The following is a 57,327-nucleotide window of genomic DNA, read 5'->3' as shown; positions in this document are numbered from 1 at the left end:
TTCAATAATGCTCTCGCAGGCATCTTCAGAAATAGCTTTATGAGTCATAGCATAACGAAGTCGCTCTTCTGTGCCAGCAAGCTTGCATCCTACCGAGAGGCTGAAAATTCGCGCTAAATCTACGATGAGATTCAAAGCGTACTTTTTGATGTTTAAGGTATTGCTGTGCTCCCCACCTTTCTCTACCACCAAGTTATTAAAGATGCTCAGTGGTGGTGAAATGTTAATGGCATCTCGCGTCAAGCATGGCAAGAAGCTCGAATTGTGTTGAATACAATCGTTGAGGTGATCTTGTAACTCCTCGACTAACTCATAAGAGCCATAGATGGCGCGGGTCTCTAGGAACACACTGATATTCAATAATTGATTGTACTCCGGGCTAGAAACCCATTTATTGTAATAGTGCTTCCAACGTTGCAGAGGCTGACACCACCGAGGAGATGCCGCCATATATTTACCATCGCAAAGTGGGTAGCCACAAGCCGCTAGAGCGTTGCAAACTCGCATCGCAAGGTGGGCAAAGTACAGTTGGTGCTCTTGGAATTTGTCATCTTCAACGACGATGGCATTGTCTTGGTCAGATAAGAGATGCACTTCATTACGCGCATGAGAACCTGCCACCATCCAAGCATACTTACAAGGCGCAGGACCAAGTACCTTTTCCGTTAGTTCAATGATTCTGCGAGTAAACGCATCCATGATCATCGACATGATTTTGCCTTGTAGGTTTGAGGAGGTGCCGTTTTCAACCAGCGCCTGAAAAATCGATTCTTTCTCGTCGCGCAGCTTGGCAAGAGCTTCGATAGAATCAGCGTAGCGAATCTTCTCAATCAAAAACAACGACTGGGTACGGTGGTTGTGTACTAAGTGGGTGGTCGTAAGCAGTCCGCAGACTTGCCCTTTTGATATGACAGGCAGGCTCCGGATATTGTGCTCTAGCATGAGTGAAATGGCTTCAATGATCCGTTCGTCTTCATCGATCACGGTTACAGGAGAGGTCATGATTTGGTGAACTGGCGTCGTGAGTGGGAGCCCTTTCGCCACCACTTTCATAGTCATGTCTCGATCGGTAATGACTCCCACCAATTCACCGCTTTTTTCTACGACGGCACAAGAGCTTTTAGGACGAGAACACATTCGTTCTGCTACGTCTTGGATTGGGGTGAGATAGTCCACAGACGTAATGTTTTCACTCGCGATGTCTTTTACAGTTCTGAAGAATAAACTTTTGTTTTCCTTGTGTTGCGAGTGATTGACAGCACTGTTTAGACGTTTTGGTGCTTGTGGATCAAAGCAATCTGTCGTTGCGCTTGCGCTGCTCATCACCTTACGCACAGCTTCGTAGGGGATGGAGTAAAGCAAGGTGCTGTCTAGTGCGTAGACCTGATAACGTTGTGATTGAAGGGAAGAGTCTTGAAAGAAGGTAAACCCAAACTGGTCATTTTCTCCCAATCGAGCCAACAAACCTCCTGTCGAGTCTTTTTGCTCAATTGCACCTGAGCGAATGAAGTACAAGTGCGCCGACTGACTTAGAGTTTCTTCGTCTATAGTTTCTCCCTTCGCGAGGTAACGCACCACTACGAGTTCGGCGAACTGCTCAACGATCTCTGTGGGGAGCTTATCAAAAGGGTCGAGCTTCTCTAAGAAGTGCAGGATATTGAGTGTTGCGGAGGTTTTCATAAGGACAGCTTCTGGTTGTTATAGGAGGCTCGACTTGAGCCTCCTGTCGATATTATTAAGTGACATCGCCTTTCGGCTTTACCTCGAATTCATCGGTTACTTAGCATGGCGTAAATTCAACTGTGCATCGAACAGTGATGCTGGTTCAACCGCCGTACCGATAGACTCCAAATGTGCTTGCTTAAGGCTTTCATCGGGCACTTCGGAGTAGTTCGCCGTACCGTTTTCGATCATGGTATTGATGTATTTGGCTTGTGGTGCCACAGAGAATTCTGAGCCCGTCATCCCGATGATGTAAGGCATAATTACACGACCATAAATGCCATCATCCTTCATAAACATAAATTCATTTGCGCTCACGCCAGTGTTGACAGGATTCCAGAAAGTGAGCGCTTTTAGATGGTTTGGTTGGTTGCCTGAACTCGCGCCCCAGCGACCATAAATCCATCCGCCCTTCATGTTATCGAATAGGTTGTGCATGGACTGCTCACCATGCAAATCAATAGAGGAGTCAGCGGCGTATTGGCTGTTTTTGTACACATTGGCAATCGAGTATTTCGATACGCCAGGCGCATGCCAAGCGTGAGAGTTGTCGGTAATGTTTTCAATTAAGTTGTAGTTGCCGTACATGATAGTGAAAGCAAGGTGTCCCGGCGTTCCGGACAGCGTGACGTCATCAACCGTCACATTGTAGGTATTCCATAGCACGCCCCCTTGGTTGAAATCGCGTAGTTCAATGTTTCTTACCCAGCTGTCATGAACTCGGTTAAGTGCTAACAAGCTATAACCACTGTCGTGTAAGGCACTTTCATGATGGACAAATTCTTCGTGCCAATTGCCAGAAATCGTCATGTTCTCAATCCCGACGTTTTGATAAGAGGTGACTTTTTTCACTTGCCAAGCGTCGGCTTGATCGAGCGTATGTGCAACTGGGGTAGAGAATGTCAGAACATTGCCATCAATAGCTGCAATGGTATGTTTCTCGCGTTTATCGAGCCCTTGAACCAGATTTGCCCAAACTGGCGTGTCTGGTGCTGAGGCTTTGTATTCGATGAGGTACGGTGAGATTGCGTCGTTGATTGCTGGCTCGCGTTGAATTAAAGCAGAAATTTGAACACTGTCGCCGACAGAAAAACCTGCACTACTGTCTACCTGAACAGAAAAGCTTGAGCCGCCTTCAAGCGTTTGTGAAAGCTCGATAGGTGCGGCTGTGGTTTCGGCGTCACTTCTTGCGCCGAGTTGAAACATGTGCGGTGTCGTCCATTTTTTCGATGGGTCTTCTGGTTGAAGGTAGGTGTCCATCTTGAGCACCGTTTTACCAATACCATCACCTTTCACCACTACATTATCCAGATCGACGAAAATCGGCTGTTTGTTTTTTATGTCATCTACGTTATCTGGATCGATGAGAGCATCATCTGCGGCATTATTGATGATGTAAGTGCCTTCAGGAAAATAAAGCACAGCGATTTTTGACTCAGCGGGATTCGTCGTGCGGCTTTGTTTCATCGCTTTAATAGTGGCTTTTATTGCAGCTTTATCGCTGATTGAATCATTCGGTGTTGCCCCAAAATCTTGGACATTAAACACTTGGTATAGAGCATCCGTTTCTGTTGGGGCGGGTGCCGGTAATGGCGTATTGCTAAATTTATAACCAGCAAAGGAGTAGTCTTGAAGAATGCGCTCTTCAGGTAGTGTTGTTGAGGTATCCAACAGACCTGATGCTGAATCTCGGCTGGCAACAAAATCCGTCCAGTACTGGCTGGTGTTTTCGACACTCGACTCGCTATTACAAGCGACAAGCAGCAAAGCGACAGAGAGAGTTCCTATTTTGTATCTCATGGAATCATTTCCTTGTTATTGGGGGTACTCGTTTTTTATGCGTTGTTTTAATGCTGGAATGGCGTGCTGGTAGAAAGCGCGCAATCCTGAGCAGAGGTAATTTTGCGGAGAAGATTCTTTGTTTGAACGCACCCTGTCTTTAGGGCAACCGCCAAAACAGAACTTGAGGTATGGGCATTGCTGGCATTGTTGAGAAAGTGAGTGGGTCTTATCGAGACCAAAAGATTGTTGCTTTGGGTCGCATGCCATTTGTGCCAAGTGTGTATTTTTGACATTGCCTAAGCGGTGGCTATCTTCGATGTAGTGATCGCAACTGTAGACGGAGCCTTCCTGCATGATCGCAAGAGCACGACCACAATATTGGCTTGTCACACAGGATGAAGAGGGATGATTCAGTAGAACGGCGAGGCAGTCCTCAACGGTTGGAATGTAAACCTGACCAATATCGTTTTTCAGCCATTCATCAAAGACGGTTGTCATGAATTCGCCCCAACCTTGTGGGGAAACAGAATAAGGTTCTTGAGTAGTGACTAGGCATGAAGAGCGCATTTCTAGCTCGGCTTTATCCACGATCGGGATAAATTGCATTTGTTTGGTTTTCACTTCATCACGCAGGAAGCGATAAATCTCTAGTGCAGAGTGTGTACTTTGGTGAGTCACACAAGTGAGGGTCGCAAAAGGGATGTGGTATTTATGAAGCAAAGCCGCCGCATTGAGCACCTTTTTATGTGTGCCTCTACCTGAGCGTGTGTGGCGATAATGATCATGAACCTCTTGAGTTCCATCGATGCTTAGTCCGACGAAGAAACGATGAGTTTTAAGAAACTTACACCACGGCTTATTCAGCAACATTCCGTTGGTTTGCAAATCGTTTTGAATGGTTTTATTGAGTGGATTGTGTTTATTTTGCAGCTTAATGATGGTTTCGAAATAGTCGAGACCAAGCAGAGTTGGTTCACCGCCTTGCCAACTGAAAATCACTTGAGCGGTGGGTTGAGCTTCAATGTATTGCTTAATGTAAAGCTCTAAGGTTTCGAGCGGCATTGGGTTCGCAGTCACTTCTTTCAGCGTTTCTTCACGACCGAGAAAATAGCAATAATCACACTGAATATTGCAGGTAGATCCGGTCGGCTTTGCCATGATGTGAAAAGGGTAAGATGACTGCATTCCGCGTTTCCTTTATTTCTAGACTTACTGTTGTTTCACAGAGAAAGACCTGCTCCCGAAGGAGCAGGCTTTGTCTTATTTGAACCAGCCTTCAACTTGAATACCGACTTGGAATTCGGTGTCGTTGTTGTCACCGAATGCATGATCGTCTTCATAGTCTTGAAAGTAAGTCGCGAATACGCGCAGTTCAGGGCGAGCCCAGAAACTTTTAGATGGCGACCAAGTTTGAGCAAGTGTTACCTTGCTTGCCGATTGAGGGGTGTCATCGGCCGTTGTCGCATCGAAGTAACCTAACTCGAGTACGGTTTTATTGTTGTCGTCCCAGCTGTATTCAGGGCGAATAACCGCTGAAAAAGTCGTTTGTGTGGTGGTTTGGTTGATCTCGATATCATCAATTGAAGAGGTCCAGAACAAAGAGTGAGCAAGTACGACATCGTCAGTTAGTTTTAACAAGCCGTAGTTCATCACTCGGTAAGCGGACGCATTTTTTTGCACTTCTGCGAAGTAGTTTTTACCTGCATGGTCGTTAAATAGCGCTTTTGAGAAGCCGTTAGTACCGTATTGGAAAACCGTATTGTTCTTACCCCATTTACCGCCGTAGGTAACCAAGCCAGTAGCCATCACACCATCTTCGGTTTGCAACGTAAATTCGTCCGACTCATTTGGCATACCGTAATCAAGACCGATTTCTAGCTCAGCGTTTTCCCACAATTTTATGCCTTTGTAGCGAATGTCGAAAATATTGACGTTGAGCTTGTTATTTTTTGTGCCTGGATCATCAAAGTCTTGGCTTTTACGGTCCGAGCGGATAGCAGATACCGACAGCAGGCCGTCACCAACAGGAATGTAGTCAATACCACCACCAGTACCAGACACGTTCCAGTAGTAGGTATCAATGATGTGGTTATCGTGACGTTGGTTGTAGCGTTTACCTGCCCATACGGTGGATTCCGGCAGAGAAGGGATCAGCCCTTTAACCGCCACGTTCACTTCTTTGAACATGAAATCTGTATCGTCGTCATCCATGGCTTCCCAGTCGTTTGAACCATCAGACTGGTAAACAAAACGAGATTGGAAGTAGACGTCGTATTGTTCGGTTTTCGCAAGTTGGGTACCTAGGCCTAAACCTAGGTAAATGTCATCTTCGTTTCCGAGACGACCAAGTTTTTGTTTGTTGTAAGAAACCATCGCACCATTGCTTGAACTAGAGCCTGCTCCCGCACGGAAATATCCAGAAAAATCGATATCTTGCGCAGCAACACCTTGGCTGCATAAGGCAATTGATGTCATGAGAAGGGAGGTTTTGATCGTAGAGTGGTTCACATTAATTTCCTTGTTTTATTTATTTTGTAAAGACAAAAGTCAAAATAGAAATTAAGTGATTATTTTTTTTATTAGAATGAAGAAAGTTGCTGAGGGATGAAAAAAATGAAACTCTATTGATTCATATATTATAAGCGTGATCGCCCTCAATTATTGGCTCTGTGACATTATTCACAAATTGTCACCTAAATAAGGAAAATTTCCGAAGTAGTTTCTTTTTTTTCATTTTTGTATGTTTTTACACATTGAATGAAGCTCTCAAATCTTCATAAACTGGCTCCAGATAAAAAATACGTGAAATAAAATAATCAACCTGGAACGAGTCGCAATGATAGAACATGCATATCCCTCAAAAAGGTATAACAACACTGATTTTGAAGAGCAATTAACTAAGGTTGTTTCTTCAGTTAAAAACAACATCCCTCGTATTGGTATTAATAATCCTAAGATTGGTAACGAAGATGGCACATGGCGCTACTGCGGACCATCAGATTGGGTTTCTTCTTTCTGGACTGGTCAACTGTGGCTTTGCTACCAGCTAACCGGCGATGAGACATTCAAAAACAGCGCAAATATGCGTAAACCTTACTTTAAAGAATTACTTATCAACCCAAATTGGCATGATCATGATTTAGGTTTTCAATATTCATTAAGTTGCGTTGCTGGCTATATGTTGACTGAAGATGAGGAATATAAATCAATGGGTATCGAAGCTGCTCATAGTTTATATCAACGATATCGTCGACTTGGCCAATATATTGTTGCGTGGAATGAAACACACATTCTTGGTCCTGAGAAAACTCAGGGAAAAACAATTATCGATTCGCTACAAAATACGGCACTGCTTTTTTGGGCTGCAAATCAAACCAATAGCGATGTATTAAAAGATGCAGCAATTAATCACTCTAAAACAATGGCTAAGCATATTGTTCGTGAAGATTTCTCTACTTTTCATACCTTTAACTTTGATCCACTGACGCAAACACCAATCAAAGGCGAAACCTTTCAAGGATATGCAGACGACTCTTGTTGGGCTCGAGGTCAATCGTGGGCTATTCATGGTTTTGCTCAAACCTACCAGTACACCAAAAATCCAGATTTTTTGGCGCTTGCGAAAAAGTTGGCGCTGTTTGTTACACCTTATCTGCAAGACGATGCCGTTCCTGTCTGGGACTACCGTTTACCAGAGTCGGAGCATCCATACAAAGACAGTTCGGCGGGGGCTATTACTGCAGCTGGCTTTTTGTTGATTGCAAGCCTTTGTGAGGATGAACAAGAACGTGACTTCTTCGAGCAATGGGGCATGCATTTGGTTCAAGGATTGATAGAACAATGCGATCTAACGGCAGACCCTTCTGCTCATGGCCTGCTTTCTCAAGGCGCATCGTTTGTCGCAAAAGACATGGCGAACAACATGTTGCCCTACGGTGATTACTACTATCTCGAAGCATTGATGCGTATTTGCGGTCATCAACGCTACTTCTGGTAAGGAAACTGATAATGATTTCTGGATACGATATTAGCGCGATTGTTTTTTATTTTATTTTCATGATCTTGCTTGGATTTATTTTTCGTAAGCAGGTTGCCAACACCAGTGATTATTTTCGCGGGGGCGGCAAGATGGTTTGGTGGATGGCGGGCTCTAGTGCCTTTATGACCACTTTCAGTGCTTGGACTTTTACTGGGGCGGCAGGTAAAGCCTATATCGATGGCTTTGCCGTTGTTTGGATTTTTGTATTTAACATTGTCGGCTATCTAGTTTGTGCACGTATCTTTGCTCCTCGCTTCAGACAGCTCAATGTGATTACACCAATGGAAGCCATTCGACAGCGTTACGGTGCAAAGACAGAGCGTTTCTATACGTTTATCTACATGGTTACGGGGTTGATGGGCGGGGCAATTACGCTATATGCAGTTTCAATCTTTATCTCTGCAGTGATTGGTATCAACATCCAACTGGCTATTGTTATCACAGGTGCAGCCGTTGTCTTCATGACCATTACTGGTGGTGCCTGGGCCGTCGTATCGAGTGACTTTTTACAGGCATTATTGATTGTTGCCATCAGTGTGGTGACCTTTATCGCTGTCATGAACAACGTAGACAGTATTTCGGACATCACAGACCACTGGCAAGGCGCGACGCTTTGGACGGGCAATGGCATCCACTACCAAGAAATCTTCTTATTATGGATTGGTGCCATGTTTATTCAACGCGTTATCGACATGAATAACATTGGTCAGTCAGTTCGCTTCTTGTGTGTAAAGGACTCAGCTCAAGCTCGCAAAGCGGCTTATCTAACCGCATTGTTGTTCGCATTCGGCAGTGTAATGTGGTTTATCCCGCCGATGTGGTCTGCAAGTGCTGGTGTTGACCTTACTGGAATGTATCCACAACTTGGTGCAAAAGCGAACCAAGCGGCTTATCTATCAGCAGTTCAGGTTCTTCTTCCTGCAGGCATGGTTGGTCTGGTGGTTTCGGCTATGTTCGCGGCCACAATGTCAACGCTGGATTCCCGTATTAACTTTGTCGCGGCATCATTTGTGAAATCTATCTACAAGCCAATGCTGAATAAAGACGCGACCGAAGAACAAGAGCTACGTGCTAGTAAGATTTCGACGGGAGTGATGGGGTTGATTGTAATTGGCTTCGCGCTGTTCTTGAACGAATTACGTGGCATCAGCCTGTTCTCAATGATGATCATTTTCGCAGGTCTTGTGAATATTCCGATGATGATCCCTCAAACACTTGGCATGTTCATTAAGCGAGTTCCTGATTGGGCAGGTTGGGCGACTGTTTGTTTCGGTTTCGTGGTTAGCTTAATCAGTAACAATGTTTTCAATGCTCAATGGGTCTCAGAAACGATTGGCGTTGCATTAACAGGACGTGAGCTTGGTGACTTGGGTGTGGTTATTACCCAGTTTATGCACGCTATTGTCACTGTTGGCTTCTTCCTATGTACGGGCTTGTTCTACAAAGCGCCAGAAGGAGAAAGGAAGAGTGCCATTGAACAATTCTTTACGAATCAAAAGACACCAATTGTCTCGCCAGTAGGCATGGAAGAGTCAGATGTGATGCAGTGTCGAATTCTAGGTCGCTTAACACTGCTCTTTGGTGGCGTCATCACGGCATTCTTCTTACTTCCGAACGAGCATGCTTATTACTTCTTAATTTGTGGTCTGTTCATCATGACTATCGGAGGCTTGATTTACTCTCAAAGTCTTGGAAATAAACAAAAAATCGCAAGTGTTACACAATGATAGGTGAAAGAAATATGAACACACGTCAAGGCATTCATAAAGCACACGCAAAAACGCTAGACACCCAACAGCTACGAGATGAGTTTCTTGTTGAGAGTATCTTTGAGGCAGATAGCTACACCATGACTTACAGTCATATCGATCGCATTCTGTTTGGTGGTGTGATGCCGCAACAAGAGAAAGTTTCTTTCGATGGTATTGGTAAAAAATTCGGTGTGGATTACCTGCTAGAGCGCCGTGAGATGGGCATTATCAACATTGGTAGCTTGGGCTACGTCGACGTTGATGGCGAGGTTTACGAGCTAGAAAACCAACAAGCGTTATACATTGGTAAAGGTGCAAAATCGGTGTCATTTGGCAGTGAAAGCGAAAGTCAGCCTGCGAAATTTTACTACAACAGTGCACCTGCTCATGCCGCGTACCCTACACGCAAAATCACTCAAGCAGATGCGATGCCAGTAACGCTGGGGGATAGTGAAAGCTGTAACGAACGAACCATTTATAAATACATTGTGCCAGATGTTGTTGAGACCTGTCAGCTTGTGATGGGCCTAACCAAACTGGAAGCTGGCAGCCTTTGGAACACCATGCCTTGCCACACACATGAACGCCGTATGGAAGTGTACTTATACTGCGATATCCAACCGGAACAAGCGGTGTTCCATATGATGGGTGAACCAACAGAGACTCGCCATATTTTGGTACACAACGAACAAGCGGTTATTTCTCCGAGTTGGTCTATCCACTCTGGCGTGGGGACCAAAAACTACAGCTTTATTTGGGGAATGGTTGGTGAGAACCAAACGTTCGACGACATGGACCACATTAAAACCACCGATCTTCGCTAGGAGCAAAACATGGAATTTAAACTTACAGATAAAGTTGCGATTGTGACAGGTTGCGATACAGGTCTAGGACAAGGTATGGCTCTAGGGCTAGCCCAAGCGGGGTGTGACATTGTTGGTGTGAATATTGTTGAGCCGACAGAAACCATCGAAAAAATCCAAGCTACAGGTCGCCGATTCATCGATATCCGAGCGAACTTGATGAAAACGGATGACATTAGCTCGATTGTGGATCGTGCTGTGACAGAGTTTGGTCGTGTCGATATCTTGGTTAACAATGCAGGCATTATTCGTCGTAACGATGCGTTGGAATTCTCTGAGCAAGATTGGGACGACGTAATGGACATTAACGTTAAGTCGGTGTTCTTCTTGTCTCAAGCGGTTGCGAAGCAATTTATCGCGCAAGGTACAGGCGGGAAGATCATCAACGTGGCGTCTATGCTCTCTTTCCAAGGCGGTATTCGAGTGCCTTCTTACACAGCATCGAAAAGTGGGGTTATGGGGATTACCCGCTTAATGGCGAACGAGTGGGCTGCACACAACATTAATGTGAATGCGATTGCCCCAGGCTACATGGCGACCAATAACACCGCTGCTTTACGCGCCGATGCAGATCGAAACCAAGCCATTTTAGAGCGTATCCCAGCACAACGTTGGGGTTTGCCAGAAGACTTGGCGGGTCCGGTGATTTTCCTAGCGTCACCAGCGTCTGATTACGTGAACGGTTATACGTTAGCTGTCGATGGTGGCTGGCTAGCTCGCTAATCTCGATACTTCAAAAATGCCTGCACTCGCAGGCATTTTCTTTCTGATTTTATTCCCGAGCTTCTCTCGGAATTGTTACGTTACTTTCGGTGTTTTCGATGAAAAAAATAGCCCTGATCGGCGAATGTATGATCGAGCTCAGTGGGCAGCCTTTTGGGCAAATGACTCAGAGCTATGGTGGTGACACATTAAATACTGCGGTTTATCTCAGTCGCCTAAATCCTGATTTAAAGCCTGCCTATATCACGGCGCTAGGTGAAGATTCGATTTCTCAACACATGGCAGGAAAATGGCAAGTAGAAGGGATTGATACTCAATATGTATTGATTGACCCAGCACATCCAACCGGGCTTTACATGATCCAATTAGATGATGCTGGAGAGCGCAGTTTCGCTTATTGGCGACATCAATCGGCGGCGTCTCAATTACTCAAGCATGAGCAATTTTCAAAGATTGAACAAGCGCTTATGTTCTTTGATTTTCTTTACCTATCGGGCATCTCTCTTGCCATTTTAGATGACGAGGACCGAGCCAAACTTATCTCAACTTTAACTGATGCTCGCCACCGAGGGGCTCGAGTTATTTTCGATAGCAATTATCGTCCGAGTTTATGGAGCAGTAGGCTCGATGCTCAACATTGGTATCAAGCCATCGTCAACATCAGCGATTACTTATTGCTAACCAGCGATGATGAACAGGCTCTGTGGGACGATAAAAGCCTTGAGACCACCATTCAACGACTCAATCAGTAAAGCAAAGCGGTCGTCGTTATCAAGCAAGGAGCGGACGGTTGCAGTGTCGGATCTTTAGCAAACTGGAACACGTCTGTGACCCACCACCCTGCTAGTCCGGTGGAAAAAGTGATTGATACCACCTCAGCTGGTGATTCGTTCAATGCAGGCTTTATTTTGGGAATAAGTGAAGGCTTAGAGCTCGGCACGTCGTGTCAAATTGGCAACTTATTGGCTAGCAAAGTCATTCAATATAAAGGTGCCATTGTACCATCACCAATAACAGATCTATTAAGAGACAAATTGTATGAATAATTTAGGTGCAAAACTTGCGTCTTATAAAGTAATTCCTGTAGTCGCGATTGAGCGCGCTGAAGATGTGCTCTCGTTAGGCAAAGCCTTATCTGACAACGGATTGAACGTCATTGAAATCACGTTTAGAACCCCAGCTGCGGCGGAGGCTATTGCACTACTGAGCGTTGCTCAGCCTGATATGTATATTGGTGCTGGTACGGTGCTGGATGCAGAGCAAGTCGAGCAAGCGACTCTAGCTGGGGCGTCATTTATTGTAGCACCGGGCTTTAACCCAGATACTTTGCAAGCGTGTGCTGCCAAAGGCATTCAATTTATTCCAGGTGTTTGTACTCCGAGTGAGTTGGAGCAAGCACGACAGCAAGGCGTTCGTTTGATGAAGTTTTTCCCTGCAGAGGCTGCAGGTGGTGTCGCCATGCTTAAAGCCCTTTCTGGTCCTTATAAAGATGTACAGTTCATGCCAACTGGCGGGGTGAACGAAGGCAATATCAATCAGTACTTAGCGTTACCGAATACGGTGGCATGTGGTGGTACATGGATGGTGCCCCAATCATTAATTGAAAACCAAGACTGGGAAGAAATAGGACGCTTAACGAGAGAAGCCGTAAAGGTGGTTAATCAACAGGAGAAGCAGTAATGGCGGAGACTAAACGCGTTGCCGTTTTATTAGCGGATGGTTTTGAAGAGGCAGAAGCGGTGGTCTTTATTGATATTATGCGCCGACTCAAAATTGAAGTGGACGTATTATCAATCCACGATCGCAAACCCTTGAGCTCCTATTTTAAAACGTTGATTTCTGCAGACTACTTGCTGTCAGAAAAAAGTGCGGAGCTGTACGATGCGGTGATGATGCCGGGCGGTCCAATGGGTACGGACAATTTGACGTGCAGCAGCAAAGTGATTGAGTTTCTAAAAATACATATCGCAGAAGATAAGTGGATCTGCGCACTGTGTTCATCCGGTGCCAAAGTACTGGCTGCAAACAAGCTTCTAGGGCTGCACCATTACACAACGGGTGGTGGTCTAGAGAAGAACTTTTCTGATGGCGTGTATGTTGATCAGCCTGTGGTTGTCGACGCTCCTTTCATCAGTGCGAAAGGGTTAGGGGTGAGCTTTGAGTTTGCTTTTACGGTTGCTGCGAAGCTGTTCCAAGACAACAAAGATGTTGATTGGCAAGCGGATCATATTTACTTCTCAAACTGGCCGCTTAATCACTAATCTTTGATTACTAAACATTCACAACTAGCCGCTAGCCATGCGCGATTACGGCCTAATATTCTGCAAAAACTTTGCCCATCAGAGGTCATTTGCTTTTGATGGGCAAACACCAAACTGCTTTTTAAAGGCGCGACTAAAATGGAAGCTGTCGTTGAAGCCGAGTTCGAAGGCGACTCGCTTTACATTAGTTCCAGAGCGCTTGAGCATCATCATACTGGCATCGAGTTTCAGCTTTAAGTAATACTGTTTTGGGGACACGTTAAGGTATTTAAGGAAGAGTTTTCTTAGATATTGTTCTGTGTAGCCCGCTTCCTGCGCAAACTGTTTTATGGCGATATTCTCACCGATGTTCTCGCTCATTTTTGCCACAATCTCATGCACCGTCTTTTCTTGGTTGGTCATGGATTTCGATTGGTCAATTAAGGTGAGCCATTTATAAAAAACAAACCCAAAGCCTGCGACCGCTGCATTGAGTTTTATTGGTGATTTAGACGCAATGAGTTCCTTGACTTCAGACAGAATGCTTGGGTAGTCGTCGTTCTTCAACGCAATAGGTTCTTCAAAAGGAATCGGAGTAACACCCTGCATTAAAAACTCGAACCAGTTTAAGTTCCAAACGATTCCATTTGTCCAGTAGCTATCGATGTTTCTGCTGTCAATGAAGGTCACACTTGGTGCGGAAACCGTGAGAATTTTCCCGCTCTTCATCTTGATGCACCCACTGCCTTGGATGGTGTATACCGCCACAATGGCATTTGGCAGCATAGGCAACATGCGGTCTCTTGGCCATTTGATATGGTAGTTTATGTCGGCATGTACATCCCACATTGAGCGTAGAGTAATGCCACATGAATCTGCGGATTCTTCGATGAGGAGCGGCTGATTTTTCATTGTTTCGCTTTTTACATTTAATAGGGATTTTTACTATGGTTTATAGTACCAATCACGATTAACTTTAGGAATCAGTAGTCCGTGATAAGGCTTGAATAATAGAGCTCTATCACCTTTGCATATTTTTTGAGGCCTAGATGATTTCTGATTTCTTAAACCCTAAAGAGAGAAAGGGCGCTTTCTGTAGAAATGACCAACAACAGCCCAATATCGTGTTCATTACTGTCGATATGATTTCTGCGGATTGTTATCACCCCCAACGTCCGCTTTCTGGCGTGATCAATACGCCAAACATCGAGTCCATTGCCACGGAAGGTACTTCATTTAGTTCGGCATTTACTCCCAGCCCTTTATGCGGTCCGGCAAGGGCCGCTATTTTTACTGGCATGCACCCTCCCTATCTTTCAAACGGTGAACGTACGCCTGTAGGAATGAAGGTGGATCTCGAGCTCGACGACATCATTTTCCAAGACTACCTAAAACGTGTCGGTTACTCCCTCAAACATTCAGGTAAATGTCACGTTGGTGTAGAGAAATTCGTTCGTACCTTTGGTGAAAACGTGCATGCTTGGGATCGCTGGGGACCACCAGTAGAAGACGATGACCGCTACTTAGCATACCTCGCGAATATGGGCGTACAGTTACCAAAATATCGCAAAGAGCTCCGTGGTTTACAGATTGATAAGTTGTCTCCTGCCAATTCATTTGGCGGTTGGATTGAACAGCAAGATGGCAGTGATTTCCCGTTAGATGCACATTACTCAGTGTTCTTGGCGAAGTTGGCTGTGGAGCAAATAAAAGCATCGAAAATCCAAGCGCCAGCTAAGCCAATTTTCACTCAATTAGAATTCTTCGACCCTCATCAGCCTTATTCTGTGCCAAGTGGTTTAGAGGAACGCTACGAGCAAATCAAAGCCGCTATTACCTTGCCTGATAGTTTTACCATGCAGGAAAAGGATAACCCAATTTATGCGCTCTATCAGCAATATTGGGGGATGTATGACGCCGAAGTGGCGAAGGACTATATTGCTTGTCATTTACTGCAAGTTGAGGTGGTTGATCATGCTATCGGTCATTTAAACCACTTCCTCAAAGAAGAAGGGTTATGGGATGAAACTGCGATTGTGTTTTCTGCTGATCATGGTGATATGAATGGTCGTATGGCTATGGCGGATAAAGGCTCTTACTTCCAGCCAGATATTTTCCGTATTCCATTGATGATCAAGCCTCCTAAATCTCAGCAAACCATGTTGAAACAATCCGATGAGAGCGTTTCTGCAATTGATGTAGCGCCAACTATCCTTGGATTTGCAGGTATTGAAATTCCATCACAAATGGAAGGCGATAACTTGCTGAATGTGATGCAAGGTAAGGCTCGCCGCCCATTGACTCAGGTTTACCAAACGGGTGTACATGTTGGGTGTAATTACGGCTTTGGTTTTCAGGTGACGCTAGAAGGTAAACCATATTTCTACGGCTACAACGCCACCACGGGCTTTGAAGAATTACACCATTTGGATAAAGACGATCAGTCGAATTTGTTCGATTTGGAAGAGTATCGAGTCCATAAAGAAACCATTGTGCTACAAGCGGCTCAGTTGCTGCAATCTGATCCACGTTGGTCTGGTTACTGGTCTTCTTATCGCCTGCATAACGCCCGCTACTTGCCGACGGTTGGTGGCGATATGCAAATGTTGAAACCACAATAAATGAGCTAAGAGAGTGGGGATAAATGCCCACTCTCTCTGATGTTTTGAATATGTCTTGGAAAAAAAAGGGGGAAGACCCCGACTATCGTTTTACGCTTGCCAATGAGCGAACTTTTTTGGCATGGGTTCGTACTGCGCTCGGCTTTTTTACGGCGGCTATTGCTGTGGACCAATTAGCCACAAGTCTTAACGATACTTTATATAAGCCACTCATTTGTTTATCTTTACTGACGATTTCTATTCTTTGCTCGATTTTTGCCTATGCAAATTGGCGAGGAAATGAAATCGCAATGCGGTTAAACAGCAACCTGTCTTATTCCCATGCTATTAAAGTAATTCCGATCTTAATGGTGGTGGTGATTACCTTCTTATTGAGCAGCATTTATCACGATGTCTTTATTAGATGAGACCCATTTAAAAAGCGATGCCGGTCTGCAAGTTGAAAGAACGGTTTTATCTTGGCTGCGTACTCTGTTTGTGTCGGTTTTGATCGTGCTGTCGATTGCTAAGATATTGCATGGCTCAGTTTCTTGGCTGTTGGCAGTTTCTTTAGTTTGTGCCTGTTTAGCTTGCCGTTATGTTTACGCTTCAGGTCTTTGTGTCGCGACTAAAGGAACCAGTTGGAAAGCGGGAAGGCATAAAGTGATTGCCACTTCTTTAGTTTTATCGGCGTTTTTTTATGGGTTCCACTTGCTTGAGTTGGTCTAACCTTTGCTGTCCTTTCGATGTTGAAGACAATCAAAAATGCCACTCAACATTGAGTGGCATTTTTATGCTTCGTCGCTGTTTGATTTGTTTAATCTAAAGCGACCAATTCTTTTTCATGGGTGTTTTCGCCCACTTCATGACAGCAATGGTTGTGGTGATCCTCGTAGCCATCATACGCGCATTCGCCAATATTGTTTCTAGGACAGATAAGATAGTGACTTCTATCGAGCAACTCTGTTTGACATATTGGACAGTACTTTTCCATAGCAACCTCCCACAACTAACGATTGAAAATTTCGTCCGTAGACACGAGTTCAAAGGTAATTTTAGACCCTAGATTATGACCGTGATGTGAAGGTTTTATGTGAGGATAAGAGTGTGTTCTCTGTCTTGACAAAGCTCTGACAGAGGGCGGAGTGAGGGTTATTCTCGCATTTTCATTAGAAGTCTGATTTCAAAAGAAAAGGAGAGATTTGAAGCGTCGTTTTATACTTGATGCTTTGCTGTATCACGCCATAATTTTGCAGCTTCTTTTAGAAGGCACATCACAAAGATATTTGTCTTCATTTCGCGCAAAATTGTTGGAGTATTTGGTCTGTTTATAGGTGAGTATTGAAGTGTTGGGTTTTGGCAATATGTCAGGCAAGTGAAGCACAGATAAAAACAAGGTCAGCTGTAGAGCTGACCTTCTCTCTTGATAAGTTTATGAGGCTCAGTAGCTAAGCTCTTCTTTTGGAAATGTGCCTTCACCATTAGAAACAATAGCGTCTATTTGGATTGAGGCGTCCATAAAGATTTCTGATACACCGATAACAGTGCACGCTGGAAGCTCTTTATCAAAGTAGCTTGCTAAAATATCCTCCACAACTTGCAAGTCGCTGATATCTTTTAGCTGAATATTCAGTTTCACGATGTCGTCCATTACATGGTGCACGCTTTTGATGATGGCTTTGATGTTGTCGAGGCATTGCATGGTTTGCTCGCCTACGTCATTAGCAATGACTTCGCCACTCGGCGGATGGATTGGCAGTTGTGCAGAAACGTTATTGTAATGCGAGAAAGCGACAGTTTGAGTTGAGAACTTGCTGATTGGTGCCGCCTCTGTGTTGTGGGCGCGAATCACAATCCCATGTCTATCTTCAACGGCTTGTGGTGGCGTTCCGTCCCCATGAGAAACCGTCGCGTCTATTTGCACTAAGGCGTCCATTGGTAACCCCTCAGCTTTGATGACAGTACGAGCGGGCACGTAGGCAACGCTTCTTGCTATCGCCGAGTCTGGAAAAAATGTGCTGTAGACTTGATTGACAGCAAAGGCGTCGTCGAGATTTCTCAGATGGATATTGAGTTTAACAATGTCATCAAAAGGGACATCAATACTATTCAGTATGCTCTTGATGTTTTTCAGACATTGTCGAGTTTGCGCTTTGATTCCGCCTTCAGCAATATTGCCTGTTTCTGGTTCGATTGGCAGTTGAGCTGAAATGTGGTTGTAATGTGAGAACGCAACACTTTGGCTCGACAGCAAACTGGTTGGGGCTTTTGCTGTGTTTCTTACCAACTTGATCAGCTCGCAAGGTTCTTGAGGGTGTGTACCTTCACCGTTCGAAATGAGCGCGTCGATTTGAACCAAAGCGCCTTCCAAAGGCAGTGCAGCAACGGCAATTACGGTTCGAGTTGGAAGGTGGCTGATGAAGTATTGTTTATAAACCTCATCGACAGCATCCAGATCGGTCATAGATTTAAGATAAATCGTGATTTTAACGACGTCATTTAAGCTGTGCTCGATGCTATCCACGATAGACCTAATATTGCTTAAGCATTGCTTAGTTTGCTCTTTGATGCCCCCTTCCACTAACTTTTGGCTTTTTGGGTCAATCGGCAGTTGCGCTGAGATATTGTTGTAATGGGAGAAAGCTACCGATTGAGTTGAGCCGTCGTTGATTGGTGCATTTTCTGTATTTCTAGATACTTTGATGATTTCGCCGTGCATTTCGAATGTTCTCCAATTCTGGCTGCTGTAGGAACGCTGTGGGTACGCTGATACAGGCAATAGATAGCCAGACCAACCGCTCAAAACAGAGGCAAGTCTGGCTATGTGTGCCGAATAAAAACGTTAGTTAGTGAATGAGATCGTTATAGGGTGCTGAGGAAGGTCAGGATTTTGTCTTCGTGGCGCTTGATGGTTTCTTCGCTTGGCGTGATGGCATCTTTATGGGTGAAGTAAACCAATATGGCCATTTGCGCTGTTAGGCGGTTCTCTGCTTCGTCGAATGCCACAGAGTACTCACTTTCTAGCGCACCGCGAGTGACTTCCTCTTTGTCGTTTGCAGGTAAGCAGTGCAGAAGCATGGCACTTGGCTTCGCTTTTGCCATAAGTTCTTCCGTGATCACGTAGTCGGGCATGAAGGCAGCCAAGCGCTCTTCTTTCTCATCCATTTGAGTGACCCAGTAGAAGCTGTCGCCGTAGACCACATCACAATCACTGATTCGCTCTACATCATCGGTGATCTCGATATGACCGCCAGACTCTTTGCAGAACGATTCTGCAAGCTCAACCCATTCTGGTTCCATGTGGTATTTAACCGGACCAATTTGCTTAAAGCCCATGCCGTATTTCGCACAAGTTAGCATCAATGAACGACATACATCGGTAGCGTCACCCATGAATGCCAACGTCAGTTCATTAAGCTGGCGACCATCAGTGATGTGCTCACGAATAGTAAATAAGTCAGCCAGCATTTGTGTTGGATGGAAACGGGTATCTAGACCATTAATAACCGGTACGGTAGACATGTTTAACAGACCATCTAGCGTTTCAGGACTGTTAGTGCGAGCCATGATCACATCACACATGCGTGATAACACGCGTGAGGTGTCATCAATCGACTCTTTGCCACCAAGATGGATGTCTTTTGGCGATAAGAACAAAGCGTGACCACCAAGTAGCGTTGCGGCAACTTCAAATGAAACGCGTGTGCGAGTCGAGCCGGCTTCGAAAATCATCCCGACTGACTTTCCTTTGAACAGTTGTGGGACTGCATTGTCTTTACGCGCCTGTTTTAGGTAGCTCATCAATTCCATCATGTTGTCCATTTCTCGGACTGAGAAATCTTTCATAGACACCATATGCTCAATGTTTGCTTTGTGTAGGTCAGTTGCACTTGAAGAAGGTAATTTCATAATCATATTCCTATTTTCATTTGGGGCTTACCTAAGCTCGCCCCTTTTATTTTGAGTCGTTGGATTCGTATGGATTTAAACTTGAGGTACTTGTTGAGTAATGCAGTGGATATTGCCGCCACCGAGCAAAATCTCACGAGCAGGAACACCGTTTACTTCATAGCCTGGGTAGAGCTCCTCTAAGAGCGCAATCACCTCTGCGTCGTATCGCTTATCGAGTAGAGGTAGAACAATCTGGTTGTTCGTGATGAGATAGTTCGCGTATGAGGCGGCTAGACGCTCTCCGGCTTCACGCTCCATCCCTTCTGCAATATCAATCCCTGCTGCTTCTTCTTTTGCCATGTACAAAGGACCTGGCATTGGCAGCTTATGGACTTTGATTTTGCGGTCTTTCGCGTCTCTTTGATTTGTCAGGCAGTCGTAGGCTTCTCGACTGATTTCGTATTGCGGATCATTTGGGTCGTCGCACCAAGTCAGTACCACTTCTCCGGGCTTAACGATGTGGAGAATGTTATCGACGTGACCATTGGTTTCGTCGTTATATAAGCCACGAGGCAACCAAACAATTTTCTCTATATTGAGATGTTCACGAAGAACTTTACTCAACTCTTCTTTGTTTAGATCTGGGTTACGACTCTCGTCCAGCAGACACTCTTCTGTGGTGTATAAAGTGCCGTCGCCATCGATGTGTATGGAGCCTCCTTCAAGTACAATTGGCGCTCTATAACGAGAATCAGCGGTAATTTCACACATTTTCTGTGCGACTTGGTCATCGCGTTTCCAAGGCCAGTAAAGGCCATCGACAAAGCCGCCCCAAGCATTGAATTCCCAGTCGACACCGCGACGTTCACCCTCATCATTCACGACATAGCTTGCGCCGATGTCGCGCATCCAAGAGTCATCGGTTGATACTTCAAGCACGCGGATATCGTCAGGTAAACGAGATACGGCATTGTCGTACTGATCCGCACTTACCAGCATGGTGACGGGAGTGGTTTGGTTGATTTGCTTTGCCACTTCAGCGAACACTTTTTGTGCCGGTTTTGCTCCGTTTCGCCAGTTGTCAGTGCGTTCTGGCCAAGCCATCCAGATTTCGCTATGAGGCTCTTGCTCGGCAGGCATTCTGAAGCCGTCTTGTTTTGGTGTGGTTTGTAATAGCTTTTTCATATCAATCTCCTGAATTACGCTTCAGCTTGTTGTTCCGTTTGTTGGTTTTTGCGTTTCAATGCGCCCAGTAAAATCCATTCACCAATCAAGATTGTCGCGATAACTCCGATGAGCACTGGCGCTGTGTAATTCCAGTCTGCGACGGTGAGGTCAAGTGCTTCTGGGAAGATGAAGAGCACCACGGCTTGAAGGATTACCAAGAAACACACAATTGAGATGACGTATTGCGTACCCATGCCACCCGGAACTTTGAATGGGCGCTCACGGTCGCCATCCACGAGGCGCAATTTTAGGTATGCAGGGAACATGAACAGATAAGGCAATAAGAAAATGCAGCTTGAAAAGGCGAAGATGGACCAAAACAAGTCGTCATTACCTTGAGCGAATAGGGCGTATGACAAGATCACAACGGTAGAAACCGTGCCAGTGATATTGTTCGCACCTACTGGAGAGCCTTTGTCCGACATTTTTGCTACAGCGGCTGGTAGTTCACCTTCTTGAGCGGCTTCGGCAGCAGCGCGACTTGCACCCATTGTCCAACTCACCATGTTGCCGATGAGCGTTAATAGTGCACAGACACCAAAGAAATACACCATGGCATTGCCTAATGGACCATCACCAAATAAGGTTTTAAATGTGTCGATTAACCCAGCGACCAGACCGATGCTTTCAACAGGTAACGCCATCAGAATGCCAATCGTGCCGAAGATGTAGAGGAACGCAGTGATACCAATAGAAAGGAATACGGCTTTTGGCATATCACGCACGTCCTTCATCTCTTTCGTCATGGTTGCAACCAATTCGAAACCCATTAGGTTGAAGACAATAGCAGGAAGAAACGCAACCGCTGAGTCGAGAGTTGGCACCATGGCAGACAAAGAAAATTCGTTTGCGACGCCATGTTTCATTGCGTAAACAAAGCCCCCTACACCTAACGTGCCGATCACTAAGATTTTTAGGATGGCGCCTACATTCGTGACCCAAACGCCAATGTCTGCCGATACGTTGCAAATCCATACGGTGAACCAAGTCAGCGCTATGCAAATCGCTATTTGGCCCCACAAAGATAGATCTGGCATGAATAGCTCGGCAAACATGCCTGCAAACATGATGTATACCGCTGGCATCCATAGACCGACGTTAATCCAATAAAACCAAGTTGTGCGTACGGCCCATTTGAAATTGAAGGCTTCTTTTACCCAGTCATAGATACCACCGTCGCCTGGGTAAGTTGTGCTTAACTCAGAAGTGATGAACCCATAGGGAATAACAAAAAAAATCAGCATTACAACCCACCAACCGATCGAGCTGACCCCTATACTTGCGGATGCGGTGAGTGTGTCGACCACCAGTACTGCACATAACGTAAATAGCGCAATACTCATGACCCCCATTTTTCCTTGAGTTTCGTTACTCATTGTTTCGCTCCTTAACTACTGAATATGGCAATTATTAGAAGTGAAATTTATGTAACGAACTTTGATATGAACTTAATATCGGTATTGAGGAAACGAATTGCGGGGAAAATTAAAAGAACCTAGACATTTTATGAGGAAAAAAACACTAATCGCAAAATAGTTGTTCTTGATCAATTTATTAATTTCAGAATTTTCTTACTCATTAAAAATCTAAAAACACATTCGAGATCACATATCGGTTTTTAAACGATTAATAATGAAAATTACGTGACGTCAACTTCATTTTCTATGCCAATTATTGAATAGGAATTGAACTGTGATTTTTATCTCCAACCATAAAATTCCAATTAAATACAGTTAGGCCAGTCTAATCTGACATCATTTATTTATATTTGGAGATTTCGATATGTCAAAACCGATTATTGTTGTTGCTGTTGGAGGGAATGCTTTATTGCAGCGTGGTGAGATCATGAGCTGCGAGAATCAACAAAAAAGCATTGCGCAGACGGCGAGTTCACTGGCTGAATTGAGTAAAAACTACCGTTTAGTCATTGTGCATGGTAATGGTCCTCAAGTCGGCTTACTTTCCCTACAAAACAACGCTTATAAAGATTGCCCTCCCTATCCATTTGATGTGCTTGGCGCAGAAACACAAGGCATGATTGGGTATTTGATTCAGCAAGGTCTCAATGCTGCAATTGAAGATCGTTACACGACGACGATACTTACGCGAATTGTCGTCGATGAAAACGACCCTGCCGTTGTGGACCCTTCTAAGTTCATTGGCCCTGTTTACACTGAGGATCAAGCAAAACAACTTGCCGAGGAAAATCACTGGGTTGTGAAACCTGATGGTGCGCATTGGCGTCGTGTCGTCCCTTCTCCTAAGCCACAAGAGATCTTAGAAATCAAAGCAATCAAAGACTTACTCGAAAAAGAACACTTGATCATTTGTGGTGGCGGCGGCGGTGCTCCAGTAATCGAAAAAGACGGGGCGTATGTCGGTTTTGAAGCGGTTATTGATAAGGACATGACTGCGGCACTAATTGCAGAACAAATTGGGGCGGAGCATTTGCTGATTCTGACAGATGGCACCCACGTTTGTCTCAACTGGGGAACACCACAAGAGCAAAAGCTAAAGAATGTGACCATTGAGCAAATGAAGCAATATTCTTTCCCTGCAGGATCGATGGGACCGAAAGTCGACGCATGCTGCCAGTTTGTTGAAAAAACAGGACAAAGTGGTCATATAGGTGATTTATCTTTTGCGTTAGAAATCATTGAAGGGAAGTCTGGTACACATATACAACCATAATATGCAAATAAGTTAATTTACAAATCAATAAGGTCGCATGTCAAAGTTACGGTCGTTTTTGGCGGACATTGATAGTGTGACCTTATATATTAGGTTTTAATTAAAATTTGGAAGGACAACATCACGATGCGAAAAGTTAGTACAGAAACAAAATTGTTGAAAATTAACGAAGCAGTTGTCCGTTTGATGGAGAGGCGAGAAGCGACGGATATTTCGATGTACGACGTTGCTAAAGAATGCGGAATGGCAACGTCAACGGTTTATCATCATTATCCAAATATAGAAAACTTATTTCATAACTTATTGGAAAATGTTTTCTCTGATTTTGATTTATTACTCGAGCAGTGTATTGATGAAGAAAAGATTGTCCATTGGAGCGATATTAATCGAATGATAGAAACGGCTTATGTGAATTATTATAATAACAATCCTATTGCCAAAAAATTGATATTGGGTCGACATACGTTTGCAGAGTTAGGTCACGCAGATACAGAGCATGATCTTGAATTAGGGTATCAAGTTGAGATGATTTATCGCCAGTTCTTCGACATTCCTCAGCTACCTCAACCGATTAATATTTTTGCTATATCCCTGCAAGTTGCCGACAAAATCTACTCTCTCTCGTACCGCAAATATGGCTACATCACCCCAGAACTGGCTAAAGAAGCCCTTCGCCTATCTGAGTCCTATCTTCAGCTTTACATCCCGCCAATTTGTCAAAAGGTTGATTTTCATCCGTACTGAAGCAAAGCACAGATAAACACAAGGTCAGCTGCTGGGCTGACCTTATTGGTTTAACATGCCTCAGCGTGATGTTCTTGTTGAAAGCGAGAATCTTGCTTTGAATGTTTCGGTACAAAACAGAGCTTGTCAGCAGACATCTTCAAACCATTTTGCATCTTGATATGAGTGACGGCCCAAATGACGCAACCATGAGGAAGGTTGAACAGCGAACGGGTTTGAGTGAAAAGGACGCCATCATCATAAGCGGGTGTAACGTTGATAGCTTTACCTTGCCATGCCTGACGAACGTTTTTCACATCAATGTTGGGCACAATCAATGAGAGCATTTCTGGCTCAACATCCTTGACGACCTTTAGGCAAATGCGGCAGCCGTCGTAGTATTGTTCAACCCAAACTTTATGGGGAATGCTTTGGTCAACCCAGTCTAACTGCAGTATGTGTTCCATGGTTTATTCCTCAAGTAGATCCAACAAAGGCAGCGCCGAGACACTGCCTAGTTCGGTGGATAAAAGGTTATTCGTAACTTAGGCCGTGACCGAATTCGTACAAGGTGTCTGCGTCGTCATAACCTGGGTAGTCAGAGTGCTGGTTCAAAATCGCTTGCGCGCTGTTTGCCAGTGCAAATGGAAGCTTGCCTTGAGGAGCGAAGTTGCCAGAAAGGACTTCCATTAAGTTGCTGTCTGATACACCGAAGGTGGCTAAGATTGCGCCCGATTTTTTCATGTTACTTGCGTCATCCAGTACAAACGGTTGACGGAAGTTAATTGAAAGCACGGTCTTCTGTGCGCCAATTTCATTCATGACGGCTTGGATATCGGTCAGACTTGGCTCAATTTTCCAAGATGCTGCGGTTGCCATTTGGCTGAATGCTAACAAGTCGAGTTCATCTGGGTTTGCACCACCAAAGATAAGCTCAGGATCCGCACCTTCATTGGAGACGCGAACGCGAATAACGGCGTAATCAGTGCCTGCTGGTACTGGTGGGCGAGCTTTGCCATCTTCATAATCACCAGACGTTACATCAAAGCCAAAACGCTCGTCACCAGCGATGGTTTCATCCATACCCATCACATAGAGCGAAACTGCTTTGTCGGCGTTTGGTTTGGCTAGAGGCAATGTCTTGTCTGTGTTTTGCAGCAGGACCACGGATTTCTTCTGAGCGTAGTCTGCACGTTCTTGATGTTCGGCGTTGCCTAAGATTTCTTGGGCTTTATCGACGTCCACATACGTGTTCTCAAACAAACCAAGTTGGAACTGCTCTTTGACTAAGCGAGTCACTGAAAGATCGACACGCTCTTCGTCAATCAGTCCTTTGTTGACCAGATTTACGATGACGTCTTTATCGTTAAAGCCAGAGAGAACGTCGACGCCAGCTTCGATTACCATCGCAACTTGCTCGTCGATGGTTTTATCTTCCACACCCCATGCACGGTCGCCGATGATACCGGTATCGGAGTTGACGTTGCCGGTATAGCCCAGCTCACCACGCAGCAGATCGGTCACAATGCCTTTAGAGAAGGACATGCCTACATCGTTTGGCATCCACTTTTGATCTACTGGTATGCCGTAATAAGGCATGATCGAAGAGGCGCCAGCATCAATCGCGGCAATAAACGGGATCAGGTGGTAGTCAAAGTTGTCTTTTGGATAGACTTGGTTTTGCCCAAAGTCGTAGTGAGGGTCACCGCCGTTTTCTTGAGGACCACCACCAGGGAAGTGTTTGATCGTTAGGGCTATGCTGTCTTGGTCAATGGCTCCACCACCTTGTAGACCGTTGATCAAAGAGCGCATGATATCTGCCGCAAGATCCGCGTCTTCTGTAAAGGTTTCATGTACGCGGTACCAACGAGGCTCTGTCGCCAAGTCCATCATGTAGCCATACATACTGCGTAAACCAATCGATGACCATTCTTCATTCATGATGCCCGCAAACTCTTCAATCAGCGCCATATCGCGAGTGGCTGCAAGTCCAGCTTCTTTTGGCCAAGCCGAGAATGCACCCGAAGAGACGTTGATACCCGCTTTTGCAGATGGGTCGATATGGTTACGTGCATTGGACTTAAATAGCGCTGGGATACCCATTCGGGTTTTCTCTCTCAGCTCTTGAACGCTGTTCATAAAGGTTGCGGCTTCTTTAGGCGAAATCTGGCAGCCTGAGCGTCCGCTGTCGCAGTTTGGTGCGTTTTCTGGTGTTTCCACCACGCTGTTACGGAAGATAAAACGGGTCATTTGAGCATCGGCGATCATGTCCTGACCTTTGCTTGTCACGACACCGCCTTCACCGGAGTTGAGTGTGTCGATAAGCATCATGCCGGCTTTCTCTTCAAGCGTCATTCGGCTAACAAGATCGGCGGCACGCTCTACCGGTGTTAGACGCCAATCCTCGAACGGTTCTAACGTCCCGTTGCCATTGGAGTCTCTAAATTGATAACCATCAACGCTGAGCACGTCGTGCACTCGAGAGAAGACTTCTGGTTGAACATAGTTGCTGTCATCGTCGGATGAATTACACCCTGCGAGAACAAGCGCCACTGCGATAGGAGTGAGTTGGGTAAGACGTTTCATGTCGCTGTCCTAATGTTGGTATAGTTGTTTGTTCAAGACCAATATTAGTAATTAGCGATGCTTTGGTTAACCAAAATTAATTAAACTAAAGATTTGGATCACCATATTTTTTAATTAGGTGATTAAACTCAATATATAATTAAAAATAGGTTGACCAAATTAAATGTGAGCTTGATTTTGTAGCCTGTTTGTTTTTATTTAATCTCTTTAAAATCAGTGCTTTATGTTTATGTTATGTCGCTTCCAAATTCTATGTAACGCTATGGCTGTTATTGTTTACTCCAAAATTATTACCAGGTGAGAAAAAGGGCTAAATACATTAATCCTGATTTAAAGTTTGTGTCTGGTTATTATTTTTACTCGATTGATACAAGCGATATATGGTCAGTAAGTTGGTGATGATAAAAGTACTCTCGACCAATGAACCACCGATCGAGCCAAGCCAAATATTGTGGCTGACCCAGCAGAAGGAATTAAACAAAATTAAGCTGCGTAGAGTGATGCCTTGTTTGGAAAAGAGCGCCCAAGTGGCGACGGATGATCCGATTACAGTGAGTAACTCAAAAAAGTGAGTGATGTTTGGCAGGGTCATCAGCCACATAAGAGCAATGAAGAACCACATTACTTTACGTGATTGAGTTTTGATTGAGGCGAAGCTGCGAATGCCATTAATGATCACGCCAACGGCAGCGACGGTTGCGCCCATCAGGGTAAAGTGAATACCCATGATGAAACAAAACGCCATCATCTGATAGCGAAAGCGCATGTCGTCTTTTTGCCAGAATGCCATCACGCCAACCATAAACGCGATGCCACCAATGCCTTGTGCTAACCAGTTTTCCATTTATTTCCCTAGAGTGTTGTTCTTTGAGTTATTTCCATTAAGTGAGTAAGCAATGGTCATCCTTCAAAGTTGCCAATCTTTTAGAGTTTGATTCAGTCTGTGAGTAGATCCTTAATCACGCTCGTGACTCGCTTTTCAGGATGACGAATAGGGAGATATTTATCATATCGTCATTCCGACGAGCCTAGGCGAGATCAGGAATCTACTTACCGCGATAACCCAATCAATTTAGCCATGCTTTGAACGAATCAGCCCTCCACAAAGGGAGGGCTGGGCACTTTATCTAAATTGCTAAGGGGTTACCCAAGGCTACTTACCAATCATTACTCATTTACAAGCGCTACTGCTTCGCGAGTCAGGCGTGCAAGCTCTTCCCAGTTGCCCGCTTCGATCAGTGTCTTGTCTACCATCCACGTACCACCACATGCCAATACGCGCGGGATAGCTAAGTAATCTTTGATGTTCGCAGGGTTAATGCCACCAGTAGGCATCAGTTCGATGTCGGTGTATGGCGCAAGCAGTGATTTCACCATGTTGATGCCGCCAGAGGCTTCGGCAGGGAAGAACTTTAAGGTGGTTAATCCCATTTCCAGCGCAGCTTCAACTGTGCTTGGGTTGTTTACACCCGGTACGATATCAATCCCGATTTCTTGGCACGCTTTAACGGTATTTGGGTTGAAGCCAGGCGATACAATAAAGGTTGCGCCAGCTTCTTTTGCAGCAATTGCTTGCTCGCGGTTTAGCACCGTACCTGCGCCAATCAGCATGTCTGGCTGGGTTTCACGCAGTAGGCGAATCGCTTCTGCAGCCGCTGCTGAACGGAAGGTGATTTCAGCCGCTGGTAGTCCGTTTTCTGCCAGTACTTTACCCAATGGGATAATGTCTTCTGCTTTATCAATGGCGATAACTGGGATGACTTTCAGAGCTTTCAATTGTTCTTTAATGCTAGACATGAGTGTTCCTTAAACGACGCCAAGCGCCGGTTGTGTGAATGCTTTGGGAATGATGGCACCGCGATGTTGAATCACAGCACCTGCCAGTGCGTTGCCTCTTTGACATGAAGTCGCGAGATCGGCGCCAGTAAGGTATGCCGATAAAAAGCCGCCATTGAATGAGTCGCCCGCCGATGTGGTGTCCACCACTTGAGCGACAGGTTGGGTTGGCACGGCTTGTGGAGCCAGAGCCGCGCTCGAACCCTGATTTGTTGAGTCTTGAACTAAGCAGCCATCTGCGCCGAGCTTGACGATGCATTTGACCACGCCAAGAGAGGTAAGGCGTTCAATGGTTTGCTCTGGTGTTTCGTCACCCCAGATCAATTGCTCATCATCAAAAGTCACCAAGGCAACGTCCGTCAGTTGATACATGGCTTGGTACACGTTCTTGACGGTTTGATTATCGTCTTGAGGCCATAGTGCTGGGCGGAAGTTACTATCAAACGCGATTTCAACGCCTTGGGCTTTAAGTTCGACCAATAAGTTGAGCAGTGAAATTCTGTCTTCTTCTGGCAAGATGGCTAAAGAGATGCCGCTGAGAAACACCGCATCTACTTGAGTTAATGCTTGCTTAACCAGTCCAAAGTTTGGATGTTGAAGTAGGTAACGTGCTGCTGATTGATTGCGCCAATATAGGAACGTACGCTCGCCTTGGTCATCAAGCTGAATCAAGTACAAACCCGGCGTGCGAATCTCATCGCGCAGCACTAAATCTGTTGAGATGCCTTCGTCTTCCCAGCGAGTCAGCATGCCTGTACTGATCGGGTCATTGCCAAGCGCCGTAACGTAAGAGACTTTAACTTCATCAGGTTTGCTATTGGCTTCGCAGCCGCGGCTCAAATAAACCGCAGCGTTGAGCGTATCCCCACCAAATGTTTGATGCATTGAGCCGAACGGTTTGCCATTCAGCTCAATCATACATTCACCAATAATGGCGATGTGCTTCATTGGTTACGCCCTCTCTTCAAAGTAGCGCTTCGCGTTACCAAAACAGATGTCTTCAACCATAGGACCAAGCAACGATAGGTCATTTGGAACTTCGCCGTTCTCTGCCCAACGACCGACCATGTCACACAAGATGCGGCGGAAGTATTCGTGACGAGTGTAAGACAAGAAGCTGCGCGAGTCCGTTAACATGCCGACGAATTGGCTGAGCAAACCAAGCTGAGAAAGCTGTTCCATTTGGCGTTGCATGCCGTCTTTCTGGTCGTTGAACCACCAACCTGAGCCAAACTGCACTTTGCCCGCGATACCGCCACCTTGGAAGTTACCAATCATGGTCGCCATCATTTCGTTATCACGAGGGTTCAAACAGTAAAGAATGGTGCGAGGCAGCTCGTTGGTTTGGTCCATTTCATCCAACAGATGTGCCAGTTCAAAAGCAAATGGGCGATCGCCAATCGAGTCAAAGCCAGCATCAGCACCTAACAGTTGGAACATGCGTGTGCTGTTGTTGCGCTGCGCGCCAATATGAAGCTGCATGACCCAGCCCAATTGCGCGTAGCGTTTGCCGAGCCAAACTTGAACTGCGGTAGAGAATTGCGCACATTCAAGCTCTGACAATACTTCGCCACTCAAACGACGAACCAGTAACGCATCTAAATCAGCTTCGCTTGGAATTGGCGCGTAACGGACGATCTCAATGCCGTGGTCTGCCGCACGACAGCCATGTGCATCGAAGTGTGCCAAACGTTTATCAAGCGCGCTCAATAAATCATCAAAGCGGCGGATTTCAATGTCTGCTACTTCGCCCAGTTTGTGCATGTAATCCGCAAACATGTCCAATTCAATCTTGAACGCTTTATCCGGACGCCAGCTCGGCAGCACTTTAACGTTAAAGGTGTCGTCTTCTGCGATCGCTTTGTGGTGTTCTAGTGAATCAATAGGATCATCGGTCGTGCCCGCCATTACGACGTTCATTTGCTGCATGATGCCGCGAGCCGTAAATTCAGGTGTCGCCAGTAACTCATTACATTGGTGCCAAATTTGGTCAGCGGTGTCTGGGCTAAACAGCGCATTGGTAATGCCGAATGGGCGACGCAGCTCTAAGTGCGTCCAGTGGTAAAGCGGGTTGCCCAAGGTTTGAGGAACCGTCTTCGCCCACGCCATGTATTTGTCGTAATCGCTCGCGTCACCGGTAATCAAACGCTCTTCAATGCCTGCCGAGCGCATGCCACGCCATTTGTAGTGATCGCCTTCAAGCCAGATTTGACCCAAGTTATCGAACTGACGATTTTGCGCCACTTCTGCTGGGTTTAAGTGGCAGTGGTAATCATAAATTGGCTGGTGGAACGCATGCTCATGATACAAGCGACGTGCAGTTTCGTTTGAGAGTAAAAAATCTTCACACAAGAAATTCTTCATCGTTAACTCCTATTACAGCGCAGCGACAGTGGCACGAGCACCGTTATCGATTAGCGATTGGTAAGCGCTGCTCACCGCATCAATCACTTGTGGGTTTTGACCAAGCTCTACTGGGAAGATAGCTTCAACATCGAGCAATGCAGGCACAACAGAAACGTTCAAGCCGTGTTGGTCGCAAATCTGACGTAGTGTCTCTGCCATTGGATCGCGAACATCAATATCGTTGCCTTGCTCATCCATGCCAGAGACATAGCGCATCCAGCCTGCAATCGCCGTTGCCAACCATGAGAAGTTAGAACCTTGAGCAAGATGGAATCGTAAGCTGCCACCCATGCGTTGTGGGATCTTCTGGCTGCCATCCATCGCGATTTGCCATGTTTTGTGTTTCAAGCTTGGGTTAGTGAAGCGCTCGATTAGCAGCTTGGCGTAGCCTTCTAAATCGGTGCCTTCTGGCATGGTCAGCGAAGGAGCTTGCGCTTGCATCATCATGTCGAATGCCGCTTTGCGGTAGCCTTCATCTGTCATGGTGTCAGAGATGTGCGCGTAACCGCCAAGGTAGCCTAGGTAGGCTAGGAACGAGTGGCTACCATTTAGCATACGCAGTTTCATTTCTTCGTAAGGCACAACGTCAGCAACAAATTCTGCGCCAGCCACGTTCCAATCAGGACGACCAGCCACGAAGTTATCCTCGATAACCCATTGGCGGAAAGGTTCACAAGCGATGCCACATGGGTCTTCACAGCCAAGTAGCTCAGCGATTTCGGTCAGCGTCTCTTCGGTTGCTGCTGGCACAATGCGGTCAACCATGGTGCAAGGGAAGGTAACGTTGGTTTCAATCCAGTCACGCAATTCAGGGTCGAGCAGTTGAGCGAACTCAAGTATCGCTGCTTTTGCTACGTGACCGTTCTCTTGCACGTTATCGCAAGACATCACGGTAAATGGCGTTAGGCCGCGTTCACGACGCATCTTCAGTGCTTGCACGATGTAACCCAGTGCTGACTTTGGCTCAGTAGGGTTGGCAAGGTCAGCAATGACTAGCGGATTGTTTTTATCAAGCGTGCCCGTCGCAGGGTCGGCGCAGTAGCCTTTCTCGGTAATCGTCATTGAAACGATCGCCACTTGTGGCTCGGCCATTTTTTCTAAAACCGCTTGAATGCTGTCGAGGCTTGGGTGGAGTGATTCGGTCACTGAGCCAATCACTTTTACCTCTGTCGATTCTGCGCCTTTTTCTGCCACTGTATAGAGGTGGTCTTGTGCACGCAGCGATTGAATTAAGTCTTCACCACCAAATAGGTTGATTTCGCAAATGCCCCAGTCAGAGCCCGTTTTGTTCAGCATCTCGTTGGTGAATAGAGCTTGGTGTGCGCGGTGGAAAGCACCGAAACCAAGGTGAACAATACGGCTTTTAAGCGTTGAGCGGTCGTAGTCCGGAAGCAGAACGTTTTCATTCAGAGTGGAATTCGAAATAGTCTTCATTGTTGTATCCCTTTTCCCGCAGGTTATCCTGCGGGATGGTTTATCTTAATAATGGGTAGCCAAGAGCTTATTTAGTAAACAAGCACCTATTTAGTAACCAAGAACAAGCCTAGGTAGGAAGAGGCTCAAGTCAGGAATAAAGGTTACGGCCATCAGGGCTGCAACCAAGGCTACGTAGAATGGAAGTAGAGGCTTAATTACTTTGTCGATGGCAACGTTCGCCACAGAACAACCGATGAACAACGCACTACCTACTGGTGGGGTACAGATACCGATAGCCAAGTTGAAGGTCATCATGATGCCGAAGTGCACAGGGTCAATACCCATATCCAATGCGATTGGCAGGAAGATAGGCGTAAAGATCAGTACCGCTGGTGTCATGTCCATGAAGATACCGACAATCAGCAGAATGACGTTGATGATCAGTAGAATCATCATTGGGTTGTCAGAGATAGCCAGTAGGGCATCTGCAATCATGTAAGGAATGTCGGCGTTCGCCATCGCCCAAGACATGCCCATCGATGCGCCAACCAGTAGCAATACGATAGAAGTGGTGACTGCAGACTCTAGGATGATCTTGGGAATGTCACGCCATTTCACTTCGCGGTAAATCAGCACCGCAAGTACAAAGGTATAAACCACCGCGATAGCTGAAGCCTCTGTTGCTGTAAAGATACCGCCAATGATGCCACCCATAATGATCACAATCAGTGCAAGAGATGGGGCGGCTTTCAAGAAGGTATTCCAAACCATTGCAAGAGAAGGGCGTGCTGCCACTGGGTAGCCACGACGTTTTGCAATGATGCCCGCCACTACCATGATGCTTAGACCCATCAAGATGCCAGGAATGTAGCCTGCTAGGAACAATGCCGCGATAGATGTACCACCTGATACCAATGAGAACACGATTAAAGTGTTACTCGGTGGAATCAACAAACCAGAAGGACAAGAAGTGATGTTCACTGCTGCAGAGAAGTTCTCATCGTAGCCATCTTTCTTTTGCAGAGGAGACATGGTGCCGCCAACCGCTGCTGCAGACGCTACCGCAGAGCCAGAAATCGAACCAAACATCATGTTCGCCATTACGTTCACGTGTGCTAGTGAACCAGGAAGGCGGCCACCGAGCACTTTTGCAAAGTTGATAAGACGCAGTGCGATACCACCTTGGTTCATGATGTTACCCGCCAAGATAAAGAACGGGATTGCCAGTAGAGCAAAGTTATCAAGGCCTGCCGCCATACGCTGCGCCACAACGGCGATCGCAGGCTCTAGCGGTAAGCTCATTAAAATAGTGGCTAGCGATGACAAACCGATAGCAAAAGAAACCGGTACGCCAATCGTCAATAAGACCGCGAAGCTACCGAACAGGGTGAGAATTAATTGCCATTCCATTGTGGAACCCTCTATTGATCAAGCTGGGTGTCGGTGAGTAGGGCTTCACCAGACGTCAATTGTTTTACACGGTCGAAAGCAAATACCGCAGAGTAAAAGATCATCAGTGCGCCACTGATTGGTAGGCAGAAGTAGATGTAGCCCATTTCCAAGCCTAGTGCTGGCGTTAACTGGCCAGTTGCCAGTGTTTTCAGTGCGAGTTGCGTACCGCCGTGAACCAACACCACGTAAGAGAACAGTGCGATGGCAATTTGGATGACGATTTCATTGATGAGTTTGCGCTTGCCTTGCAGCTTCATTGTTAGCAAGTCGATAGCAAGGTGACGTTTAAGGCCGGTGGTGTAGGCGGCGCCAATTAATGCTACCCACATAAAGAGATAGCGAGCAAGTTCGTCAGTAACGGTACTTGGTCTGCCAATCACATAGCGTGATAACACTTGCCAGACTACGCAAATGACGAGGACGGTCGAGAGAGAGACCGTAAAGGCAGCCAGCCCCCTGTTTATGTATTTGACCAATTTATTCATTTTTATTTCCTTTAAGTAAATACGCGCATCCCATAACAATTGGTTTACCAATGTAAGGAACTGTTTCTGTGTAGGGCAGCAACATACGCTAATCTTTCTGAGTGGATTATAAGTTAGCCGATTTGGTTGTCCGTGAGCAGCTTCACAATTGGATTGGTTGACCAATTTAACGATTGCTATTGTGATTTTGGTCAATCAATTTGCATTTTTGTTTTGACGATAGGTTTTTTGATCGCCAATAATGGCTTCGAAACAAGAAATACCGATAAAAAATTAAAACTACCCTACATATTGGACAACCAATCCAAGGAGAATAGAACAATGATGACGCGTAAGACTCTTTTAAGCGCTGTAGTAGGTGCTGCAATGACCTTCGGCGCCACTGCTTCTGCTTATGCTGCGACCACTTTGAAGCTGAGTCACAACCACCCTCGTGACCATGCGGTACATAAAGCAATGGACTTTATGGCAAAAGAAGTTCGTGAAATGACAGATGGTGAAGTTCGTATCCGTATTTACCCTGATGCACAGCTAGGTACACAGCGTGAATCGATGGAGCTAATGCAAAACGGCGCTCTAGATATGGTGAAGAGCAACGCGGCAGAATTGGAAGCTTTCTCCCCGGCTTACGCGGCATTCAACCTGCCTTACTTGTTCCGCGATAAAGACCACTACTACAAAGTGACAGATGGTGAAGTGGGTCGTGAAATCCTGAATTCTTCAGCGGACAGCGGCTTTATTGGTGTGACTTATTACGATGCGGGTGCGCGTAGTTTCTACACCAACAAGCCAATCAACACGCCGGAAGATCTAAAAGGTCTAAAAGTGCGCGTACAGCCAAGCCCATCAGCGATTGCGATGGTGAAAGCATTGGGTGGCAACCCAACGCCGTTGGCATACGGTGAGCTATATACGGCATTACAACAAGGCGTGGTCGATGCTGCGGAAAACAACATCCCATCGTTTAGCTTGAGCCGTCACAGTGAAGTATCGAAATACTTCAGCTTGGATGAGCACACCATGGTGCCAGACATCTTGGTTATCTCTACTAAGACGTATGACAAGCTAACGCCAGAGCAGCAACAAGCACTGATGAAAGCAGCGGCAGACTCTTCGGAATACATGAAGAAGCTGTGGGCTGAGTCAGAAGCGAAAGAGCGCGCGAAAGCAGAGAAGATGGGCGTGACTTTTGTAGAGCCAAATAAAGCGGCATTTGTTGAAGCGGTTCAACCAATGTACGCGGACCTAGAAAAGACAAATCCTGAATTAAATGAATTGGTTGAGAAAATCAAAGCCGTTCAATAATTCACAATTTAATTAGTACGAAACAATCGAAAACAAGGTGTTACCACATTCTGGTACATAGAGGTTGACCAATTGTTATTGGTCGTTATGATGGCGTGAGAAGTTAGATGGAATATAGTGATAATATCATCATGATGCCTTTTGAACCGAAAAGACCGTATCAAGAAACCGGTCTAGTCCTAAGACAAGAGTTAATCAACGGCCTTTACAAGGTTGGTGATAGGCTGCCGCCTGAGCGCGATATTGCAGAACGTCTCGACGTTAGCCGCACAGTTGTGCGTGAAGCGATCATCATGCTTGAGCTGGAAAACCTTGTCGAAGTGAAAAAAGGTTCTGGGGTGTATGTCATCAATATTCCATCTCAACCCAACTCCCGCGAGAATGTGATCAGCGATGATGCTGGTCCGTTCGAAATGCTCCAAGCTCGTCAGTTACTTGAAAGCAACATCGCTGAATTTGCCGCGATGCAAGTGACGCCAAGCGACATTGTGAAAATGCGTGCAGCCCTTGAACTGGAACGAGAAGAACTCGCCAGTGGCACCGCAGATTGCAACGGTGATGAGAAGTTTCACATGTGTATTGCAGAAGCAACCCAAAACTCTGTATTGGTGGACATGCTGAGACAATCTTGGGAGCGACGTGAGAGCAGCCCAATGTGGAATAAACTCCATTCCCACATTGCTGGTCAAGACTACCGTGAAGAGTGGTTAGACGATCACGCCAAAATCCTCGCCGCATTGCAGCGTAAAGATCCTATCGCTGCAAAAAATGCCATGTGGCAACACCTTGAAAACGTTAAACAGCGCCTGTTGGAGCTGTCTGACATCGATGACCCAGATTTTGATGGTTACTTATTCAGTTCCAACCCTGTTGTTCTGCAGGGCGCTGAAAACGGTTAACCACATTGCCGGCTTCGGTCGGCTCTAGTCAGCGCAGCTGCATTATCGCGGCTGCATATTAAGAAGTCGTTGTGCACTTAGCTTGAATAATTCGAGCGGGCTGAGTGCGTCTTAAAAAAGGTGAGTGTCATGGAACAAACTTGGCGTTGGTACGGTCCGAATGACCCAGTGTCGCTAGACGATATTCGTCAGGCTGGCGCAACAGGCATCGTAAATGCCTTGCACCACATTCCAAATGGGGAAGTGTGGTCGAAAGAAGAGATTTTAAAACGTAAAGCCATCATCGAAGAGAGAGGCTTAACGTGGTCGGTGGTTGAAAGTGTCCCTGTTCATGAAGAAATCAAAACTCAAACAGGTGATTACCAACAGTGGATCGACAACTACAAACAGACGCTGCGTAACCTTGCAGAATGTGGCGTAGATACAGTCTGCTACAACTTTATGCCAGTGCTAGATTGGACACGTACCGACCTAGAGTTTGAAATGCCAGATGGTTCTCGAGCACTTCGTTTTGACCAAATCGCATTTGCGGCATTTGAGCTACACATTCTGAAGCGCCCTGGCGCACAAGCGGATTACACCGAAGCTGAACAAGCGCAGGCGCTTGAGTACTTCAACAACATGACGGCGGAGCAAATCCAACAACTGACAAGCAACATCATTGCTGGTTTGCCGGGTGCTGAAGAAGGTTACACGTTAGAAGAGTTCCAAGCACAGTTAGACCGTTACTCGGGCATCAGCAAAGATAAGCTGCGTGAGCACATGGCGCACTTCTTAGCGGAACTTATGCCAGTGTGTGAAGCGCATGGTTTGAAGTTGGCTGTACACCCAGACGATCCACCGCGTCCAATTCTTGGTTTGCCGCGTATTGTTTCAACCATCGAAGACATCGATTGGTTGACTGAAAAAGTACCGAGCAAAATGAACGGTTTAACCATGTGTACGGGTTCTTACGGTGTGCGTGGTGACAACGACTTAGTGAGGATGATCAAAAAGCACGGCGACCGCGTTTACTTCACTCATTTGCGTTCAACCAAGCGTGAAGAAAGTAACCCAATGACATTCCACGAAGCCGCGCACCTAGATGGCGATGTGGATATGTACAACGTGGTGATGGCGATTCTGGATGAAGAACAACGCCGCGCAGAAGTAGGCGATCACCGTTTGATTCCAATGCGTCCTGACCATGGTCACCAAATGCTGGATGACTTGAAGAAGAAGACCAACCCAGGCTACTCAGCCATCGGTCGCTTGAAAGGCCTTGCTGAAGTGCGTGGTCTAGAGATGGCACTAAAACGCGCTTTCTACACTAAGTAATTGAATTTATTAAGCACACCAGAGAGTGTCATCAAACCATATTAATAAAAGTAAAAAAACCGAAGCGTAATGCTTCGGTTTTTATTTAAGCTGATTAGGGATGAAGGGTGTCAATCGTCGTCATCCGGCACAAACTCTAAAATATCACCTGGTTGGCAATTTAAATGCGTACATATGGCTTCCAAAGTGGCTAACTTAACCGCCTTAGCACGACCATTTTTGAGTACCGATAAGTTTTGTTCAGTAATACCAATGAGCTTCGCTAGTTCATTAGAGCGCATCTTCCGTTTTGCCAGCATTACATCCAAGTTGATTACAATCGCCATATACCATTCACTTAAATTGTCAGCTCACTTTCTTCTTGTAGCTCAACTGCTCTATCCATCACTACAGCGATGACTCGGACAATAAAACCGATGACCATCATAGTAATGTCGCTATCGTCTACTTCCGCTGACACATTCCAATTCCCGTCATTGTACGACAAAGCCAAGCTAAGAAGCACGTCCATCGTGACTTCAATAAACGGTGTTGCGATCAGTAAGTAGCTGAGTTTCTTGAAACACTCCGTATTTTGGCGTTCAAAAATCTGCCCTTTCTCATACAAACGGAAAAGGACGATGAGCTGCCACAGTAACGCCACTGTCAGTAGTGTTGAGATCATGCTTGGGAAGTAGCCAACTATAGAACGCGTAACGGAAAGAGGGAGCGCCACTTCAATAGGAAAGGTGGCGTGAAACCACTCCGCATCAAACATAGTTGCCCCAAACCAAAAGACGGTATTGAGCACAACCGTGAAGATCATAGAAAACCAAAATAGGATAAGTAACTTACGACTAAAGTTGCTTATGGAACGTTGAGACATGACAAACCTCATATCAGATTTAATTTTCGCTCATCCTAATTAGTTAAAAATGATATCGCAATAAAAATTTATCGTTTTACGATAATTTTTTATTGCTTTTCTTAATGCGAGTATTTAATGTTGCCAAGTGGATTTATAAAATTGATGAATAAAGGTACGGGGAATGAATAAGGCGATTTTGTTAACAACGATGTTGCTAACGGTATCTGCTCCTAGCTTAGCTGAGGGTATTTTTTTGGATGATTTGGCCAAAGACTACAATCTCGAAGAGAGCAATACATGGGAGAGTTCTCCATACGCGCTAGATACAACGCCAAAGCATGACGCGTTTACCGATGATAAATGTACGCGAGGGACAGAAGATCAATTCACACCTCTTGCTGATGCGAACAAAAAGAAAAACGTCGAGTGCTACATCACGCATTTTCCAAACAGCGACATTAAAACCCGCATGCAGTCGAACGACGATGGCGATGTTAGTGTTGGCTTCTCATGGGACTTTGATTAACCACAGTTATTTTTTGTGAATTTTTGCTCTTTAACACTATGATTCTTAGCGTAAAAAGTGATCGAAAGTCACTTTTATAATGAAGAGTTGCAAATAATCTGCGTCTTTTTCTAACCGCAGTCGTCTTATCTGTGTAAAAACGATTTCGACCGGAGAATGCCATGTTCAAGCCACAGCCAACGCGCTCAGATATTAAAGACAAATTCATCAAACACGATAGCCAAATGCTCAACCAAGTGTACGGAACAGACCAAGTCGTACCGTATTGGATTGCAGACATGGACTTTCCTATTGCATCGCCTATCTCGCAAGCGATGCAGCAACTTGTCAGCCGTGAAACCTTCTCATACGAGTTTGATAGCAAGACGGTTTTTCAGTCCATTGCTGATTGGAACAAGGATTTGCATGGTCTTGAGCTTAGCACTGATAACTTTGTTCAAGTGCCGGGCGTACTGAGTGCCATTGCGCTACTGATTCGCGAGTTCACTAAAGAAGGTGGGGGCGTTCTGATCCAGACACCGGTTTATCATCAGTTCCGACGTTTGATTGAGTCAGCTGGCCGAACCGTTGTGGGCAATACAATGAAAATTGAAAATGACCACTACGTGATGGACTTTGAGTTGCTGGAGAACCAGTTGAAAAGTGGTGAAGTGCAAATGATTTTGCTGTGCAACCCTCATAACCCAGTGGGGCGTGTTTGGACTATAGCAGAACTAGAGCGCATGGTGGTGTTAGCTGAGAAGTACAATGTGATGATCATCAGCGATGAAGTGCATGCCGACATCGTATTTGAAGGTTCAACCTTTACCAGTATGACTTCATTAGGCTATGAAAACAGTCTGACGATCATTGGTTCTCCGGCGAAAAACTTTGGTTTGAACAGCACCTCTAACGGCTACATTTACAGCGATAACCAAGCACTTTTCGAGAAAATCAAAGCGACGTCGGCTTCACTCTCTATCGATCATGGCAATGCGTTTACCACCTACGCGACCATTGCGGCTTACCAACAGGGCAAAGAGTGGTTTGAAGGTTTTCATGCTTACACGCAAAACAATCGTAACTGGATTATTGAGTTTATTGAGCACAACTTGCCACAGGTGAAAGCATTCCTGCCACAAGGAACCAATCAAATTTGGTTGGATTTTTCTGGTTTAGAATTGGAATCTTCTCAGCTAAAAACCTTGCTGACAGAAGAAGCCAAAATGGCGTTGACGCCAGGTACTTGGTTTGGTGAACCCAATGAAAACTACTACCGCATGAACTTCGCTTGTTCTTTAGAGCAAATTCAAACCTCATTTGAGTTGCTTAAAGCCGCTGTCGATAAACGTAAATAAGTGAAGTGGTAGGGGAATAAAACGATGACACAAACCATCACTAAAGGCATCAAAGCCCTAGCAGAAGAAGCACGCTTGAGTGTCGCAGACCTCTCTATTGAGGATGCCAAAGCGTTGTTTGCAGACGAAGATTACGTATTCGTGGATGTACGAGAAGCCGATGAGAGGCGCAAACTTGGCGTGATCCCGGGGGCATTTACCTGTCCAAGAGGCATGTTGGAGTTTTTGATTGATCCACAATGCCCAGTGCATAACCCAGTCTTTGCTCAAGATAAAACGTACGTTTTCTACTGCGCACATGGGCTTCGTTCCCTCTATGCGGCAAAACAAGCCGCTGACATGGGGCTTGAACCTGTGCTCAACCTTGCTGGTGGTTTTGCTGAATGGGTAAAAGCAGATGGCGCGGTTGAGTCTGAGTCATAATGTATAGGTCATACTTGCCATACGGTTTATATTTCGATTAATATCGAATTATTATTTTATGTATAGAGACCGTCGCATGTTAGCAGAGTGGTTGGCACACAAAGAGCAGCTCAAAAACTACATTGTCAAACAGACCAGTGATCCAGATTTAGCCGATGACATTTTGCAAGAGGTATACATCAAGGCGAGTCAAAAGATCGATCAGTTAGAAGCGCGAAGCAAAATCAAAAGTTGGTTATATCGCATCACGCACAACGCGATCATGGATCACTATCGTACGCAGCAAAGTTACGAAGAGCTGATAGACAATCAGGTTGAAGAGGAAATGCCGATAGAGCTGGAGAATCTTCAAACCATGGGGCATTGTTTGCGCCCAATGTTTGAGTGCCTGCCAGAGAAATATCGCCAAGCCGTGATTCTGTCTGAACTCGACGGTTTGCCTCAACAAACGGTTGCGGACCAGTTGGGGCTTTCGCTTTCTGCGACGAAAAGCCGAATTCAGCGCGGTCGAGTTAAGCTCAAAGCCTTGTTAGTTGAGTACTGCAATGTTGAAGCAGGTCGAGGAGGTATCGTTGACTTCTCACCAGAACCGCAGTGTCTTCACATGGCTCAAATGTACAGTGCTGAAGTGGCATAAAGCCAAGAGAACCGTTCGATTTACAATGTAAAAGCGCAGAGTTTTAGCTCTGCGCTTTTTTTGTTTCTACTCGCCGTTGGGAAGCTTTTCTTTGAGATAATCAATCAAGCAGCGAACCTTAAGAGGCGTATAACGGCTTTGCAAGTACACAGCATTGAAAGGTAAATTTTGCCCTGTGTAGTCGTTCATCAATTGCGTAAGTCGCCCTTCTTTTAAGTGATGTTCAACCATCCAAATCGGAAGAATGACAATCCCCATTCCGGTTAACGCGATCTCTAGTAATACATCCCTATTGTCACTTTGAAAATTACCATTTACTGCGACGGCATGTTTCTGATTTTGCTTGGTAAAGCTCCATACGTTAATGTCCTTCATCCGCGAATAAACCAAACAATTGTGTTGTTTTAAGTCTTCAGGAGTTTTGGGTTCACCGTGCTGTTGTAAATAATTTGGCGCGGCTAAAACTAGCATTGGGTTATCAAACAAATGGCGCGCAATCAGCGTCGAGTCTTCCAGTTGTTTAGCTCGAATTGCGACATCTATCCCATCACTGATCAAGTCGGTGTGCTGGTCACTGAGCTGTAAATCCACCTTGATATCAGGATAACGTTGGAAAAACTCTGCCATGATAGGGGCAAGCAGAATGCGACCAAACGCCACTGGTGCTGAGATGCGAATCGTCCCTTGGGGAGAAGCCACCTCCGATCTTGCCTCAGCTTCGGCTTCATCCAGTTCACCTAAAATATCAACGCAAGTTTGATAATACTTCGCGCCTGCAGGCGTTAAAGCATGGTCGCGACTGCTTCGAGCGAGGAGCTTGACGCCGATTTTCTTTTCTAACGCTGCCACTTTTTTGCTGATCGTTGTTTGTGAGGTATTCATTTCACGACCCGTGGCAGAAAAGCTGCCCGTTTGTACCACTCGAACAAATGCGCGCATTGCACTTAGTTGGTCCATTAGTGCTCTCAATTATTCTAAATAGGCATAGATGCTAGTCATTGTAGCTCAGTTTTAGTCGATATTGGTTGGTTCTAAGATACATTCCAAGCCGAAAACAAATCGGTAAGAAAGATTAACCAAGATTGATTCGCCAATGGAGGCGCTTATGGACATGCAACAAAAACTACAACTTCTACTTGATAAACAAGATATTATTGAAGTGATTTTCCGTCATGCTCGCTCTTTAGATCGTATGGACGCAGAGCTGATGAAGTCCACTTACTGGGAAGATGCTATTGAAGACCATCAAGACCCAATCTTCCCAGATTTGTTTTTCTATAACGACAATGCCCACGCTTTTGTTGAACCCGCAATGAAAGGGTTTGAAGCAATCAAAATTACACAGCACCGCATCAGCAACGTTCTCATTGAAGTGGATGGTGATACAGCAACTGCAGAGAGCTATGTGTGGGCGTACCACGTGCATGAAGAAGATGGCGTGGACAAAGAAGGCATTTTAGGTGGTCGTCACCTGTACCGTTTTGAACGTCGTGATGGTGTTTGGAAAATGGTACACCGTTTTACCGCTTTTGATTGGAACCAAAACCAAGATGCGAGCGCAGTGTGGTCTCCAGATTTTGAAGATAAGTACGTAGGTAAACGCAATAAATCTGACGAAAGTTACGAATACATTCAACGATAACTCCGGTCTGTTAGTTGGAGCGCGACATGTGAGGGCAGCAATGCTCTCCACTCCAACCTGTGTCGCGCTCGTTTTATCTTAAACAACGTGAAGTAAATAGGACTGAATAATGACAACGACGAAATTTACCGCAGGTGATTTGTTTCCCTCTATCACTCTGCCAACGCTAAGTGGCGAAACTATCGAGCTGGGTACACCTTCTGAGAATGTCGATTGGCGCTTAGTGGTGGTTTACCGCGGCAAACATTGCCCTTTGTGTACTCGCTATCTCAACCAACTAGAGACACTAAAAGTACGATTCTTACAACTCGGGATGGATATCGTGGCGGTGTCCGCAGATAGCCAAGTACAGCTAGAGCAGCATAAGGATCAACTGAGCGTCACGTTCCCGGTCGCTTATGGTCTGACAGTAGAGCAGATGCAAACGCTTGGTTTGTATATCTCGGAGCCTCGCTCAGAAAAAGAGACAGACCATCTCTTTGCAGAGCCAGGTTTGTTTGTGGTGAATAGTAAAGGACAAGTTCAGTTAGTCGATATTTCCAACGGTCCATTCGCTCGACCTGACCTAGAAGTCTTGCTCTCAGGATTGGCGTTTATCCGTAACCCAGAAAACGATTACCCTATTCGTGGTACTTACCAAGCGGCAATCTAATCACTGTTTTGGTTTGAGGCATTAAAAACCAATGACGTTCACAAACTTCCTCTTCTAAAATTGGATTGTTCGTCTCCTAGATTGTGGTAAAGTCCGCGCCTGCGATTTACCGCATCTTTTACTGCCTCTTCAATCAAAAGCACAAGGTTAAGCTAATGCCATTTTCTACTCTCTCTTTGAGTTCTGAGCTGATTCACGCACTGCCAAAAGATTTCAAGAAGCCAACCGATATTCAAGCTTTGGCCATTCCTGAGCTACTCAGTGGTAAAGATGTGTTGGCATTAGCAAACACGGGCAGCGGCAAAACCCTTGCTTATGGCTTGCCTTTGTTGGAAAAGCTAAGTGTAAGTCCAGAGCAAAAAGCGCTAATTCTGATACCAACACGTGAGCTGGCGACACAAGTGAGTGAGGCGATTAACCAAGTTGGTCAATCTGTTGGTCTCAACGCGGTGTGTTTGTGTGGTGGCGTTGATAAAGAACAACAACTACAAGCTCTTGCGGCAGACCCTCAAATTCTTGTGGCGACAACAGGCCGTTTAGTCGATCTGGCGAACAACGGTTTGGACCTGAGTAATATTCATTACCTAGTGTTGGATGAAGCGGACCGCTTGTTGGATATGGGCTTTTGGCCTGACGTGCAAAATATTGCCGGGCAGATTTCAAACCAGCGTCAAACCGCGATGTTCTCAGCAACGTTTTCTGATGAGTTGAAGGGCAAAGCCAAGCAGCTCATGCACGCGCCAAAACAAGTAGTAGCACATCAAGAAAACAGCACCAATCAAGATATTGCCGAAACGCTGTATCTCGTCAACAAAGGCAGCAAAACCAAAGCGTTGATTGAACTGATCAAGCAAAATACGTGGACGCAGGTATTGGTATTTATTGGCGCCAAAGAGAATGCCGATGGTCTAGCGAAAAAACTCAGTAAAGCTGGAATCTCAACCAATGCGTTGCACGGCAATAAGAGCCAAGCAGAGCGAGAAGAAGCGTTGGCGCAGTTTAAGTCGGGGCAAACACAGGTATTGATTGCCACCGATTTGTTGGCGCGCGGTATTCATATTGAACAACTGCCCGTGGTGATTAACTTTGAGTTGCCAATGCACGCAGAGACTTACGTTCACCGAGTTGGACGTACAGCCCGTGCAGGCGAGCAAGGTGTCGCAATGTCGCTGGTCTGCCATGGCGAAGCCGAAGCTCTTACCGCGATCCGTAACCTGACTCAACGTGAATTGCCAACGCAAGATCTTGAAGGTTTCCCTGTTACGGATAAGCCATCAACAGGCGAAAGCAAACGCGCCCCACGCGATAAAAAAGCCAATCGCCGAACCAATGCCAAAAAGAGCATTAAGCAGTTTCAAGGAAAACCGAAACGCCAAGCGCCCAAAGCTAAATAAACCAAGCTAAACAAACAAAAAGCCATCGTGATGATGGCTTTTTCTATTAACGGAAAGAGACTAGAAGTTGTAAGAAACGGTCGCGCCAACTGTCCATTGGTTTGCGCTCTCTACGATAGAAGAATCACTGATGCCACTCCCTAGGCGCGTGTATTGTGATACTTGGCTGATTTGCCAGTTATCGGTGATTGGCACAACCAGTTTGTAGCCTAAACCATAGTTTACCGTAGCTTCGCCTTTGTAAGCTTTGCGGTTTGCGCGTGCTTCTTTGTCTGTGACACCGAAGTAGTAATCTACATAGTCTTCGCTTTGGTAAGACACGCTCGCAAATGGTACGAAATCAGCATTGCCGATGTTCATGATGTGGAAGTAAGTCGCACCACCTTGGAAGCCTTTATAGGCACCGGAAACATCGTGTTGTAGGTAAGTTGAAATCACGTTGTTTGGATCGAGTGTGAAGTCTGCGTTTAAACCTAAATCGACCGCAAAATCACGACGCTTAGTACCTTTTAAGCTTTTCGCTACATCGCTATCGCGAGGTACGCCACTGCCCACCACATAAGCACTCATGTTTAACAATTCGTTAGTTTCACCAAGAAAGCGGTAGTTGATGCCACCAAGATCAGCGTTGAAATCTTCACCGTGATAGCCACCGTTTAACACTGGTGCTGTATTGTGCTTTTGGTCTTTGAAAAGATCACTGGCTTGCACTACGCCAGCTTCGACCATCCAACCGCCTTCGTTGTTGTAGATGTTACCGTTACGAATGTAAGTGTCACCCGCTGTTGCTGTTCCTGCTGCTGTTAAAGTGATTAACGCGATGAGTGTTTTGTTCATTATGCTGTCCTAATTATTTGGTTTTGAACAGTGTACAAAACAAATGTGTAACCTTCTATCAGCAGAACGTATGGAAGTGTAATGATGGCTTTAGGGAAGTGTTGTCTGTGCAGTCTGGGGAAAGGGAAACAAAAAGCCACGCCTTAACATGAAAAGCGTGGCTTTGTTATATCGGTTGTTTGTATGGCTAGTTTAGTGCGTGTTTGATTCTTACCAAGGCTTCATCCAGTGTGCCTGCTGGGCAGCCTAGATTAAGGCGAACAAAGCCAGAACCTTCTTTACCGAAAGCGATACCCATGCTCGGGACAAGCCCTGCGGCGACAAATTTTTGCTCCAGCTCGGCGTCGGTCAGGTTGAATGCGCGGCAATCTAACCAAGCCAAGTAGCCTGCTTGTGGGGCGATAAATTTCACCTCTGACAGTTCCGTTTGTACAAACTGATCAAGTTTGGCGATATTAGCTCGCAAGTAGTCTTTTAAGTCCATCAACCAATTAGAGCACTCTTGATAAGCAACAGTCGCTGCACTCATCGATAGGCTATTGAACACGTCCATACCATGAGCATCTAATCGGCGAGTAAACTGTGCTCGGAGTGATTCATCTGGAATCATAAAGTTAGAGATTCGCAGTGAAGACAAACCAAACGTCTTACTTGCAGCCGTAGCTACTATCAGACGTTTTGTAAGATTTTTTGGAAGACGTAAAGCAGAGTAGTACTCCGCATCGCCAACCACTAAATCGCCCCATATTTCATCACTCAGCAGCCAAACTTGGTACTGTTCACACAGTTCGGCAACCTTTGTCATTTCGCTTTCAGACCAAACTCGCCCTGTTGGGTTATGTGGGTTACAGAAGATCATTGCTTTTGCGCCATTAGCAAAGCAGGTTTCGAGATGATCAAAGTCGAGTTGATAGTCGCCTTTGGTTTCCGTCAGTGGGTTCTCTACGACAACACGATCGTTGAATTCAATGATCTTACGGAAGGAGCCATATCCCGGACTCTGCATCACGATGCCATCACCTTTTTCGGTGAGCATTTGCAATGCCATCGCGAGTCCAGGAAGTACGCCATGTACCGTAGTGATCCACTCACGCTCAACGTGGGTACCATGCTGGTTTTGATACCAATCGATCGTAGCTTGGTAGTACGTATCATCGCGTTCTGCGTAACCAAAAATTCCATGCTCAACACGTTGTTGTAGCGCGTCTAATACTACTTGCGGCGCTTTAAAATCGTAATCGGATACCCACATCGGGAGTAAATCCGTGCCAGCCAATCCCAGCTTTTGTTGCATAAAGTCCCATTTAACAGAGCCACTTTCCTTGCGGTTCAGAATTTGGTCGAAAGCGTTCATCAATGATTTACCTTATTTTGTTTCTACTGCTGGTGTATTTGAATGCTCTTCAGCAATCTGTTGTTCGTTTTGTTCTGGCTTGGCTTTTGCGATACCAAAGCCAGTGAAGCCATAAATCAGAGCGAAGATCACGCCTGTGTAACATTGAATCGCCCATGGTAGGTAATCCAACGTTGCCACGCCTAGCGTACCCGCCATATAGATACCTGCGGCTGTCCAAGGAACCAATGGTTCAATAATGGTGCCGGCATCTTCGATGGTTCGAGACAGGTTCTTCGTGTCTAATCCCATTTTTCGGTAAGCGTTTTGGAACAACTCACCCGGAATCAACAGCGCTAGCTTGCCGTCAGAAGTGGTGAAAACCACAGTGATGGTTGCCACAACGGTCGAAGCAATCAGCTGACCTGTGGTGTGAATCGCATGTAGGAATTTGCCTAGTACCACGTTTAGTGCGCCAGTTAGGCTCAAAATACCAGCGAAGGCAAAGGCACAGAATACTAGTAGAATCGTGCTCATCATTGAGAACAGACCGCCACGGTTAAGCAGTTTGGTGATATCTGGCACTAAGCCATTTACGCTGTGACCGTTTGCCTCAAACATGGCTAGGTTGAAGCCGTCTACGTAAGCTTGGAAGCCTTGTTTTAGTGTGAAGTCTTGGAAAAACATGCCTAAAACAATCGCGATAGCCGATGCGCCAAGCATCAATGGCAGAACTGGCTTCTTAGTTAACGCGCCCCACAGGATCATCACTGGCGGGATAAGAAGTAGAATGTTGAAGTTGTATAGATTATCTAAGCCCGAGATGATTTGAACAACTTTCTCTGGCTCGTGAATGTTCGCGATATCAGCGCTTTGACCCGCAAAGAAGAAGACGACAGACGCAATCACAAAACCCGGCAGAGTGGTGTAAAGCATGTGTTGAATGTGTTCGTACAAGGTGGTGCCTGAAACGACAGGCGCAAAGTTGGTTGAATCTGATAACGGTGAGATTTTGTCACCAAAGTACGCGCCAGATACCACTGCACCAGCCGCAGCTGCGAGCGATACATCAAGTCCTGCCGCAACACCCATTAGTGCGACACCAACGGTCCCCGCTGAGCCCCAAGACGTGCCGGTACAAACGGAAACGACACTGGTCACAAAGAAAGCGGCAATAAGAATGTATTCAGGGCTGATGACTTTAAGTCCCCAGTAAACCATGTAAGGGATTGTGCCGCTGACCATCCAGCTGGCAATCAAACCACCAACCGAGACCAAAATCAGAATGACTGGCATCGCTTTGGCCAGTTTTTCTACGATGGCGTTAATGATGTCATCCCAGTTGTAACCGATCTTCCACGCGATAAGACCAGTAAAGGCAGCTGAAATCAGCAACAGAACTTCAATGCGAAGTCCGAGTATTCCGTATCCGACAGCCAGAAGTGCAAACATCACCGCAATAGGGGCGAGTGCTAATCCGAACGACGGCAGAGGCTTAGAATTTGTCATGTTATTTATCCTCAGGATCGATGTAGGGTTTGTTCGAAATGGATAATAACGGTCACATAATAGGCAAAATGAGAGCGGTGTGTTGTTTTCATGTAAGCGCTTACATGAGGTGTGCGAATGTAAGGTTCATCACAATTTTATCCGATCTTTTGTATTGCTTTGACGGTTTGCCTGCTGACTAAGCTTGCTTCAAATTGATGCAGGTTTGGTGGCGAATAGCCGTCTTTACTTAAGTTTAGTGCTAATTTCGCTGCATAAGTCGACATTTCGTCAATTGGGTTATGCATGGTGGTCAATCGTGGATAGAGGTAGCGTGCAAGCAACACATCATCAAATCCAACCACGGAAATATCATCTGGCACCGTGAAGCCCTGCTCATGCAAACTTGCCATTAAGCCTGCTGCCATTACGTCGTTAAATGTGACTACCGCAGTGACTCCCGGACAGGATTGAATAAGTTGGCGACCTGCTTCCTCTCCTCCAGACTCACTGAAGTTTTGGTTGATTACCCAACCTGTTGGGATAGCTAAATTGGCTGCATTCATTGCGTCTCGATAACCTTCAAGGCGGTCGGTTCGATCTTCAATGGGTAAGTCACTGGTGACACAGGCGATCTTGCGATGACCTTGCTGAATCAAATATTCGACCGATTTTCGCGCACCGACTCGGTTGTCTACCCAGACTGAACGATTGGAGATTTGTGCAATGGTGCGGTTGAGTAACACCATCGCCGGAAGCTGTGCTGCGTATTGCATAAGCGTGGTGTCATCGAGCATTTTTGAGTGCACGACCATCGCCTCACAACCTTGGCTGATGAGAAAGTCGAGCCCTTCTTTTTCTCGTTGCGCATTGTGCCCGCCGCTGACCACGACCAACTGGCAACCATTGGCACGAGCCACTTCTTCTACACTTTTGGCGATCAAAGCGAAGAACGGATCGGCTAAGTTACCAGTTAATAGGCCAAGCGTATTATTGCTGCGGTTCGCTAGCGCTGTTGCTCGCGCATCTCGGCGGTAGTTGAGCTCTTTAATGGCGCGTTCGACTCGCTCTTGCGTTACTGGTTCAACATAACTGGTGCGATTGATAACACGCGAGACTGTTGCCGTAGAGACACCAGCCATGTCCGCGACGTCTTTCATGGTTGCCACTAGATTTCTCCAAGAGAGTAACAGGGTGAATTGAAAGGGAGGATATGAGGCAGAGTGTAGCGGCTATTAATTGTTGGTTATGTTAGTAAGTTCAAAGGATAGAACTTTAGAAAAAAGCGCTCCTATCTTGTTTTATTAATTCAACAAGATAGGAGAAACAAAAAAGCCACGAACCTGACGATATCGGGTGCGTGGCTTCTTTATCTATTAGCCAATCTTTTTATAGGCGACGATATGAGACAAGAAAAGGAGAGAGTATCTCTCGTTGAATCTGATTTTATACTCGTGCTCAACTTCGGATAATGGAGTCCAACCATGGCCAAAATAATCGTTTATATCGTCAACTGCTTCAGTCTCATCTTTTAAATGTTTTTTGCTCCACTGATAGGTACAGGCTAAAACCAAAACACCATTAGGAGCCGTTGCGTCCATTAATGCTTCCACGACCGTTTTAGGGGAGTCACATTGATCCAGTACATTCAAGCAAAGACTTAAATCGTGCTGCTCCGCGACCACGCCACTTTCAAAAGGTGCTTCGATGAGAGAAAAATTCACATGGTCACAAGCTTTGGCTATTGAAGATGCATCAAATGTGAAATGCTTTTGCTCTTTTAAGCTCTTAATATAGTGGAAGTCACACTCTCCCCCATCGATCAGTAGCTGTTTCAAGTTTGATAACAAACGATGAGAAGGTTCTACGAGCGTAGCCGAATTGATACTTGGTATGTTGGTTATCAATTCATAACAGTTTCTCCCGAGAGCAGGTCCCACTTCTAATAGGCTTTTAGGAGAAAGGTTTTCACTACCGAGAGCTTCAACAACAAACTGCGCGACGTCTTTCGAGTGGCTTGAAGAGACAAACCAATCTGGCACTGACTTAGACTGGCTATCAAGCAGTTTGCTCACGCCGTTTTGTCGAAGTTTATCAAGCCACTGAATCTCGAAATATGCTGCTAACCCTTTGTGATCGATATAGAAATCTTCCACTTTTACTCCTTTTTGATATTCCGTTATTGAGCGCTGATTTTGCCCCATCGATCAAAGGTGAGTAAATGCTAAATACCAATCATTGAAATTCTGTCTGCCTTTATTCTTTTCATATTTACAATGAGTTGATGTTGTTTTTATGCTGAGCAGATAACTTTCGGAATGTGCCTCAGACCCAACATGGCGCATCCATCTTCCAAGTAGCTATCGGTGACAACATCGAAGCCGAACTTGCCATAGTAGTCTTTCAAATGTGCTTGTGCGGATATAAAAATGCTGTCGGTCGGGTAGATCTTTCTTGTGGCATCGAAACTCACTTGCATCAATTGGTTACCGATGTTTTTCCCTCTGTAGTCCTCTGCGACGATAACGCGACCAATACACACGTCATTGGCATCAGAGTTCAGCAAGGGTAAAACGTCAATAGGGTATCCGAGTTTCGGAGGCATAATGCGACTATAAGCCACCAGATGTTCGTTGTCATATCCCATCACGTGGTAGGTGTCGGGATGGTTATCTTTACCATCCAAATCGCTGTATGGCGTGTTCATGTCCACGATGAAAATATTGACTCTTTGCTGCAAAAAATCGTAAAGCTCTTGAACAGACAGATCTGCGAATTTCTTAATTCTCCATTCGAGCATCATGCTTCCCCTTGTATTATTTTGGGTACAACATAAAGCGTATTTGTGCGCGATTCATTAACCTTTGTTAATTGCTAAGCTCCAGCTTCAATACAGATTTGCTGTATTGAACGGCTAAAAAGCAAAAGCCCCACTGACTTGGTTGTGGGGCTAATATTGGAAGGGATACGCTCCGATCTATCGGGGAGTCAAAACGGGAATTAACCCGCAGTCGGACCAACCAAACGCATTTCCCAATCTTCGACTTCACCGGTTTCTAGGCGGCGTTCAACAAGCTTGCCCCAAGATTCAACCAATGGAAGTCCTGCCAGTTGGCTTAGCTCTGATTTATCTAGGCAACCAGTAAACACCGCGCCCATGATGCGAGCCAATGACCAGTCTGGGTAAGGTCTTTCGCACAGAATAATTTCGTCACCTGCGCCGATATCGCCTTCTTGCAACACTCGGAAGTACCAGCCCGTTCGAAGCGTGTCTTGCAGTCTTCTAGCCATGTCGTTTTGCTCGAAACGGACGTTGAGTTTCCAGCAAGGCATGCGCCCTTGTGATACTTCCAGCAAGGTTGAGCCGATGCGGATTTTATCTTTCAAGCAAATGGATTCTTCTGTTACGCCACTTGAGCTTAGGTTTTCACCGAACGCGCCAGCTGATTGGAAAATCGCTTTATCGCCTAACTCTTTCTGCCAAACCGGATAGTGCTCGCTTGGGTAAATATGAAGAGCTTTTTGAATCCCACCATGAAAGCGCGGATCGCCTTGCTCATCATTGGTGAAACCCAGTTCTGTTGCGTGCTGACGCTGCGGTAGAATCTGTTTGTTAATCGCACTTTTCGCACCGTGTGCAAAGGCAACGGTTTTACCTGCTAATACGCTGTTAACTACGCCTAACTTCTTCATATTCTTTCCTTATTACCTAAAACTGATTTGCCAAACAGCGTGAGACAAGACCACGCTAGCGTTCGCCTAATGACTTAAATACCGGAATCGCTGCCAGTATTTCAATGCGCTTTTCTGTGCTTTTTAAGTAACGCGTTTCGCTATCTGAAACTAACACATGGCGTTGATAACCTTCCGTTTTAGGAAACTTGGTTAACACGGTTTCGAGCGATGCTTCGCACTTGTCTTGGTTGATGTTATCAATATCGACTTTGAATAAGAGTTGGTTTTCTTTGGATATTTCAACTTGATATCGCATACGTCGCACCTCACGGCTTCATTCACTTTGCCGAGCATGATAGCCTAGTGAGCTTGTGTCAGTGTAGGGATGTAAGGACAGTTAATGATGCCAACCCGCCAAATCGATTCTCACTCCGGTGTCATGACCTCGAATGAGATGATGGCTGCCAATCCCCACTCACCGGCACTGGTTAAGACCATCGATATGCCCAAAGGTTACATTGATACGCTGCACCAACACACGTGGCATCAAGTCATCTTCCCTATCAAAGGGTTATTACAAACCAAAACCGATCATTACCAGCACCTTGTGCCCCATACCTCTGCGCTGTTTGTACCTGCGGGTATTCAACATGAATCCATTGCGCTAAGCCATACGACATTTGTCGGTATCTATCTGAACCCTGAGTTTGGTACTGAGCACGAGCATCAAGTTAGAACCATCACTCTCACTCCTTTCTTGAACGAGCTGCTACAGGAAATACGCCGTCAATGCGAAGGGCTCGTGAGTGATGAGGAAGTATCACGATTGCTTGGCGTGTTGCATGATCAAATCATGAAAGACAACGTGCAGACCTTTCAGTTACTGCTGCCTGAAGACAGACGCTTAAAGTTGATATTCGAAGCGTTGACCGACACGCCGGCATTGGATTGGTCACTCAGACAGTGGGGAGAGAGAGTCGGTGCATCCGAACGAACGTTGTCGCGCTTGTTCTCCAAAGAGTTCAACACCTCGTTTCAACTTTGGCGGCAACAAATTCGGCTGATTTATTCGCTCTCTTTGCTGGACGAAGAGCTCTCGATCCAAAGCATTGCCGATCAAGTGGGGTATCAAAACGACTCTTCTTACATCAAAGCGTTTAAAGCCTATTTTGATGTCACCCCACAGCAGTTTCGCGTGAATGGTAGAAGGGGATAGCGAGTCCAATCTTGCCCATCATATTAATCCAACGGCAATTGGAATGTACTCTTGATTTCCTTAACTGAGACGTTGGATTGAATGGCGCTGATGCCTTTCACGCGGCGAATGGCACTGATGTGGTCAAAGTATTCGTCTAAGTCTCTCGCCACCACTTGCACCATGTAATCTGCGCTACCTGCAATGCAGTGACACATTAAGATCCAATCGGTTTCTGCGACAAAGTCTTCAAAAGGTGTGGTGTTTTCTACCTCGTGACTGCCTAGTGTCACCAGCGTAAAACCAGAGACTTGAAAGCCGAGCTTTTTGCGGTTCAGCTTTGCTGCATAACCCTCAATGTAGCCTTCCTCTTCCATCTTTTTCCAGCGTCGCCAGCAGGGCGTTTCACTCAGGTTAACGGTCTCGGCAAGCTTAGAGTTACTCATGCGACCATCTTTCTGAATATGGTCAAGAATGGCGAAATCGGTACTATCCAATTCAAAGTTGGTGGATTCTTTCTTTTTCATGATTATTTTAGAAATGGTCTGCTCAAATTGGCTTTTATCGTAGCGCAGATAGCAATTTTCTTTCTACCCAAATCGTTAGACTGTTCCCATCTTTGTTGATTACTTTTTGGGAGAGAGTGCATGAGTGCTCAATTGTTGGCGGCATTATTGTTGTTTGCCGTTTCTATTTCTTTAACGCCGGGAGCAGGCAACGTCGCGCTGTTAGGTATTTCTAGCCGATATGGTTTTTCTGCGACCGTGCCATTTGTATTGGGCAATGCAGTCGGGGTGATCATCATGTTGGTTGGGGCAAGTGTGGGGCTTGTCAGTTTGTTTACCCTTTACCCAGATTTGTACACGGCGTTAAAGTGGATTGGTGCGGCGTACCTGCTGTATCTCGCATGGTCGATTGCCACAATGGAACTCGATAATGATTCGAATGCGAAAAAGTCCGGCTTTTTATCTGGCGTTTGGGTGCAAATCCTTAATCCAAAAAGTTGGGTTGCGTCACTGACGGTGTTCTCTCAATTTATCTCGCCAAACAATGATTACCTAACTCAAGTGGTGATCATCATTAGCGTGATGGTGGGAACCGGTGTGCTGGGGATGTTTGCGTGGGCGTACTTTGGCACCGTATTAAACCGTTTTATTCAGTCACCACAAAAGGTAGTGTGGGTAAACCGATGCATGGGCAGCAGCCTAGCGTTAGTAGTGGTGTTTATGCTGAGTCAGCCCGTTTAAGCTCTTATCTAATTTGACGTGCGCGCCGAGAAAACGTTATATACCCGTTTCCCTATGGCGCGCCATATTCCCTGTAACAATCCTGTGGTATCCAATGAGCTTAACCAAGACCAACTCGCATAAGACAAACACTCGCGTTAATCAACTGAGCTTTGGTTCGCCAAGTGAATCGTTGGTGTTGGAGCATGTTGAGCTAGAGCCACTCGCTTTGGGTAAAGTTCGCGTGCAAATCGAAGCCACGAACATCAATCCAAGTGACCGATTGTCGATTCAGGGAGTAGGGCAGTATCGTCGTACCCATGTACCGCCGCGAGTGCCAGGGTTTGAAGCGGTAGGGCGTGTGGTTGAGATAAACGATCCGCATCAAACCGAATTTCACATCGGGCAAAAGGTGCTGGTGGCACAGAGTGGGGCTTGGCAAAGCTATGTCGATGCGCCTGCGGAGAATGTCTTTGCAGTGCCGGAAGAACTTGAGAGCGGCTATGCTTGCCAGTTGTATATCAATGCCCTGACGGCTTGGGTGATCACCACTCACGTTGCCAAGTTAGGTAAAGATGACGTGGTGATCATCAACGCGGGCAATTCTGCGATTGGTAAGATCTTCGCTCAGTTGTCTCACTCACTTGGATTTACTTTAATTGCGATAAGCTCCGCGCCAGAGCGTTATCCATACGACGCCATTGCAGTGTTAGATAGCAAGCAAGATCTGCAATCTCAAATTGATGCCCGAGAGTTGCCGCAACCCAATTTCGTATTCGATGCCATTGGCGGCAAGTTTGGCACCGAACTAATCCAAGTTGTGCGTGATTCGGGAACGTATATTAATTACGGAACGCTTTCTCTCACCCCTTATGAGCCAGCTTTCTTCGCTTGTATGAAGCAGAACAATATCGACTTCAGTACCTTCTTTTTGCGCTATTGGGAAGAGTCAGTTGGTAAGACCGTTCGAAAACAAGTCTTTGCTGAGATGTTAGAACACTTTATGGAACACAAGATACAACTCGATGTGGGTTGCAACCTTCCGTTAGAACAGTTCCAACGCGCCTTCGAGCTGATAGAAGATGAGTCGGTCACGCTGCAAGGCAAAATCATTCTGACCATGTCGTAACTGTATTCAAGCTCCTTGAGGTTGTTGGGTATATTGAAGAATAAAAAAGGGATGGCATTCACCATCCCTTTTGCGTTTTTGTTTGGATTAACGGAACTGTGGCATGTAGTCGAGGTTAGCTTCAATCGTCTCTTCTAGAGCCTTTTCTAGAATCGTCCCAGTGGTCACGAGCGGGTTCAAAATCAATGCTCGATGCGCGGCATTGCGGTCGCCTGTGACAGCCGCTTCTACCGTTAGTGATTCAAAGTCTTTCATCAATTGGATCAAGCGCAGCGTATCGCTTGGGAATGGCGCGACGTTTAAAGCCACAGGTCCCGATTTTGTGATCATGCAGCTGACTTCCACCGCGCAATCGTCAGGTAAACCTGCAATGGCACCGTTGTTACGGGTGTTTACGTGCATGATGGTGCGCTTATCGTTGTAGATAGAGCTCATCAGCTCGCAGGCAGCTTCTGAGTAGTATTGACCCCCACGCTTTTCGAGCTCTTTTGGTTTTTCGTTGAGCTCTGGATTGCGGTAGATATCGAACAGTCGTTTCTCCATGGCTTTGACCACCTCACCGCGAGTACCTTCGCCGTTCGCTTCTTCAATCTCTTGGCTCATGATGTCTTCGCTGGTGTAGTAATAGCGCAGGTAAGCACACGGGATCATCCCCATATTACGCAGCAACTCTTGTGGCCAGTCGAATGGAGGAATATTTTGCGGCACCAAAGGATCGTTGCCGGATAGGATCTCTTCGACCACTTCTTGCAGTTTGTCACGACCTTCGTGCAGGATCTGGCGTGCCCAGATAAAGTGGTTCAAACCCGCAACTTGCAGTACAAATTCTTGCTCGTTAGCACCTAGCATTTGGGCGATGCCTTTTTGCATGATCACTGGCACGTTACATAAACCGACCGCTTTCACTTTGGTGTGTTTGAGAATAGCTTCAGTCACCATGCCTGATGGGTTGGTAAAGTTTAGCAACCAAGCATCTGGACACAACACTTCCATCTCTTTACAGATTTCCAGCGCGATAGGAATGGTGCGACA

The 57,327-nt window shown here is 45.8% G+C and carries 56 protein-coding genes and 1 pseudogene (2 of these 57 running past the window's edge); 25 read left to right on the top strand and 32 right to left on the bottom strand.

Translation table 11 applies throughout. The features are described from left to right. The 4 genes from ATB76_RS10540 to ATB76_RS10525 all read right to left on the bottom strand — a co-directional run. Window positions 1–1,680, bottom strand: the 5' portion of a protein-coding gene (locus ATB76_RS10540; protein ID WP_042600271.1) for a DUF294 nucleotidyltransferase-like domain-containing protein. The gene continues 192 nt to the left of window position 1, outside the view; 1,680 of the gene's 1,872 nt are visible here — the first part of the coding sequence; its start codon is at window positions 1,678–1,680; its stop codon lies off the left edge, out of view. Between the two features lie 96 nt (window positions 1,681–1,776). After that, entirely contained in the window at window positions 1,777–3,522 is a 1,746-nt protein-coding gene (locus tag ATB76_RS10535; RefSeq protein ID WP_061035144.1) for a DUF4955 domain-containing protein, read from the bottom strand. Window positions 3,523–3,537: 15 nt separating this feature from the next. After that, complete coding sequence (locus ATB76_RS10530; RefSeq protein WP_042600269.1) at window positions 3,538–4,689, bottom strand: anaerobic sulfatase maturase; 1,152 nt, start codon at window positions 4,687–4,689, stop codon at window positions 3,538–3,540. A 75-nt stretch (window positions 4,690–4,764) separates the two neighbouring features. Further along, window positions 4,765–6,012 (bottom strand): carbohydrate porin, encoded by a 1,248-nt coding sequence (locus ATB76_RS10525; RefSeq protein WP_061035143.1) that lies wholly within the window; start codon window positions 6,010–6,012, stop codon window positions 4,765–4,767. A 328-nt stretch (window positions 6,013–6,340) separates the two neighbouring features. Between ATB76_RS10525 and ATB76_RS10520 the strand changes: the two genes are divergently transcribed. The 7 genes and pseudogenes from ATB76_RS10520 to ATB76_RS10490 all read left to right on the top strand — a co-directional run bounded on the left by ATB76_RS10520 (window position 6,341) and on the right by ATB76_RS10490 (window position 13,141). Next, a complete protein-coding gene (locus ATB76_RS10520) occupies window positions 6,341–7,501 on the top strand; it encodes a glycoside hydrolase family 88 protein (protein WP_061035142.1) in 1,161 nt (386 codons plus the stop codon). An 11-nt stretch (window positions 7,502–7,512) separates the two neighbouring features. Beyond that, window positions 7,513–9,270 (top strand): sodium/substrate symport, encoded by a 1,758-nt coding sequence (locus ATB76_RS10515; RefSeq protein ID WP_038879920.1) that lies wholly within the window; start codon window positions 7,513–7,515, stop codon window positions 9,268–9,270. 14 nt (window positions 9,271–9,284) lie between these two features. Beyond that, window positions 9,285–10,118, top strand: a complete 834-nt coding sequence (kduI, locus tag ATB76_RS10510) for a 5-dehydro-4-deoxy-D-glucuronate isomerase (protein WP_042600267.1) — start codon at window positions 9,285–9,287, stop codon at window positions 10,116–10,118. Between the two features lie 9 nt (window positions 10,119–10,127). Further along, window positions 10,128–10,880: a 2-dehydro-3-deoxy-D-gluconate 5-dehydrogenase KduD gene (kduD, locus tag ATB76_RS10505; protein WP_005449923.1), complete on the top strand. Its 753-nt coding sequence runs from the start codon at window positions 10,128–10,130 to the stop codon at window positions 10,878–10,880. A gap of 98 nt (window positions 10,881–10,978) precedes the next feature. Next, window positions 10,979–11,926: pseudogene (locus ATB76_RS10500) on the top strand (sugar kinase). Then, window positions 11,919–12,560 (top strand): bifunctional 4-hydroxy-2-oxoglutarate aldolase/2-dehydro-3-deoxy-phosphogluconate aldolase, encoded by a 642-nt coding sequence (locus ATB76_RS10495; protein ID WP_061035141.1) that lies wholly within the window; start codon window positions 11,919–11,921, stop codon window positions 12,558–12,560. The pseudogene ATB76_RS10500 and the gene ATB76_RS10495 overlap by 8 nt, the downstream one beginning before the upstream one ends. Further along, on the top strand, window positions 12,560–13,141 hold the full coding sequence (locus tag ATB76_RS10490) for a DJ-1/PfpI family protein (protein WP_038879906.1): 582 nt from the start codon (window positions 12,560–12,562) through the stop codon (window positions 13,139–13,141). The genes ATB76_RS10495 and ATB76_RS10490 overlap by 1 nt, the downstream gene beginning before the upstream one ends. Before the next feature lie 78 nt (window positions 13,142–13,219). On the opposite strand, the gene ATB76_RS10485 is transcribed toward ATB76_RS10490, so the two are convergent. After that, window positions 13,220–14,032: an AraC family transcriptional regulator gene (locus ATB76_RS10485; RefSeq protein WP_017448224.1), complete on the bottom strand. Its 813-nt coding sequence runs from the start codon at window positions 14,030–14,032 to the stop codon at window positions 13,220–13,222. Between the two features lie 137 nt (window positions 14,033–14,169). On the opposite strand from ATB76_RS10485, the gene ATB76_RS10480 reads away from it, so the two are divergent. Genes ATB76_RS10480 through ATB76_RS10470 form a run of 3 tightly spaced genes read left to right on the top strand, consistent with a single transcriptional unit; the run spans window position 14,170 to window position 16,449 of the window. Continuing rightward, window positions 14,170–15,741: a sulfatase-like hydrolase/transferase gene (locus ATB76_RS10480; RefSeq protein ID WP_230677719.1), complete on the top strand. Its 1,572-nt coding sequence runs from the start codon at window positions 14,170–14,172 to the stop codon at window positions 15,739–15,741. 50 nt (window positions 15,742–15,791) lie between these two features. Further along, window positions 15,792–16,148, top strand: coding sequence for a DUF202 domain-containing protein (locus ATB76_RS10475; RefSeq protein WP_038880303.1), 357 nt, complete (start codon window positions 15,792–15,794; stop codon window positions 16,146–16,148). Further along, entirely contained in the window at window positions 16,132–16,449 is a 318-nt protein-coding gene (locus tag ATB76_RS10470; protein WP_042600264.1) for a DUF202 domain-containing protein, read from the top strand. Before ATB76_RS10475 ends, ATB76_RS10470 begins: the two co-directional genes overlap by 17 nt. 88 nt (window positions 16,450–16,537) lie before the next feature. Here ATB76_RS10470 and ATB76_RS28140 read toward each other — a convergent pair whose 3' ends face one another. From ATB76_RS28140 to ATB76_RS10450, 5 genes are all read right to left on the bottom strand, one after another. Continuing rightward, window positions 16,538–16,714: a hypothetical protein gene (locus tag ATB76_RS28140; protein ID WP_155647550.1), complete on the bottom strand. Its 177-nt coding sequence runs from the start codon at window positions 16,712–16,714 to the stop codon at window positions 16,538–16,540. A 447-nt stretch (window positions 16,715–17,161) separates the two neighbouring features. Further along, on the bottom strand, window positions 17,162–18,439 hold the full coding sequence (locus ATB76_RS10465; protein WP_061035140.1) for a RidA family protein: 1,278 nt from the start codon (window positions 18,437–18,439) through the stop codon (window positions 17,162–17,164). Between the two features lie 143 nt (window positions 18,440–18,582). Next, window positions 18,583–19,629, bottom strand: a complete 1,047-nt coding sequence (gene argF, locus ATB76_RS10460) for an ornithine carbamoyltransferase (protein WP_061035139.1) — start codon at window positions 19,627–19,629, stop codon at window positions 18,583–18,585. A 75-nt stretch (window positions 19,630–19,704) separates the two neighbouring features. After that, window positions 19,705–20,796 carry an agmatine deiminase gene (gene aguA / locus ATB76_RS10455; RefSeq protein WP_038871530.1) on the bottom strand — a complete coding sequence of 364 codons (1,092 nt, stop codon included), beginning with the start codon at window positions 20,794–20,796 and terminating at the stop codon, window positions 19,705–19,707. 14 nt (window positions 20,797–20,810) lie between these two features. Next, complete coding sequence (locus ATB76_RS10450) at window positions 20,811–22,214, bottom strand: APC family permease (RefSeq protein ID WP_038871529.1); 1,404 nt, start codon at window positions 22,212–22,214, stop codon at window positions 20,811–20,813. A 406-nt stretch (window positions 22,215–22,620) separates the two neighbouring features. On the opposite strand from ATB76_RS10450, the gene arcC reads away from it, so the two are divergent. Beyond that, a complete protein-coding gene (gene arcC / locus ATB76_RS10445) occupies window positions 22,621–23,529 on the top strand; it encodes a carbamate kinase (protein WP_038871527.1) in 909 nt (302 codons plus the stop codon). 126 nt (window positions 23,530–23,655) lie between these two features. Then, window positions 23,656–24,273: a TetR/AcrR family transcriptional regulator gene (locus tag ATB76_RS10440; RefSeq protein WP_038871524.1), complete on the top strand. Its 618-nt coding sequence runs from the start codon at window positions 23,656–23,658 to the stop codon at window positions 24,271–24,273. A 50-nt stretch (window positions 24,274–24,323) separates the two neighbouring features. Here ATB76_RS10440 and ATB76_RS10435 read toward each other — a convergent pair whose 3' ends face one another. From ATB76_RS10435 to ATB76_RS10395, 9 genes are all read right to left on the bottom strand, one after another. Next, window positions 24,324–24,719, bottom strand: a complete 396-nt coding sequence (locus ATB76_RS10435; RefSeq protein ID WP_038871521.1) for a hypothetical protein — start codon at window positions 24,717–24,719, stop codon at window positions 24,324–24,326. Window positions 24,720–24,786: 67 nt separating this feature from the next. Continuing rightward, window positions 24,787–26,838 carry a glycoside hydrolase family 3 N-terminal domain-containing protein gene (locus tag ATB76_RS10430; RefSeq protein WP_061035138.1) on the bottom strand — a complete coding sequence of 684 codons (2,052 nt, stop codon included), beginning with the start codon at window positions 26,836–26,838 and terminating at the stop codon, window positions 24,787–24,789. 319 nt (window positions 26,839–27,157) lie between these two features. Next, a complete protein-coding gene (locus ATB76_RS10425; protein ID WP_061035137.1) occupies window positions 27,158–27,682 on the bottom strand; it encodes a YgjV family protein in 525 nt (174 codons plus the stop codon). Between the two features lie 323 nt (window positions 27,683–28,005). Then, window positions 28,006–28,635, bottom strand: coding sequence for a bifunctional 4-hydroxy-2-oxoglutarate aldolase/2-dehydro-3-deoxy-phosphogluconate aldolase (locus ATB76_RS10420; protein ID WP_061035136.1), 630 nt, complete (start codon window positions 28,633–28,635; stop codon window positions 28,006–28,008). Between the two features lie 9 nt (window positions 28,636–28,644). Next, window positions 28,645–29,622 carry a sugar kinase gene (locus tag ATB76_RS10415; RefSeq protein WP_061035135.1) on the bottom strand — a complete coding sequence of 326 codons (978 nt, stop codon included), beginning with the start codon at window positions 29,620–29,622 and terminating at the stop codon, window positions 28,645–28,647. Between the two features lie 3 nt (window positions 29,623–29,625). Then, complete coding sequence (gene uxaC / locus ATB76_RS10410) at window positions 29,626–31,038, bottom strand: glucuronate isomerase (protein WP_061035134.1); 1,413 nt, start codon at window positions 31,036–31,038, stop codon at window positions 29,626–29,628. Window positions 31,039–31,050: 12 nt separating this feature from the next. Further along, entirely contained in the window at window positions 31,051–32,514 is a 1,464-nt protein-coding gene (locus ATB76_RS10405; protein ID WP_061035133.1) for a fructuronate reductase, read from the bottom strand. Window positions 32,515–32,604: 90 nt separating this feature from the next. Continuing rightward, window positions 32,605–33,906 carry a TRAP transporter large permease gene (locus ATB76_RS10400; protein ID WP_038871505.1) on the bottom strand — a complete coding sequence of 434 codons (1,302 nt, stop codon included), beginning with the start codon at window positions 33,904–33,906 and terminating at the stop codon, window positions 32,605–32,607. Between the two features lie 11 nt (window positions 33,907–33,917). Next, window positions 33,918–34,433, bottom strand: coding sequence for a TRAP transporter small permease (locus ATB76_RS10395; RefSeq protein WP_061035132.1), 516 nt, complete (start codon window positions 34,431–34,433; stop codon window positions 33,918–33,920). A gap of 321 nt (window positions 34,434–34,754) precedes the next feature. Here ATB76_RS10395 and ATB76_RS10390 point away from each other — a divergent pair, with 321 nt between their 5' ends. The 3 genes from ATB76_RS10390 (at window position 34,755) to uxuA (ending at window position 37,954) form a co-directional block, all read left to right on the top strand. Next, a complete protein-coding gene (locus ATB76_RS10390; RefSeq protein ID WP_038879870.1) occupies window positions 34,755–35,738 on the top strand; it encodes a TRAP transporter substrate-binding protein in 984 nt (327 codons plus the stop codon). A 107-nt stretch (window positions 35,739–35,845) separates the two neighbouring features. Then, entirely contained in the window at window positions 35,846–36,637 is a 792-nt protein-coding gene (locus tag ATB76_RS10385; protein ID WP_042600255.1) for an FCD domain-containing protein, read from the top strand. Between the two features lie 129 nt (window positions 36,638–36,766). Beyond that, complete coding sequence (uxuA, locus tag ATB76_RS10380) at window positions 36,767–37,954, top strand: mannonate dehydratase (protein ID WP_061035131.1); 1,188 nt, start codon at window positions 36,767–36,769, stop codon at window positions 37,952–37,954. A 110-nt stretch (window positions 37,955–38,064) separates the two neighbouring features. Here uxuA and ATB76_RS10375 read toward each other — a convergent pair whose 3' ends face one another. Beyond that, window positions 38,065–38,280 (bottom strand): helix-turn-helix transcriptional regulator, encoded by a 216-nt coding sequence (locus ATB76_RS10375; RefSeq protein WP_005429033.1) that lies wholly within the window; start codon window positions 38,278–38,280, stop codon window positions 38,065–38,067. Between the two features lie 11 nt (window positions 38,281–38,291). After that, window positions 38,292–38,819 carry a DUF2975 domain-containing protein gene (locus ATB76_RS10370; protein ID WP_042600253.1) on the bottom strand — a complete coding sequence of 176 codons (528 nt, stop codon included), beginning with the start codon at window positions 38,817–38,819 and terminating at the stop codon, window positions 38,292–38,294. A 163-nt stretch (window positions 38,820–38,982) separates the two neighbouring features. On the opposite strand from ATB76_RS10370, the gene ATB76_RS10365 reads away from it, so the two are divergent. The 4 genes from ATB76_RS10365 (at window position 38,983) to sigZ (ending at window position 41,724) form a co-directional block, all read left to right on the top strand. Next, a complete protein-coding gene (locus tag ATB76_RS10365; protein WP_042600252.1) occupies window positions 38,983–39,327 on the top strand; it encodes a hypothetical protein in 345 nt (114 codons plus the stop codon). A 161-nt stretch (window positions 39,328–39,488) separates the two neighbouring features. Next, window positions 39,489–40,664: an aminotransferase class I/II-fold pyridoxal phosphate-dependent enzyme gene (locus tag ATB76_RS10360; RefSeq protein WP_042600251.1), complete on the top strand. Its 1,176-nt coding sequence runs from the start codon at window positions 39,489–39,491 to the stop codon at window positions 40,662–40,664. Between the two features lie 24 nt (window positions 40,665–40,688). Then, window positions 40,689–41,087 carry a rhodanese-like domain-containing protein gene (locus ATB76_RS10355; protein ID WP_061035130.1) on the top strand — a complete coding sequence of 133 codons (399 nt, stop codon included), beginning with the start codon at window positions 40,689–40,691 and terminating at the stop codon, window positions 41,085–41,087. A gap of 76 nt (window positions 41,088–41,163) precedes the next feature. Next, window positions 41,164–41,724 carry an RNA polymerase sigma factor SigZ gene (sigZ, locus tag ATB76_RS10350; RefSeq protein WP_038871486.1) on the top strand — a complete coding sequence of 187 codons (561 nt, stop codon included), beginning with the start codon at window positions 41,164–41,166 and terminating at the stop codon, window positions 41,722–41,724. Between the two features lie 66 nt (window positions 41,725–41,790). Here the strand turns inward: sigZ and ATB76_RS10345 are convergent, their stop codons facing one another. Further along, a complete protein-coding gene (locus ATB76_RS10345; protein ID WP_061035129.1) occupies window positions 41,791–42,681 on the bottom strand; it encodes a LysR family transcriptional regulator in 891 nt (296 codons plus the stop codon). A 148-nt stretch (window positions 42,682–42,829) separates the two neighbouring features. On the opposite strand from ATB76_RS10345, the gene ATB76_RS10340 reads away from it, so the two are divergent. The 3 genes from ATB76_RS10340 to ATB76_RS10330 all read left to right on the top strand — a co-directional run bounded on the left by ATB76_RS10340 (window position 42,830) and on the right by ATB76_RS10330 (window position 45,412). Next, entirely contained in the window at window positions 42,830–43,366 is a 537-nt protein-coding gene (locus ATB76_RS10340; RefSeq protein WP_061035128.1) for a nuclear transport factor 2 family protein, read from the top strand. A 109-nt stretch (window positions 43,367–43,475) separates the two neighbouring features. Beyond that, entirely contained in the window at window positions 43,476–44,018 is a 543-nt protein-coding gene (locus tag ATB76_RS10335) for a peroxiredoxin-like family protein (protein ID WP_038871478.1), read from the top strand. A 155-nt stretch (window positions 44,019–44,173) separates the two neighbouring features. Next, the gene (locus ATB76_RS10330) at window positions 44,174–45,412 is read left to right on the top strand and encodes a DEAD/DEAH box helicase (RefSeq protein WP_042600247.1); all 1,239 of its coding nucleotides are present in this window, start codon (window positions 44,174–44,176) and stop codon (window positions 45,410–45,412) included. Between the two features lie 60 nt (window positions 45,413–45,472). On the opposite strand, the gene ompV is transcribed toward ATB76_RS10330, so the two are convergent. The 8 genes from ompV to ATB76_RS10290 all read right to left on the bottom strand — a co-directional run bounded on the left by ompV (window position 45,473) and on the right by ATB76_RS10290 (window position 53,061). Further along, entirely contained in the window at window positions 45,473–46,249 is a 777-nt protein-coding gene (gene ompV, locus ATB76_RS10325) for an outer membrane protein OmpV (protein WP_038871471.1), read from the bottom strand. 187 nt (window positions 46,250–46,436) lie between these two features. Then, window positions 46,437–47,603, bottom strand: a complete 1,167-nt coding sequence (locus ATB76_RS10320; RefSeq protein WP_061035127.1) for a MalY/PatB family protein — start codon at window positions 47,601–47,603, stop codon at window positions 46,437–46,439. A gap of 12 nt (window positions 47,604–47,615) precedes the next feature. Continuing rightward, window positions 47,616–49,091: a Na+/H+ antiporter NhaC gene (gene nhaC / locus ATB76_RS10315; RefSeq protein WP_042600246.1), complete on the bottom strand. Its 1,476-nt coding sequence runs from the start codon at window positions 49,089–49,091 to the stop codon at window positions 47,616–47,618. Window positions 49,092–49,228: 137 nt separating this feature from the next. Next, window positions 49,229–50,239: a LacI family DNA-binding transcriptional regulator gene (locus tag ATB76_RS10310; RefSeq protein ID WP_038871463.1), complete on the bottom strand. Its 1,011-nt coding sequence runs from the start codon at window positions 50,237–50,239 to the stop codon at window positions 49,229–49,231. 207 nt (window positions 50,240–50,446) lie between these two features. Next, window positions 50,447–51,226, bottom strand: coding sequence for a hypothetical protein (locus ATB76_RS10305; protein ID WP_038879843.1), 780 nt, complete (start codon window positions 51,224–51,226; stop codon window positions 50,447–50,449). A 137-nt stretch (window positions 51,227–51,363) separates the two neighbouring features. Next, entirely contained in the window at window positions 51,364–51,870 is a 507-nt protein-coding gene (locus ATB76_RS10300) for a GNAT family N-acetyltransferase (protein ID WP_038879840.1), read from the bottom strand. 200 nt (window positions 51,871–52,070) lie between these two features. Beyond that, window positions 52,071–52,763 carry an MOSC domain-containing protein gene (locus ATB76_RS10295; RefSeq protein WP_061035126.1) on the bottom strand — a complete coding sequence of 231 codons (693 nt, stop codon included), beginning with the start codon at window positions 52,761–52,763 and terminating at the stop codon, window positions 52,071–52,073. 55 nt (window positions 52,764–52,818) lie between these two features. After that, on the bottom strand, window positions 52,819–53,061 hold the full coding sequence (locus ATB76_RS10290; protein ID WP_042605118.1) for a hypothetical protein: 243 nt from the start codon (window positions 53,059–53,061) through the stop codon (window positions 52,819–52,821). An 84-nt stretch (window positions 53,062–53,145) separates the two neighbouring features. Between ATB76_RS10290 and ATB76_RS10285 the strand changes: the two genes are divergently transcribed. Then, window positions 53,146–53,961 carry a helix-turn-helix transcriptional regulator gene (locus tag ATB76_RS10285; RefSeq protein ID WP_061035125.1) on the top strand — a complete coding sequence of 272 codons (816 nt, stop codon included), beginning with the start codon at window positions 53,146–53,148 and terminating at the stop codon, window positions 53,959–53,961. Between the two features lie 23 nt (window positions 53,962–53,984). Here ATB76_RS10285 and ATB76_RS10280 read toward each other — a convergent pair whose 3' ends face one another. Further along, window positions 53,985–54,467 carry an Lrp/AsnC family transcriptional regulator gene (locus ATB76_RS10280; protein ID WP_045484344.1) on the bottom strand — a complete coding sequence of 161 codons (483 nt, stop codon included), beginning with the start codon at window positions 54,465–54,467 and terminating at the stop codon, window positions 53,985–53,987. Window positions 54,468–54,587: 120 nt separating this feature from the next. Between ATB76_RS10280 and ATB76_RS10275 the strand changes: the two genes are divergently transcribed. Beyond that, window positions 54,588–55,187, top strand: coding sequence for a LysE family transporter (locus tag ATB76_RS10275; protein ID WP_061035124.1), 600 nt, complete (start codon window positions 54,588–54,590; stop codon window positions 55,185–55,187). 94 nt (window positions 55,188–55,281) lie between these two features. Continuing rightward, window positions 55,282–56,295: a zinc-dependent alcohol dehydrogenase family protein gene (locus tag ATB76_RS10270; protein WP_061035123.1), complete on the top strand. Its 1,014-nt coding sequence runs from the start codon at window positions 55,282–55,284 to the stop codon at window positions 56,293–56,295. A gap of 87 nt (window positions 56,296–56,382) precedes the next feature. Here the strand turns inward: ATB76_RS10270 and ATB76_RS10265 are convergent, their stop codons facing one another. Beyond that, window positions 56,383–57,327, bottom strand: the 3' portion of a protein-coding gene (locus tag ATB76_RS10265) for a 6-phospho-beta-glucosidase (protein ID WP_061035122.1). Its footprint extends 369 nt past the window's final position; 945 of the gene's 1,314 nt are visible here — the last part of the coding sequence; the start codon falls outside the window, past its right edge — the gene reads right to left on this strand; it ends in the stop codon at window positions 56,383–56,385.

The organism is Vibrio sp. MOR3 (assembly GCF_001557775.1).
GTDB lineage: Bacteria > Pseudomonadota > Gammaproteobacteria > Enterobacterales > Vibrionaceae > Vibrio > Vibrio jasicida.
This window is presented reverse-complemented; position numbering and strand designations above follow the sequence as displayed.

Excerpts from the sequence above, each read along its gene's own strand:
- ATB76_RS10535 (WP_061035144.1), bottom strand. The coding sequence starts at position 3,522 with ATGAGATACAAAATAGGAACTCTCTCTGTCGCTTTGCTGCTTGTCGCT.
- ATB76_RS10530 (WP_042600269.1), bottom strand. The coding sequence starts at position 4,689 with ATGCAGTCATCTTACCCTTTTCACATCATGGCAAAGCCGACCGGATCT.
- ATB76_RS10520 (WP_061035142.1), top strand. The coding sequence starts at position 6,341 with ATGATAGAACATGCATATCCCTCAAAAAGGTATAACAACACTGATTTT.
- ATB76_RS10515 (WP_038879920.1), top strand. The coding sequence starts at position 7,513 with ATGATTTCTGGATACGATATTAGCGCGATTGTTTTTTATTTTATTTTC.
- kduI (WP_042600267.1), top strand. The coding sequence starts at position 9,285 with ATGAACACACGTCAAGGCATTCATAAAGCACACGCAAAAACGCTAGAC.
- kduD (WP_005449923.1), top strand. The coding sequence starts at position 10,128 with ATGGAATTTAAACTTACAGATAAAGTTGCGATTGTGACAGGTTGCGAT.
- ATB76_RS10495 (WP_061035141.1), top strand. The coding sequence starts at position 11,919 with ATGAATAATTTAGGTGCAAAACTTGCGTCTTATAAAGTAATTCCTGTA.
- ATB76_RS10490 (WP_038879906.1), top strand. The coding sequence starts at position 12,560 with ATGGCGGAGACTAAACGCGTTGCCGTTTTATTAGCGGATGGTTTTGAA.
- ATB76_RS10485 (WP_017448224.1), bottom strand. The coding sequence starts at position 14,032 with ATGAAAAATCAGCCGCTCCTCATCGAAGAATCCGCAGATTCATGTGGC.
- ATB76_RS10480 (WP_230677719.1), top strand. The coding sequence starts at position 14,170 with ATGATTTCTGATTTCTTAAACCCTAAAGAGAGAAAGGGCGCTTTCTGT.
- ATB76_RS10475 (WP_038880303.1), top strand. The coding sequence starts at position 15,792 with ATGTCTTGGAAAAAAAAGGGGGAAGACCCCGACTATCGTTTTACGCTT.
- ATB76_RS10470 (WP_042600264.1), top strand. The coding sequence starts at position 16,132 with ATGTCTTTATTAGATGAGACCCATTTAAAAAGCGATGCCGGTCTGCAA.
- ATB76_RS28140 (WP_155647550.1), bottom strand. The coding sequence starts at position 16,714 with ATGGAAAAGTACTGTCCAATATGTCAAACAGAGTTGCTCGATAGAAGT.
- ATB76_RS10465 (WP_061035140.1), bottom strand. The coding sequence starts at position 18,439 with ATGCACGGCGAAATCATCAAAGTATCTAGAAATACAGAAAATGCACCA.
- argF (WP_061035139.1), bottom strand. The coding sequence starts at position 19,629 with ATGAAATTACCTTCTTCAAGTGCAACTGACCTACACAAAGCAAACATT.
- aguA (WP_038871530.1), bottom strand. The coding sequence starts at position 20,796 with ATGAAAAAGCTATTACAAACCACACCAAAACAAGACGGCTTCAGAATG.
- ATB76_RS10450 (WP_038871529.1), bottom strand. The coding sequence starts at position 22,214 with ATGAGTAACGAAACTCAAGGAAAAATGGGGGTCATGAGTATTGCGCTA.
- arcC (WP_038871527.1), top strand. The coding sequence starts at position 22,621 with ATGTCAAAACCGATTATTGTTGTTGCTGTTGGAGGGAATGCTTTATTG.
- ATB76_RS10440 (WP_038871524.1), top strand. The coding sequence starts at position 23,656 with ATGCGAAAAGTTAGTACAGAAACAAAATTGTTGAAAATTAACGAAGCA.
- ATB76_RS10435 (WP_038871521.1), bottom strand. The coding sequence starts at position 24,719 with ATGGAACACATACTGCAGTTAGACTGGGTTGACCAAAGCATTCCCCAT.
- ATB76_RS10430 (WP_061035138.1), bottom strand. The coding sequence starts at position 26,838 with ATGAAACGTCTTACCCAACTCACTCCTATCGCAGTGGCGCTTGTTCTC.
- ATB76_RS10425 (WP_061035137.1), bottom strand. The coding sequence starts at position 27,682 with ATGGAAAACTGGTTAGCACAAGGCATTGGTGGCATCGCGTTTATGGTT.
- ATB76_RS10420 (WP_061035136.1), bottom strand. The coding sequence starts at position 28,635 with ATGTCTAGCATTAAAGAACAATTGAAAGCTCTGAAAGTCATCCCAGTT.
- ATB76_RS10415 (WP_061035135.1), bottom strand. The coding sequence starts at position 29,622 with ATGAAGCACATCGCCATTATTGGTGAATGTATGATTGAGCTGAATGGC.
- uxaC (WP_061035134.1), bottom strand. The coding sequence starts at position 31,038 with ATGAAGAATTTCTTGTGTGAAGATTTTTTACTCTCAAACGAAACTGCA.
- ATB76_RS10405 (WP_061035133.1), bottom strand. The coding sequence starts at position 32,514 with ATGAAGACTATTTCGAATTCCACTCTGAATGAAAACGTTCTGCTTCCG.
- ATB76_RS10400 (WP_038871505.1), bottom strand. The coding sequence starts at position 33,906 with ATGGAATGGCAATTAATTCTCACCCTGTTCGGTAGCTTCGCGGTCTTA.
- ATB76_RS10395 (WP_061035132.1), bottom strand. The coding sequence starts at position 34,433 with ATGAATAAATTGGTCAAATACATAAACAGGGGGCTGGCTGCCTTTACG.
- ATB76_RS10390 (WP_038879870.1), top strand. The coding sequence starts at position 34,755 with ATGATGACGCGTAAGACTCTTTTAAGCGCTGTAGTAGGTGCTGCAATG.
- ATB76_RS10385 (WP_042600255.1), top strand. The coding sequence starts at position 35,846 with ATGGAATATAGTGATAATATCATCATGATGCCTTTTGAACCGAAAAGA.
- uxuA (WP_061035131.1), top strand. The coding sequence starts at position 36,767 with ATGGAACAAACTTGGCGTTGGTACGGTCCGAATGACCCAGTGTCGCTA.
- ATB76_RS10375 (WP_005429033.1), bottom strand. The coding sequence starts at position 38,280 with ATGGCGATTGTAATCAACTTGGATGTAATGCTGGCAAAACGGAAGATG.
- ATB76_RS10370 (WP_042600253.1), bottom strand. The coding sequence starts at position 38,819 with ATGTCTCAACGTTCCATAAGCAACTTTAGTCGTAAGTTACTTATCCTA.
- ATB76_RS10365 (WP_042600252.1), top strand. The coding sequence starts at position 38,983 with ATGAATAAGGCGATTTTGTTAACAACGATGTTGCTAACGGTATCTGCT.
- ATB76_RS10360 (WP_042600251.1), top strand. The coding sequence starts at position 39,489 with ATGTTCAAGCCACAGCCAACGCGCTCAGATATTAAAGACAAATTCATC.
- ATB76_RS10355 (WP_061035130.1), top strand. The coding sequence starts at position 40,689 with ATGACACAAACCATCACTAAAGGCATCAAAGCCCTAGCAGAAGAAGCA.
- sigZ (WP_038871486.1), top strand. The coding sequence starts at position 41,164 with ATGTTAGCAGAGTGGTTGGCACACAAAGAGCAGCTCAAAAACTACATT.
- ATB76_RS10345 (WP_061035129.1), bottom strand. The coding sequence starts at position 42,681 with ATGGACCAACTAAGTGCAATGCGCGCATTTGTTCGAGTGGTACAAACG.
- ATB76_RS10340 (WP_061035128.1), top strand. The coding sequence starts at position 42,830 with ATGGACATGCAACAAAAACTACAACTTCTACTTGATAAACAAGATATT.
- ATB76_RS10335 (WP_038871478.1), top strand. The coding sequence starts at position 43,476 with ATGACAACGACGAAATTTACCGCAGGTGATTTGTTTCCCTCTATCACT.
- ATB76_RS10330 (WP_042600247.1), top strand. The coding sequence starts at position 44,174 with ATGCCATTTTCTACTCTCTCTTTGAGTTCTGAGCTGATTCACGCACTG.
- ompV (WP_038871471.1), bottom strand. The coding sequence starts at position 46,249 with ATGAACAAAACACTCATCGCGTTAATCACTTTAACAGCAGCAGGAACA.
- ATB76_RS10320 (WP_061035127.1), bottom strand. The coding sequence starts at position 47,603 with ATGAACGCTTTCGACCAAATTCTGAACCGCAAGGAAAGTGGCTCTGTT.
- nhaC (WP_042600246.1), bottom strand. The coding sequence starts at position 49,091 with ATGACAAATTCTAAGCCTCTGCCGTCGTTCGGATTAGCACTCGCCCCT.
- ATB76_RS10300 (WP_038879840.1), bottom strand. The coding sequence starts at position 51,870 with ATGCTCGAATGGAGAATTAAGAAATTCGCAGATCTGTCTGTTCAAGAG.
- ATB76_RS10295 (WP_061035126.1), bottom strand. The coding sequence starts at position 52,763 with ATGAAGAAGTTAGGCGTAGTTAACAGCGTATTAGCAGGTAAAACCGTT.
- ATB76_RS10290 (WP_042605118.1), bottom strand. The coding sequence starts at position 53,061 with ATGCGATATCAAGTTGAAATATCCAAAGAAAACCAACTCTTATTCAAA.
- ATB76_RS10285 (WP_061035125.1), top strand. The coding sequence starts at position 53,146 with ATGATGCCAACCCGCCAAATCGATTCTCACTCCGGTGTCATGACCTCG.
- ATB76_RS10280 (WP_045484344.1), bottom strand. The coding sequence starts at position 54,467 with ATGAAAAAGAAAGAATCCACCAACTTTGAATTGGATAGTACCGATTTC.
- ATB76_RS10275 (WP_061035124.1), top strand. The coding sequence starts at position 54,588 with ATGAGTGCTCAATTGTTGGCGGCATTATTGTTGTTTGCCGTTTCTATT.
- ATB76_RS10270 (WP_061035123.1), top strand. The coding sequence starts at position 55,282 with ATGAGCTTAACCAAGACCAACTCGCATAAGACAAACACTCGCGTTAAT.